Consider the following 57,671-nt stretch of genomic DNA (forward strand, 5'->3'; position numbering starts at 1 on the left):
TTTTAACTTGATGTATTAAGCTAAACTTTTCACTAATAATTTTATCTGAGCTTAAGATTAACGTGTTTCCATCATAATCTGGTATCTCTTCAAAATTATCTTTCGAAAATCTCATCATATTTATATGTGAACAATTCTTATTGGCTGCTTGATAGAGTGCTGTTAAATATTGACTTTTACCCCAATCATAATAAACATGAATGCTATTATTAATAACGCCCGATGTGTGTTTTTTTGTTATCTCTTTTTCTTGCAGATAAAGTGATTTTAAATCATTATAGAGTTCTAACCCTTCTTGCGTTAAACTCATACCAAACTTTTCCCGCTTAAACAAGCGCTTCCCTAGCACGGCTTCAAAATCTTTGATTGATTTCGCTACAGGTGGTGTCGTTCGGTTCATCACACGAGCAGCTTTACTTAAGGATCCATTTTCAACGACGGCCATAAAGGCCTCTAATTTACGAGAAAAAAACATAATCCACCATTCCTTTGCTGTGTTAAACAAAACAATTAAATTAATTTTATTAATATAAATAAAACACATATTAACTGAAAGAAATCCATGCGAAATAAATATTATTTTTAATTATCTTCACCTCCTATAAATATAATTTATAATTCAATTGATATTTTTATTCTGTCATTTTGCTTTACATATAAAAAATGATAATACTTATATTCTTCTATCAAAGAATAGTTTATGTTTCTACTTTATTTAATTAATATTTTTTGTTAGGCATAAACTTATTAATATTATTAGTTGCCATACATTTTGCTATTTGGCTACGATTTATCTATATCACGCGATTATATCTCGATGACAGGTATTAACATTGGTATGTAACCGACTTACATTTATTTCATTATCCTGTTAGTATAAGTTATCCTATTATTCAATCTATAAATGGTTATAGTCACATGAAATTTGTCTCATTCAATATTAATGGATTACGTGCTCGCCCTCATCAGCTCGAAGCCATTGTAGAAAAACACCAACCCGATGTTATTGGACTGCAAGAAACAAAAGTTCATGATGATATGTTTCCATTAGAAACTGTCAGTGCCTTGGGCTACCACGTTTTTTATCATGGACAGAAAGGCCATTATGGTGTGGCTTTGTTAACTAAGGCGAAACCTGTCGCGGTACGTAAAGGATTCCCTGGTGATGGTGAAGAAGCTCAGCGTCGTATGATCATGGCGGACATTGAAACCCCCGCTGGATTATTAACGGTAATGAATGGTTATTTTCCTCAAGGTGAAAGTCGTGATCATGAGACAAAATTCCCTGCTAAAGCAAAATTCTATGCTGATCTACAGCAGTATCTGACCACCAGCTTAACGCCTTCCTCTCCCGTACTGATTATGGGGGATTTAAATATTAGTCCAACCGATAAAGATATCGGTATCGGCGAAAATAATATGAAACGTTGGCTAAAAATGGGTAAATGTTCATTTTTACCGGAAGAGCGAGAGTGGTTAGCAACGCTTATGGGTTGGGGATTAACCGATACTTATCGCGCCCAACATCCTGAAGTCGAAAACCAATTTTCTTGGTTTGATTATCGCTCAAAAGGCTTTGATGATAACCGAGGCTTACGTATCGATTTACTGCTAGCAAGTCGTTGCTTAGCAGATAATTGTATTTCAACCGGCATTGACTACGATATTCGTGCGATGGAAAAACCTTCCGATCACGCACCTGTTTGGGCCGAGTTTAAGCTTTAATTCCCTCTCTCCCCCCTTATTGATAAACCCCACTTCAAATAGATTAAAAGTGGGGTTTATTTATATATTAGTTAGCGTCTTACACAATCAACTAAGCATCACTCTTTATATTGCGATTCGTAGATTGAGACTGCGCTGAACGACTTTTCCCTTGTGCACTTTTTTTCGTCGCACCTTTACGTTTTTTATTCTGCGCAGGCGCAGGCAGGTTTCTAAACGCTTGAATATTAGGACGACGTTTAGCTTGAGTAATTAATTCAAATAGTGTGTTACTTAATGGCATCATAAAATCTTGATACTTAAATTGCTTCTCACTAATTTGCGTTAATATTGATTCCCAATGAGCGGTCATATCGGGTAATGTCGCCATATCTGGCAAAACATGAATTAATGCTCTTCCTGCTGGTGTCGAGTTGATAGCTCGCCCTTTCTTTTGCAGAAAGCCGCGTTTAAACAGTAATTCAATAATACCAGCCCTAGTCGCTTCAGTACCTAGTCCATCCGTCGCTCTTAGGATTTTCTTTAGCTCTTTGTCTTGCACAAAACGTGCAATACCGGTCATAGCCGAAAGTAGCGTAGCATCTGTAAAAGGTCTTGGTGGTTGGGTCTGCTTGGCAACAATTTCGCCTTTTTCACAAAGTAACTCATCACCTTTAGCCACAATAGGTAAGGCGTTACCATCATTTTCCGCATCTTGCTCTTTACTACCTAATAAGGTACGCCAGCCGGCTTGTGCTAAAAATCGTGCCTTAGCAATAAACTTTCCATTCTCAATATCGAGTTCAATCACACATTTGCGGTACACCGCATCTGGCATAAATTGCATTAGATATTGTCGGGCAATCAAATAGTAAATATTCTTTTCATTTTCACTTAATGAAATATTACCTGTTTTCGCAGTAGGAATAATGGCATGGTGCGCATCTACTTTCTTGTCATCCCAGCAACGGTTCTTTTTATCAATATCTAATGTTTCTTGTGGCAAAAGACTATTATCATGCACACTAATGGCATTCATCACCGCATGACGCCCAGCAAAGTGTTCATCAGGCAGATAGCGACTATCGGAGCGTGGATAAGTAATAAGTTTATGCGTTTCATATAAGCGTTGACATGTGTCTAACACTTGTTGAGCGCTTAAACCAAAGCGTTTCGCCGCTTCAATTTGTAAAGCAGATAATGAAAAAGGCAAAGGTGCTATTTCAGACTCTTGTTTATCTTGATAATCGGTAACATTAGCAGGCTTGCCAGCTATTCTATCAACAACATGCTCTGCTAATTTGCGATGTAATAAACGCCCTTCTTCATCTTGCCAAGGCTCGCAGTGTTCACTCGGCTGCCAAATAGCGGTAAATCGCTCATCTGCAGGAGTAACGATATGCGCTTTGACTTCAAAAAAATCTTTCGGTACAAAGTTTTCAATTTCTTCATCACGGCGTACGACTAAACCCAGTACCGGGGTTTGTACTCGCCCAACAGAGAGTACGCCTTGGTAACCATTGCGCTGTCCTAATAACGTGTAAGCGCGTGTCATGTTAATGCCATATAGCCAATCCGCCCTCGCTCTTGCTAAGGCAGAAACACATAATGGAATAAATTCATGATTGTAGCGGAGCTTATCAATTGCTCGAGATACCGCGGCGGGGTTTAAATCGTTAATCAGGCAGCGACGTGCCTGTTTTCTTTGAGCATCACTAATATTAAGGTAATTAAGTACTTCATCTACTAACAGTTGCCCTTCGCGATCGGGGTCTCCTGCGTGGATCACTTCATCGGCTTGTTTTAGTAATGTGTTGATCGTATCTAGCTGTTTTTTCACATCAGCGCGCGGTTTGAGTTGCCATTTATTCGGAATAATGGGCAAATCATCTAACGACCAACGCGCATAGCGCGGATCATATGCATCCGGCTCAGCCTGCTCAAGTAAATGACCAACACACCACGTCACATACTGGTTATCACCACAAACAATAAAACCATCACCACGTTTATGCGGTTTTGGTAATACATCAGCAATAGCTCGAGCAAGGCTGGGTTTTTCTGCAATAAATAATCTCATTACGTTAGTTTGTCACTTCAATTAACGCTCTTCCTGCTTTCGGCTCTGTTAATTCACCGATCGAGGTCAAATCAATATTAAAGCGTTTAGCAACTTCTTTTACTTGCTCAACGGCTTCTGGCTGTACTGCCAGTAATAAGCCACCTGAAGTTTGTGGATCACATAATAATTTACGTTGCATTTCGCTGATATTACCAATCAAATGGCCATAACTTTCAAAATTACGTCCAGTACCGCCCGGTACACATCCTTGCTCTATATACGCTTCTACTTCAGGTAATCGTGGTACTTGTGAAAAGTGAATAGTGGCTTGTAATCCAGAGCCTTCACAAATCTCGCTAAGGTGACCTAATAGACCAAAACCTGTCACATCGGTCATTGCCGTGACCCCTTCAATATCAGAAAAATCAGTACCCGCTTTATTCATACGGCACATAATTTCAGTAGCTAGGCCCTGATGCTCAGGTTTTAATAAGCCTTTTTTCTCTGCGGTAGTTAATACCCCAATACCTAAAGGTTTAGTTAAAAAAAGTTGGCATCCTGCTTTAGCAGCACTGTTTTTCTTAATTTTACTCACCGGTACAACGCCCGTTACCGCTAAACCAAAAATAGGTTCAGGAGCATCAATCGAATGCCCACCAGCAAGGGAAATCCCCGCTTCTTGACAGGCGGCTCGCCCACCTTCGATAACTTCACGAGCAATTTCAGGCGCAAGTTTATCAATTGGCCAACCTAAAATTGCTATTGCCATAATAGGTTTACCCCCCATAGCGAAAATATCACTAATCGCATTAGTCGCCGCAATACGCCCAAAGTCATAGGGGTTATCAACAATTGGCATAAAAAAATCAGTGGTACTGATAATTCCAGTGCCATTACCTAAATCATAAACAGCGGCATCATCTTTCGTTTCATTACCAACCAATAAATGGGGATCGTGAAACTTAGCCTGTTCACTATGTAAAATCGTTTCCAAAACTTTTGGTGAAATTTTGCAGCCACATCCGGCACCATGACTGTATTGTGTTAAACGAATTGCTTCAGACATAACATGTCATCCTTTTAAAAATAAGTCACAAAATCAGTTAAATCAGCAGGAGAAACCGTTGTAGGTGCTTTCAATGCGGGAGTACCAAGATATAAGAAACCAACAATATGGTCGTGTTCACCACAACCTAATCCCGCTCTTACCACTGGATCATGAGTCCAAGAGCCTGAACGCCAAATACCACTATAACCTTGTGCCACTGCAGCCATTTGCATCGCCTGAACACAACAGCCTGCCGCAACAATTTGCTCCCATTCAGGAACTTTAGGATGCGCTTTAACTTTGGCAATCACGGTAATAATTAAAGGTGCACGAAAAGGTGCGTTTTTTGCTTTTTCTTCTACCTCAGCACCTAGTTGACTCACCACCGCCGCTTTATGTAATAATTGACTAAAACGCTCAATACCATCCTCTTTCATCACGACAAAGTGCCAAGGTTTAAGGGCGCCATGATCGGGGGCTCTCATACCTGCTTGTAAAATAGCTTCAAGCTGTTGGTTATTTGGGGCTGGAGTAGTCAGTCGAGACGCTGAACGTCGATTTAAAAGCAGTGTTAATGCATCCATTTTTGTATTCTCCTGTCAGTATTATTGTAGCAAAATCCCTTAAGAGCAGGGATAGACAGTTGTTATCAATTCGCAGTATAACAAAATGTTATATTACCACCACCGAGAAATTTAAGCGGATATTTTTAGCTAAAATAGGATTGTACTTAAGCCAATATTGAGCGTTTGTTCAAAATATGAATGTTTTAGCTTTTAGGTGTAATACACTGCCCAAGCGCAATAAAATACGTGACAGACTTTCGCTAGTCGCTATATTAGAATGGTGTTTAAATATTTGCAGTCTAAGTAGTCAATCGAGTTTTGTTATTAAAGGATCGAAGTGAGATGTAGGGAATATTAGCGTTTTTTATTCTAAAAATAGCCGTGACCTTTGCTGTCTATTGTTCACCTGCAAGGCATACTCTCATGTAAATAAGGTATGTTGTGGCTATACAGCTAATTTCTTGAGTCGCTCAATATTGAAATAAATACTTTAATAATAGAAACTTAAACCTTTACCATCAATTCTAGCATAACTGTTTAGGATTAATTTTTAGCTTTACATGATGTGGAGATAATATGAGTAAAATTATGGAGTTAATCGGCACTATTTTTCGATTTAGTTGGCAGGCGATTAACTTTATCAGGAAACTAATCTTAAACGTTATTTTCTTCTTTCTACTTTTTATGGGTGTAGGACTCTATTTCATCGTCCAAGAAACGCAAAAACCTACCGATTACCAAGGTGCATTACTGGTTGATTTAAAAGGCGTTATTGTTGACCAAACAGCTAACCAAAATCCTTTAGGGCAAATGAGCCGAGAGCTTTTGGGTGTTTCGGGTAGCCAGTTACAAGAAAATTCGTTATTCGAAGTCGTTGATACCTTACGCAAAGCAGCGACTGACCCCAAAATTAAAGGAATGGTACTAAAACTTGACGAATTTGCTGGGGCAGACCAACCTTCACTCAATTATGTTGGTAAAGCGCTGACTGAATTTAAAAAAACAGGCAAACCTATCTATGCGATTAGTGGTTATTATAGCCAACCGCAATATTACTTAGCCTCTTATGCAGATAAAATTTATTTAGCATCACAAGGTGCTGTGGGTATTTATGGTTTAGGTTTTAGTAATCTCTATTACAAATCGCTATTAGAAAAACTTAAAGTTAATACCCATATATTCCGTGTAGGAACCTATAAATCAGCTGTTGAACCGCTGATGCGCGATAATATGTCTGATGAAGCTCGAGCCGCATCGAATCGATTAGTTTCCGTACTCTGGTCTAATTATTTAACGCAAGTTGCAGAAAATCGTAGTATTACCAAGGAAGATGTTTTCCCTGGTGCAAAAGAGATGATTGTCGAGTTGCGTAAAGCCGATGGCGATAATGCTACTTATGCACTTAATCGCAAACTGGTCGATACTGTTAGCTCTTATGCCCAATTTGAAGCGGATATGAAAGAGACCTTTCAATGGGATCATGAAGCTAAGCAGTTTAATAATATCAGTATTTATGATTATGCCGATAACCTCACCGCATTCGCCCCAGAAAACGAAGACGGCAATATTGCGGTTGTGGTCGTTCAAGGCGCAATTATTGATGGTGAAAGCATTCCTGGCTCTGCAGGTGGTTCAACCATTGCTAATCAAATCCGTCAAGCGCGTTTAAATCCTAATATTAGAGCATTAGTATTACGAGTTAATAGCCCCGGTGGTAGTGTATCTGCATCTGAGCAGATCCGCAGTGAAATAGCCGCCTTTAAACAAGAGAAAAAACATGTCGTGGTTTCAATGGGCGGAATGGCTGCATCAGGGGGATATTGGATCTCTACACCTGCGAGTAAAATTATCGCTAGCCCTTCAACATTAACAGGCTCTATTGGTATATTTGGTGTCATCAATACCTTTGAAAATAGCTTAGAATCAATAGGTGTGCATAGTGATGGCGTGAGTACATCGCCTCTTGCAGGACTTTCGGTAACCAATAAATTACCAGAAGATTTTTCAGAGCTATTCCAACTTAATATTGAAAGTGGCTATAAAACATTCCTGAAATTAGTAGCTGAATCACGTAATAAAACACCGGCACAAGTTGATCGTATTGCGCAAGGTCGTGTTTGGGTTGGTGTTGATGCTAAACAAGTAGGATTAGTTGATGAATTTGGTGATTTCGATGATGCTATTAATGCAGCAGCAACCATGGCAAAAATCAAACAACCAGTCATTGATTGGATGAAACCGGAATTAAGCTTATCAGAGCAAATATTAATGAGCTTATCGGCCAATGCAAAAGCCATTATTCCTGATCCATTACAAGCCTATTTACCTGCACCGGTATTTAAAGAAGTTAAAACACAAACTGAGTTTTATCGTAATATGAACGATCCGCAAAACCGCTATGCGTATTGTTTATCTTGTGGTGATATTCAATAAATAAGTGTGCTCCCGCTCAATATGAGCGGGATTATCTTAGCCTTTGATTATTTTTTAGTTATTTTGCTAAATGGTGTAAATAATGATTTAAAACATCAATTGCTGTATTTCAATTGTGCTTTTTGTCTCCCCTTTCTTTTTTTATTCTGCAAACCCCCTATAATCAACTCTTTCTTATCGCTTAATTCATAAGAGTGTTAGGTCTGATGCAAAAAAAATCCATTTACGTTGTGTATACTGGTGGAACTATCGGTATGCAACATTCTGATCACGGCTATATACCTGTATCAGGACATTTACAACGCCAATTAGCTAAGATGCCCGAATTCCATCGTGAAGAGATGCCCAATTTCACAATCAAAGAGCACCTTCCTTTAATTGATTCATCAAATATTACCCCTGAAGATTGGCAATCTATCGCTGATGATATTAGCGAGAATTATTGCCACTATGATGGTTTTGTCATCTTGCATGGTACCGATACCATGGCATTTACCGCTTCTGCACTTTCCTTTATGTTTGAGGGGCTGGCAAAACCGGTTATCGTCACCGGCTCTCAAATTCCATTAGAAGCTTTACGCTCAGATGGACAAACTAACCTATTAAATGCTCTCTATATTGCTGCACATCATCCGATTAATGAAGTTGCACTGTTTTTCAACAATACTCTGTATCGTGGTAATCGTGCGATAAAAGCACATGCAGATGGCTTCAATGCTTTTGCTTCTCCTAATAGTGCACCTTTATTAGAAGCAGGCATTAATATTAAAACGTTTAAAATAAACCCATTACCTAAGCCAAAAGGTGAGTTTATTGCTCATCATATTACCCCTCAACCAATTGGTGTGGTAACAATATATCCGGGACTTTCTGATGAGGTGGTGAAAAATATCTTAATGCAACCCGTTAAGGCACTTATTTTGCGCTCTTATGGTGTGGGTAATGCCCCTTCTCATCCCGCCTTGTTATCAACGCTACGCGAAGCAACTGAGCGCGGTATTGTCGTGGTTAACCTAACGCAATGTATTTCTGGTCGTGTCAATATGGGGGGCTATGCAACAGGACAAGCACTCGCCGATGTTGGGGTGATCAGTGGTTATGATATGACTTTTGAAGCAGCGTTAACTAAACTCCACTATCTACTTAGTCAGCAATATAGCTATACTGAGATCTGCCGTTTAATGCAACAAAATCTCCGTGGTGAAATGACATTAAACGATGACGACTAGGTCTAATCAAAGGTAACTCCTGTGAAAAATTCAGCGTTATTATTAGTTGATCTACAAAATGATTTCTGTACCGGTGGCGCATTGGCTGTTAAGGAAAGTGATACCGTCATAGATACGGCAAATCGGCTTATTGATTATTTTCAACGCCATCAGTGTCCTATTATTGCGAGTAAAGATTGGCATCCCGCAGATCATCTCAGCTTTGCAAAAAATTCAGGTACTGTTGTTGGCGAAATTGGCCAATTAAATGGCCGCCCACAAGTTTGGTGGCCAGTGCATTGTGTACAAAATAGCCATGGCGCTGACTTTCATCCCTTATTAACAGATGATTTAATTAGTCATATTATTTATAAAGGCCAAAATCGACTTATCGATAGTTATAGTGCTTTTTTTGATAATGACCATGAATATCAAACAGGATTACATACTCTTTTACAAAGCATGCAGATCGAGCATCTCACCATTTTAGGGATAGCAACTGATTATTGCGTTAAATTTACCGTGTTAGATGCATTACAATTGGGTTATCAAGTATCAGTGGTTATGGATGGTTGTCGAGGTGTCAATATTCAACCAGATGATAGCCAACTCGCATTTAATCAAATGCAACAACATGGGGCAGTTTTAGTTGATTCAGTAACAGTGCTTAAAAGTGACAAATAATATAAACAACATGATTAGCAATTATCATTCTCTACTTGTATGAATAGTAGAACTAAAAAGTGGTGATTTATCAAAATAATAAACTAATAAATCACCACCGTTACGCTAACTTTCATTATTTAAATTTAAAAACGTCTTAATCATCATCCATTGGTGTTAATGTGGCTAAACGTTCAGCTTGAAATTGCGCTTTTAGCTCTTGTTTGCTTTTCATCGTAATTTGTCCGTTTGTGCCAACCGTCATATGTTCCGGATTATGGTTATTCTGCGCTTGCCATAAGAGAACAATTTGCATGCAATGCTCTTTTTGCTCTGCCGTGAGTGCAACGCCGTCTGGCCATTTACCTAGCTCAACTGCGGTAGAAAGACGTTGATAAATCTCAGGTGTGACCATTGAAATTAAATCATTAACTTCCATTGATTGCTCCATATATCAAATTACCACGCAAAAGCTGAATCGTTTTTTTATTTGTTAATTTATTGTTAATAGTGACTATTTAACCCTTTTGCACTTCACCTGTTTCTGTATTGCTAAATGCCAAAGAGGCAGAATTAACACAATAACGTTGTCCTGTCGGTGCTGGGCCATCATTAAATACATGCCCTAAATGAGCACCACATTGATGACAGCGGATCTCTGTTCTTTTCATATTATGCGAAAAATCATCAAGATAAAGAATTGCATCATCACTTACAGGTTGATAAAAACTTGGCCAGCCACATCCTGCATCAAATTTAGTTTCCGAATAAAACAAAGGCGCAGAACAACATAAGCAATGATAAATACCTGTTTCTCTATTATGTAATAATTTACCACTAAACGGCGGTTCAGTACCCCGCTGTTGCGTCACATAATGCTGCATTTCATTGAGGTTTGATAAATCAATGTGATTGTTATCACTTGAAATATGCACTTTTTTTTCATTATTGCTCATAAACACCTCACACTGACAAAAATGTTTTTTAAAACAACAGCAAATAATAACAAAGATTTAACAACAAATCTGGAAAATATAGTCTAAAATCAATGAGAGTAATCTTTAGTTTTTGAAATGTGATACATTTCACATAACGGAGCAAAGGTAACTTCATTTATCGGCAATGATCCCGATAATACACAGCGTAATATTTATCTAAAACGACCAATCCTTAAGCAAAAAGTGTTTTTTTAATTGATTTTTTGCAATTATTGACACGATTCCGCTTGACGACTGGCGCGGTTTTGGTAACTTTAGAAGCAACTTTTTAATTCACTAATAAAGCTGGTGGAATACATATGACTATCAAAGTAGGTATTAATGGTTTTGGTCGTATCGGCCGCATCGTTTTCCGTGCTGCACAAGAACGTTCAGATATCGAAATCGTAGGTATTAACGATCTGTTAGACGCAGAATACATGGCATACATGCTGAAATACGATTCAACTCATGGTCGTTTCAACGGTACTGTTGAAGTAAAAGATGGCCACCTCGTTGTTAATGGTAAAACCATCCGCGTAACATCAGAAAGAGATCCAGCAAACCTGAAATGGAACGAAATTGGTGTTGATGTTGTTGCTGAAGCAACTGGTCTGTTCTTAACTGACGAAACTGCACGTAAACACATCCAAGCTGGTGCGAAAAAAGTTGTTCTGACTGGTCCTTCAAAAGACAGCACACCTATGTTCGTTATGGGTGTAAACCACAAATCATATGCAGGTCAAGATATCGTTTCTAACGCATCTTGTACAACTAACTGCTTAGCGCCTTTAGCAAAAGTTATCAACGACAAATTCGGTATCGTTGAAGGTCTGATGACAACTGTTCACGCAACAACTGCAACTCAACGTACTGTTGATGGTCCTTCAATGAAAGACTGGCGTGGTGGTCGTGGTGCTTCTCAAAACATCATCCCTTCATCAACTGGTGCTGCTAAAGCAGTAGGTAAAGTTATTCCTGAACTGAACGGCAAACTGACTGGTATGTCTTTCCGTGTTCCTACTCCTAACGTTTCTGTTGTTGACTTAACTGCACGTCTGGAAAAACCAGCAACTTATGCTCAAATCTGTGAAGCAATCAAAGAAGCTGCCGAAGGCGAACTGAAAGGCGTTCTGGGTTACACTGAAGATGCAGTTGTTTCAACTGACTTCAACGGTGAAGTATTAACTTCAGTATTCGATGCTAAAGCAGGTATCGCGCTGAATGACAACTTTGTTAAATTAGTTTCTTGGTACGATAACGAAGTTGGTTATTCAAACAAAGTTCTAGATCTGATTTCTCATATCTCTAAATAATTAGAGTTTAGAAAGCCAAGATTGATTTTAGAGCCACCCTTTCGGTGGCTCTTTTATTTTTTTACTCGGCAGTTTATTGTATTCAAATAGTCCGCGACATAAGGTTATAAAATAATGAATGAGAAAATTTTTTCTTTGCCGGTTATTGAACAAATATCACCTTACTTAAGTCGACGCCAATTAGGTGAACTCCCTATTCTGGTGATCTCTCACCCCAAAGTACGTGCGGCTATTAGTCTTCAAGGTGCCCATCTTATCGCATGGCAACCCGCACAAACGCATCCCGTTTTGTGGCTCAGTGAAGATGCCTTATTTACTCCCGGTGTTGCTATTCGTGGTGGTATCCCTATTTGTTGGCCTTGGTTTGCCTCAGCGGGAACCCCAAGCCATGGATTTGCACGTATCTTACCTTGGGAATTTAGTGCTCATTCTGAACAAGAAGACGGAGTGCTTATCACCATGACACTCAAAGAAAGTGCACAAACTCAAAAGTATTGGCCTCATGAATTTACTGTTATTGCTCGATTTAAATTAGGTGATACCTGTGAAATTGAATTAGAGTCATACGGTGACTATGAAGCCACTGCGGCGCTACACTCCTATTTTAATGTCAGTGATATCGATAAAGTTTCCATTACAGGCCTTGGTGGTCACTATATTGACACAGTGGCGGATAAAGAAGTTTATACCGACGAAACAGCCCTACGCTTTAACGGCCGTACTGACAGACTTTATACTGAACCTGAAGATTTTAATCTTATTCATGATGATGGTTGGGATCGTACTATTGAGGTTCACCATTATCATCACAGTGATGTCGTTTGTTGGAATCCGGGTGCAGAACTCGCCAGTTCAATGAAAGATATGAGCTCAGGTGGTTACCGTAAAATGGCATGTGTTGAAACAGCTCGTATTCATCGTCCACTTAAACCGGATAATGTTCATCCTGGACGTTTATCTGCTGTAATACGCGTACGCAAAAATATTGCTGAAAAATAGTTTGCCACTCTACTTTGTCGAACGAAAAAAGCTTCGAACAAATTCGAAGCTTTTAGTTATCGAAAGCAACTTAACTTACCGTTTTACCGTTAGAAAGTATAAGTGACACCTGTCCATAAAATAGCCGTTACCGATTTATTTACCATCGGGCTATCTTTAACTTCGCTGGGTAAGCGATCCACTCGTCCCATCGCGAAGAAATCCCAGTTTTCAGCAAACTTATAGTTAGCTGAGATTTCAACATAAGGTCTCCAGCTATCATTTGGTCGATATTCAGCTAAACCACTACGCTGAGATTCTCCCTGACTAATCCCATATGCGTAACGATTCTGCTTTTTATTTTCCCAAACAGCACCAATTCCCGGTTGAAGTGACCAATTGCCTAGTTCAAAAGGATAAAGGTAAGCAGCATCAGCAATAATGCCATTACTTTTACCTAAAAGATCACCAGAAATAATCCCTCGTAAACTTCCCCATGACTCATGATGTTTATAGGTAAATCCACCCATGACGGTATCACGGCGACGATTAAGTTTTTTCATCTGCTCATCATCAGAGTCACTTGGTTTAAATGCTTGTGGGTAATAGTGAACATCGACAGACAGCTGATCTTTCGGTGAATTCCATAAATAATATCCTGCGGCTAATGTCGCAAAATAGAAATTTTCAGATTGATAATTAACCAAAGGTACAGGTAATAAATAGTCTTTAGATTTAGCACCCTTATAAGGTGTTACTTGTGATAATACAGAACCCCCTATTGACCATTCTCCCGCGAAGGCTGTCGGTGTACTCAATCCAGCGATTATGGCTAAAGAAATAACAATTTTCTTTTTACTCACGATGATTTTCCATATTGTCTTTGATAAAACAGTGACCAAAAAACGACTGTTGTTATGGTGCACTAAAAGTTAGCTAATAGATTACAATCATTTTATTTTTTACATAAAATGGCTGGCAATAAGTGCTTGTCCTAATGCAATTCCACCATCACCAGATGGCAATATCATAGGGGTTAATACCTTTTTATTGTTTAATTTTTGCTTAAACAGATCCTTAAGTAAGATATTATTGAATACCCCTCCTGTTAAAACAATAGTATCAATCTGATGTTCTTGCGCAGCTTGCAGAGCAATATCACCCAAACTTTCGGCTAATAAATAGTGAAATAACCAAGCCTTCTCACTGGTATTCAATGTGATGCTTTCCCATTGTGACCAGAAAATGGACAAATCAACATGCTTATCTTTTACAGGCATTAAATGTCCATATTGCTTGATGATATCAGCATACCGATCTACGTGACACTGTAACGCAGCGCTTTGTAAGTAGCATGCCGCTTCGCCTTCCCAGCTTATTTGTTTAGGTGATAATCCCAAAGAGCAAGCAACTGCGTCAAATAATCGTCCACAAGATGATGCTAGCGGTGAATTTAAACCACGAGCCACTGCCTTACTCAAAATCTGTAACTCAGTGAGCGGAATTGCTTGGGTGATAACACTACCTTGCCAATCTTTTGTAAAAGTAGCTAAATGTGCGAACCAATTTCGCCAAGGCTGTATTGAAGCTAAATTTCCTCCCGGCATAGCAACCGCAGGTAGCCCGCCAATACGTTGGGATTTTTTATAATCCACCAGCAAACACTCGCCTCCCCATAAAGAGCCATCTTGTCCATACCCTAAACCATCAAGGGCTATACCAATTACTGCGCCTTGTTGCTGTGTATGTCCATGCTCTGCTAAACAAGAGACAATATGTGCATGGTGATGGGGAACTTCTATAACAGGAATATGTTGCTGTTCAGCTAGCTGTTTACCTATTTGATGGCTGATATAATTAGGATGAGCATCAATGGCAATCGCTTTGGGCGTAAAACGATAGATCTGTTGAAACAGCGTGAGCGATTTCAGTAATTGTTGCCTCACACTTAAATCATCTAAATCACCTAAATGCGGCCCCATAATAGCTTGGTGCTTTTTTAAGAGACAAAACACATTTTTCAGATCCCCTCCTAAAGCCAAAATTGCAGGTTGTGCATCAAAAGTGGTTGGCAATGCGATAGCATCTGGTACATAACCCCGTGAACGGCGGATCATCACACACTGATCATCTTCAATACGCACTAATGAATCGTCCGCTCTTTGTATAATCTCCCTATTATGAATTAGAAATAATTCTGCAATATCACCAAGCTGATTTAACGCCTCTTCATTGGTTAATGCAGGAGTGTGTCCCGTCGCATTACCAGAGGTCATGACTAATGGAATTTGTGTTTCATGTGCGAGAAGATGTTGCAAAGGATTAGCTGGTAACATAACACCTACTTCTGTTAATCCAGGTGCAATCAGTTCACTTAATGAAATAGGGGCGATTTCTTTAGGAATAAGTACGATAGGTGCTGCGGTACTGGTTAATGTTTCTATCACTTTTGAGTAAAACTCGGCATTATCGTCCGGTTTTTGGAGCTGCTCAATCCCGGTTAACATCACCGCAAGTGGTTTGGCTGGACGATGTTTACGCGCTCTTAAACGCGCAACACTTTCACTATTGCGTGCGTCACAGACTAAATGAAAGCCACCAATGCCTTTTACAGCAACAATTTTTCCCGCTAATAACGCCTGACAAGCTTGCGTTAATGCCCGCTCTTTTATTGCAAGTTGTTGCCCTTGATGATCTGCCAACCAAATATGAGGTCCACAGACAGGACAGGCATTAGGTTGTGCATGAAAACGTCTATCTGCGGGATCTTGATATTCATGTTGGCAAATCGGACAAAATGGAAACGCAGACATAGAGGTAAAAGGCCTGTCGTAAGGCATTTTTTTTATAATAGTAAAACGGGGGCCGCAATGGGTGCAGTTTATAAAAGGATAATGATAACGACGATTTTGTGGATCAAACAACTCATCAATGCAAGCCTGACAAGTCGCTGCATCAGGTACAACTTGTGTATCCATTTCTCCACCACCACTTTTTACAATAGTAAAGTCCGTGGGGAGTTGCTCCCATTGATAAGGTGTTTGTTCAATACGTTCAATGCGTGCAAGAGGAGGACATTGAGCCGTTAATGCATTAATAAAGTGTTGATTTTTCGGTGATAACGTTAAGTGGATCAATACTCCTAAGCTATCATTACTCACCTGCCCTAATAAACCAAAATGATGTGCTAATTGCCAAACAAAGGGGCGAAAGCCAACACCTTGAACCTTTCCTTTCACACGCAATGTAATGCCGTTACTCATAGGATCACCAAATCAAAATAAGTTTAAGCTTATTCTAGTTTAGTGATTATTAACAACTTTCATTTAGATCAGAAAAAGTAGAGTTTGCTACATTTATCGTCACTTCAACCGCCACTCGCGGTGCAATAGCACACAGTAATTCATAACCAATAGTGCCACAAGCCAGTGCAACTTCATCAACCGGTAATTGATTTCCCCATAACTCAACAGGGCTTCCATGTTCAACATCCGGCAAATCGGTTACATCAATAGTAAGCATATCCATTGAAATACGCCCAACTAATTGTGTTTTATGTCCTTTAACGATAACGGGTGTACCATCTGGGGCATGCCTTGGATAACCATCAGCATAACCACAAGCGACAACAGCAATTCTCATATCACGTTGTGCGGTATATCGGCTACCATAACCAATTTGTTCACCTTTTTTTACTGACTGAATAGCTAATACTTCACTGTTAAAGGTCATCACAGGTTGCAAATCAAAATCAGCAATATCTTGCCACACCCCAGAGGGGGATACACCATATAAAATAATACCGGGACGAACCCATGAATGATGGGTTTGTGGTTCAAATAAAATAGCCGCAGAATTGGCTAAACAGCGCGGTAAATCATTTACCATTGAGCTATCAATAATCTGTTTTTGTGTCGCCATATTCAGCCCTGAATCAGCATTAGCAAAATGGGACATTTGTACAATAGAGCCAATATTAGTTATGCGTTTTGCTCTTTGTATAGCTTGCTGATAGTCTTCTGGTCGGTAACCTAACCGATTCATGCCACTATTGAGTTTCAGATAAATATTGATAGGCCGCTCTAATTGCGCTTGCTCAATGGCTTCAAATTGCCAATCAGCATGCACAACCGTCGTTAATGAATAACGCTCTAATAAATACACATCATCTGGTTTGAAAAAACCTTCAAGCAAAAGAATGGGGCCTACCCATCCTTGCTCTCTTAGCATAATTGCTTTATCTAATTCAATTAAGGCAAAACCATCGGTATGACTTAATGCAGGCCAAACACAAGAAAGACCATGTCCATAAGCATCAGCTTTAACCACTGACCACACTTTACTTCCCTGCGCTTTCGATTTGATCACCGAAAGATTATGACTCAGCGCATCTAAATTTATGCTAATTTTGGCAGGTCTGGACATCGTCTCTCCTTAATTAATAAACAGCGTCAAGTTTTTGCCCTGGACGGAGCAATTTAGTATTAAATCCATCGATATAACGGAACACGGAGAGATCATCTGCAGCAATTGCCGTTTTATTACCTGATATTAAATCAGCTAACAGTTGTCCTGAGCCACATGCCATCGTCCATCCTAATGTACCATGCCCCGTATTTAGGGATAAATTACGATATGCGGTTGGCCCAACTATCGGAGTACCATCTGGCGTCATTGGCCTTAAGCCTGTCCAGAATGTCGCTTTACTGATATCACCACCACCCTCATAGAGATCTTGAACAACCATTTTGAGCGTTTCACAACGTGATTTTAAAATATTCAAATTAAAACCTACCACTTCCGCCATACCGCCCACACGAATGCGATTATCAAAGCGAGTCACCGCAATCTTATATGTTTCATCTAAAATAGTGGATGTTGGTGCTCTGCTTGCATCAATAATAGGCATGGTTAATGAATAGCCTTTTAAAGGATAAACCGGAATTGTGATTTTGTTTTTCAAAAATTCAGTCGAGTACGATCCCATGGCGACAACATAGTGATCTGCGGTTAATAAACCATCATGGCATTGCACACCGGTGACTTTATCACCATCAAAAAGTAGGTGTTTTATTTCTTTATTAAATAAGAAAGTAACCCCGGCCTCTTCAGCCATTTTAGCCAGCTTCTTAGTAAAGATTTGGCAATCCCCCGTTTCATCATTAGGAAGACGTAATCCTCCGGTAAGTTTATGACTCACATGCTCTAAAGCGGGTTCTGCTGATTTTAGTTGCTCGGCTGTTAGCAGTTCATAAGCCACACCTTCTTGCTTTAATACAGCAATATCATTAGCGGCATTATCAAATTGTTTTTGATCACGAAATAGCTGTAACGTTCCCCCTTGGCGTCCTTCGTATTCAATACCGGTATCTTGGCGTAATTGACGGATACAATCACGACTATACTCAGCAATACGCACCATACGACTCTTATTCATCGCATAATGAGAAGCATCACAATTACGTAGCATTTGCCACATCCAGCGTAATTGGAACAGTGAGCCATCAGGTCGGATCGCTAAAGGTGCATGTTTTTGAAACATCCATTTTACTGCTTTTAATGGAATACCCGGGGCACCCCAAGGTGTTGCATAACCCGGAGATATTTGCCCTGCATTACCGGCACTCGTCTCTTCTGCCGCACTACTTTGCCTATCGACAACAATGACTTCATGCCCTTGTTGTACTAAGTACCACGCACTTGTTACACCAATAACGCCGCCACCTAAGATGATCACTTTCATGGCTAGACTCCAAATAATTTACATTGATATAACATAAGAATAATATTCCATACACAAAAAGCCAGCACAGAATAATCATCTAGCACCACAAAAAAGCAAATTTTAGAGTCAAATCACATTTAATTAGTAATAACAGTGTTAGTTTTGCAGAGCAATTATTAATTCTATTTAAAAATCAAATTGATAGAGCATTTATCGCTTTTTATAAAAATAATACATAAATATATTATTCAAATATAAATTAAATAAGCCAATAAAAACCCATCATGCGATTTTTATGAAAAACCAAAAAACTTATCATTATCAGAATATAATATTAAGATGAGATATGTTTCAAATTTTTTTTACTAAAAATAGCCAAATTAAAGTATCACCTAAAAATGGCTGGTTAAACTAGGCTTGCTGTTTTTAGCCCGCTATTCTTTCACTTCTCCAATAATAGTCATCATATTTCTATTACTACCATTTTCTGGATAATAAAAAATCAGCACTGGATCAATAAGATCCAATGCTGATGTTAAGACAGGATAAACGCGATGAATTAACGTTTTACTTCTTCTAAGTCACTAGGTAGTGGCGATTGAAGCTCATGCCAAATAATGCCACTCTCTTTTCCGTATTGGCGAACGCAATCCATAACGTGCTCAGTATCTTTTTGTTCACATAGCAACGCCAATTTTTTATAAAATGATAGCGCCAACTCTTTCGCCTGAACATTAGAGAAATAATAACGCCCTACACGGGTATATAATCCCTTAAGTCCGTTTAAGATCAATCCATAAATAGGATTACCGCTGGCAAATGCCAAACCACGGAAAATGTTATAGTCCAACTCACTAAACTCATCAGCACTATTTTCAGTCGTTAGTTGATGAGTCAGCACTTCTAGGGATTTTTCTGGATTATTTTTAAATGCCGTGCGAATAAAAATTGCTGAGATATTCGTTCTTACGGCTAATAAATTATCGATTAATTGTGGCACGCGATCATGATCAAGACGCGCGACAGTTTCAAGAATATTAAGACCTGACGTTTCCCAAAAGTTATTCACTTTGGTTGGTTTTCCATGCTGGATAGTTAACCAACCATCACGAGCTAAACGTTGTAAAACCTCTCTCAATGTCGTTCTTGTCACACCAATTAATTCGGAAAGCTCACGTTCTGCGGGCAGAATAGAACCTGGTGGAAAACGGTTGTTCCAAATACTTTCAACAATGTACTCTTCCGCAAAACCTGCGGGGCTTTGAGCCTTAATAACCATATTTTTATTTCTTCCGAAGCGTTTTTTCTGCTAATAATAGAAAAGATAATATCAGAATGCTTAATTTTGATATAGCTCAACCATCGCTAAATAGTGAATGGCATCATAAAACATGACACTGTTTTATCAATTTATTATTTACGAATACGCTTAATTTCACAGCGATTAGAGCGTATTATGACTAGATTGCGCATTTTAGGCGCCTAAAATCTCTATTCGGAGGATAAAAAACATAATGGATATGAGTATAAGACAAGCATTACTGAAAAATTTCATGGGGAACTCCCCTGATTGGTATAAGCTTGCTATTATTACTTTTTTAATCATCAACCCACTGATTTTTTTCTTTGTTGACCCTTTCATTGCTGGCTGGCTACTCGTTGTTGAGTTTATCTTCACTTTAGCCATGGCATTAAAATGTTATCCGCTACAACCAGGGGGATTACTTGCTATTGAGGCCGTCATTATTGGTATGACAACGCCGAAACAAATAGGTCATGAAATAGCCAACAACCTTGAAGTCATTTTATTACTGGTCTTTATGGTTGCGGGTATTTATTTTATGAAGCAATTACTTCTATTTGCTTTTACAAAATTACTCCTCTCTATTCGATCTAAACGCTTATTATCATTAGCATTCTGTTTTGCTAGTGCCTTTTTATCTGCTTTTTTAGACGCTTTAACCGTGATTGCCGTGGTGATCAGTGTTTCTTTAGGCTTCTATTCCATCTACCATAACTTTGCTTCTAACCAGGCTGATGCAGAGTTAAGCAATGATGGCTTTATTGATAGCACAGAGAAAAAACAGACCTTAGAACAATTTCGTGCTTTCTTACGTAGCTTAATGATGCATGCCGGTGTTGGTACAGCATTAGGTGGTGTGATGACGATGGTTGGTGAGCCACAAAACTTGATCATTGCAAAACACTTAGAATGGGATTTTGTCACCTTCTTTATCAGGATGTCACCCGTTACTATTCCCGTTTTCTTTGCTGGACTTGCAGTATGTTATTTGGTTGAGCGCTTTAAGCTGTTTGGTTATGGTGCCGAGCTACCTGAATTAGTGCGTAAAGTTCTCACTGACTACGATAAAAAGAACAGTGAAAAACGAACTCAACAAGAAAAAGCCCAGTTATTAATCCAAGCATTAATTGGTATTTGGTTAATTGTTGCACTGGCCTTACACCTTGCTGAGGTTGGTATTATTGGTCTTTCTGTTATTATCTTAGCCACCACTTTCTGTGGTATCACTGAAGAGCACGCTTTAGGTAAAGCTTTTGAAGAAGCACTGCCTTTCACCGCATTACTTACGGTATTCTTCTCCGTTGTTGCCGTGATTATTGATCAACAGCTATTTGGTCCTATTATTCAATTTGTTCTACAGGCATCAGAATCTTCACAACTGTCACTCTTTTATCTCTTTAATGGCCTACTTTCTGCCATTTCAGATAATGTATTTGTGGGTACGGTCTATATCAGTGAAGCATTAAGCGCATTGCAAGAAGGATTAATTAGCCAATCTCAATATGAACATATTGGTGTCGCAATTAATACTGGGACTAACTTACCGTCAGTGGCAACGCCAAACGGACAAGCGGCTTTCTTATTCTTATTAACTTCTGCATTATCCCCGCTGATCCGCTTATCTTATGGACGTATGGTGATGATGGCACTTCCTTATACCATCGTTATGACACTGTTAGGATTACTGGCTGTAGAATTCTGGCTCGTGCCTATGACACATTGGTTATATGAAATTGGCTTAATCGCTATTCCATAAAAAACCATCATGAAATGAGTATTTTTTAGGGCTTTTAATGTTTAAAAGCCCTATTTTTTCATAAAAACACCTATTAATGTAAATATTTGTGAAATAAGAGATTTTACCTTTTTTTTAGTCTAGTTTTTAGGCAGAATAACAACTTATTTCAATATTATCATGGACATTGTTATGTTGAGTGCTCTTCGTCACTGGTCACAAAGTCGTTTTTCATGGTTACTGCTGGCATTAACGGCAATTGGTCTTGAAGGTGCGGCATTGTATTTTCAGTACGGAATGGAATTAATGCCTTGTGTGATGTGTGTTTATCAGCGCATTGCTGTATTAGGGATCTTAGTTGCCGCATTAATTGGTTTTTCTTCGCCAAAACTGACACTAATGCGCATGGCGGGTAGTTTTTTATGGCTTTATGCCTCATACCGCGGTATTGAGCTAGCTTGGGAACATACGCAACTTATTCTTAATCCATCACCTTTTGCAACTTGTGATTTCTTTGTTACCTTGCCTTCTTGGTTTGCATTGCAAGATTGGTTCCCTGCCGTATTCCAAGCATCAGGGGATTGTTCTGTTAGCCAATGGCGGTTCTTGTCATTAGAAATGCCACAATGGATGTTAATTATCTTTTCTGCTTATTTTATTGTTGGTTTATTAGTATTAATCAGCCAAGTCACCTCTTCTTTTTCCAAAAAAGACTAACATACGCTACTGTTAGCTATAGAAAGATAGAGCGCAGATAAATTATTATCATCACAAAAATAGGCGCTTAATCAGACATTAAGCGCCTATTTTTCTAATTATCATTTATTTATGCATATCCCCAAGCGTATTAACCTGGAATACAGGCACCATCAATCAACGCTTGTTCACTACAACGTTTACCATTAGCAAATTGACAAACGGGTGTTTGACCGCCGTGTAATTCATAAGTTAACGCAGGCACTCCACCAGAAAATATACAGGTCTCTTTTGCTGGTTCCTCTAAAGGAATAGAAGGTGTGGTCGCTATCGTTTTATTGCTATTAATCACTTGAGCGGTGGTATTTTGTGCTTGTTTAGATTGACTACAACCAGTAAGCAACGCAAAGCTGGTCAACATCAACAAAAAACACGTTGCTTTCATTTTTCCTTGCATTATAAAAACACCTAAATTATCTCTGTTATCTCTGATTAGTGTGAGGTGCTATTGGAAAGTAAGTTAATCACTAAGACGCCGGCAATAATTAATGTCATACCGACGATGGCGGGTAAATCGAGTTTTTGTTGATAGACAAAAACAGCCGCAACAGAAACTAAAACAATACCTAATCCGCTCCAAATTGCATATGCAATACCCAGTGGCATAACTTTCACAACTTGAGATAGCGCCCAAAAAGAAAAACAATACCCCACCACGACGACAATAGATGGATATAATCGACTAAAGCCATCGGATGCTTTTAACACCGTTGTTGCAATAACTTCAGATATAATGGCTAATATTAGGTAAGTTAATCCATTCATTTCTTCGCCCTACTAAGATCCAAATTCAATTTTGTGAATTCTATCACAAGATATTTCTGTGATATCTATTTTAGAACAACAAAAAAGGCATCTATTCAGCGCAATAGATGCCTTAAAATGCTATTTATAGATTTTGTTTAATGGAGCCGGTTTTTTCGCGAGGTTTGCCTCCCATCGCAACACGATAACGGGTAAAAATAAAGCCACACCACGCTAGTGCAATAATACTTAAGGCTGTTCCTGCATAGCCGATATTTGGCATTCCCGCGTGCAATATTACTTGATTACCTAACAAAGCCCCTGCCCCAATACCGATATTAAAGATACCTGAGTAGATCGACATGGCGATATCTGTTGCATCAGGTGCTAAGTCAATCACTTTAACCTGCAATCCTAACGCAATACACATAAAGCCTATCCCCCAAAAGATGATTAAGGCAATAAATGTGAGTGTATGTTGGCTACTCATCATCAGCGTACTTAAGCATACGGTTAAGAGAATAAGTGCAAAGAATAAGAATGAGGTTGGCATTTTGGTACTATAGCGACTAAATAACACACTCCCCAAAATTCCTGCACCGCCAAAAATCAGTAATACAATAGTGGCAAAATTTTCATCTAATTTTGCAATATCAATAACAAAAGGCTCAATATAACTATAAGCAGTAAAATGAGCGGTCACTGCGATCACCGTTAGTAAGAAAATACCCACTAATGGTGCTCGTTTTAGCAATATTGGGACACTTTTTAACGAGCCGGAATGTTCACTAGGTAATAAAGGTAAATAGCGCATTAAAGCAAGCATGGTTATCAGCGCCAGTACACCTATACCCAAAAAGGTAGCTCGCCATCCTAACCATTGTCCAACCACCCTTCCCAGAGGTAAACCCAGCACGGTAGCTAGTGCAACACCGGTTGCTAATAAACTTAATGCTTGTGCTTTTTTACCATGGGGTGCCATTCTTATTGCTAATGAGGCAGTAATCGACCAAAAAACAGCATGAGCAAAGGCGACTCCAACCCGACCTACAATTAGCGAATTAAAATCCCATGCCACGCCAGATAAGACATGGCTTAGAATAAATACAATAAACAAAATAATCAGTAGCTTACGTCGCTCTACTTTGCTGGTCATTATCATTAATGGCAAAGACATTAGGGCAACAACCCAAGCATAAATAGTGATCATCAACCCTGTTTGAGCCGGCACCATGGCAAAACTTTCAGAAATATTACTTAACAATGCAACAGGTACAAACTCTGTCGTATTAAATACGAAAGCAGCAAATGATAGAATAATTACCCTGATCCACGCCGTCTTACGGCTTACTTCATTAATGCTATTGGGTGTGGTGATATTCATAATTGTTTAAATACTTTTCAGTGAATTTTATAAATAGATAAAAGATACTTATGTACTACTGCCAGTGAATTTCATAAAAAGAAGCGCAAATACCCATCGTTATATTTTATAACATCTAAATAGAATAGATAATAAAGCGTGTTTTATAAAGCGATAAGTAAAGATAAAAACAAACTAATGAATAGAAAAACATCTGACTAAAACGAATCAGCCTATTATGTTAGCATAGGCATAACGCTAAATTAAATCCCTACATTGGCTTCTTTTTAACGTTAACATTTTATTTGGATCGCAAAAGGGAGATCGGCAAGGAAAAATAGCGTTACTGAATCATATTTTTATTAATAAAAAATGATAACCATTTCATGCTATTATAAATAGATCTTCACGGGCTTATTGTTGCAGTTAGTCTAATAATAGAGAGTCTATATTATAAAAACAAAGAGAATAACTATACAGTAGCTTAATACTTATGGATTAATTCTGTCTATAAATTGAATAGCTTGCTCACAGGCAAAGCTTTGGGCTGGAGATGAGCTATCATTAAGGCTATTTTTAATAGCAAAAATTTGCTCAATTGATGACCGAGGAAGTAACAAACTACCTTCCGCTAGTGCTTTTTCAACACTGTCTAATTTAGACACGAGTTGATTACAACTTTCACTGTTTTCTAATGATTGATAACGTGCCATGACATCATCACGCTTACCTTTGACAAAAGAAAACATATCGTTGATTTGTGTTGAGGAGTTTTCAATAACATTACGGCTATTATTCCAAGCAGCAACGGTATCTTCTTTAAATACAGAAACAACTAAGATTGCAACAAAAATAGCAATCATAATAGTCAATGATATAATTCCTCCTGCAATAATAATTATTTGTTTCATGAAAGCCCCCACATCACTAATCATCTTTGTATCTGTATATAATTAAAGCCATTCATATTCAATATTGATTACAATTCTTTTTATTTTTTACATTTTATTACGCAGACAGGTAGCCCTATTGGCATAAGAAATAATTTATTGTTATAATTTAAATATTGTTAAGTTATTATACTTAAATTCTGATTTTAATTATTATTTGGATATGCGTTAAAAATAAGATTTATCGCAAGTATATCTGGTTTTCATTATAGCCATTATAACGATTATTTATTCAAGCATATTGATAATACTTTATAAGATAAAACGTCATTAAAAGTAAAGTATTCTAAACTTTTAGTTGTAACCTTGACCTTCCCCTAAGGGGGATCTTTAGAATAAAGATAATTCATACAATATAAAGGGAACAATGATGAAAAAAGTTTTACCTATCGCCATCGTTTTAATGGGTTCACTCTCTTTTGGTGCAATAGCCAATAATTCACATATGAATATGAATATGGGTACTAATGTGGCACAGAGTAACTCTCCTATGAACCAAGAGCTCATGGATTCAATGAATAAAATGCATGAAAATATGGCAAAAGGAATGAATAGTGCTAATGCAGATGTTGCATTTGCGCAGGGAATGATTGCTCACCATTTGGGAGCAATTGATATGGCAAAAATCGAGCTAAAGTATGGTACTGATCCTGAAATGCGCAAATTAGCACAAGCTATTATTGATGCACAAGGCCCTGAAATTGAACAAATGCAAAAATGGTTAGAAAAAAATAATACCAATATGCAAAATAACTAATATTTGAAACGCAGACGTTCTATTAAGGAAAGTCTGCGTTTTCTTACATTACCATGTCATTGACCTGTAACTATTAGCGAAATAACGGCATTATATCTTCTCTATTTAACGTTATTGCACTATTAAACATCAGTATACCTAAAAATATAAACAATATTCCTGCTAATAGACGTAGTAACTCCGCCATATACCTAAAAGATAAATTAGTATTTTTTACCGAAAACCGATAAGCAACATTTCGCATATAATAAACTGTTAATGCAATTGCAGTAATGGTTAAAGCCGTTCCTATTGCCATTGCAATGACAGCTGCTATTCCCCAAAGATAGATATTTAATGCATATGAAAATAACAATACTAACAATGCGCCAGAGCAAGGACGGCTACCAATAGCGAATAGTACCAACAATTGTGCCGACCAATTCCCTTGTAATTCATTGGAAGTCACCACATGTTTATGACCACAACATGATGTTTGTGAGATGGTTTGATTGCTTTTATGTTTATAGAGATATCTAGATCGCTTGATGATAGGTGTTGCCTGTTTAATATAAAAAGCACGCTTTTTATAGTCTGACAATAAACGACGAATAGACTGGATAAAAATAATAATGCCAGATAATGAAATTAATAAATAGCTACTATTTTCAATGTAATGACTCGCTATTTTTAAATGAGAGCTTGATAGGTTTAATATTATTAATATAACAGTGATGATAACTATGGCAACTGTACCTTGTAGCAATGAAGCAAGGACACTTAACCACGCACTTTGTTTTAATTTAGTCGGGTGAGTAGCAATATAAGTACTAATAATGACTTTTCCATGCCCAGGGCCAACAGCATGCAGTAACCCATACAAAAAACTAACACCTATTAATATAAAGCCTACTTGCCAATTATTTTCGCTAATATCTTGCATTAATTCTGCAAGATAGCTATTGATAACTTTTTGCCATTGAACATTAAAATAAGTTAGTTCAGACCAATAATAAGCAATCAATAACAAACAACTGGCTATCACTGTGAGTAAGCTAATTAGTAATCCCCTTTCCTTCGTTATATTTATTGGCATAATACTTGTACTCGTTGTGTAAAAGAGAGCCCTAAATTTAAATCACTATCAGTAGAGCCATTGATATCTAATGATTGTGCATATTCTTTTAAACTTTCATCAGCAAAAGGTTCAATCAGTTTGTGTTTACAATCAGCGATCATTTCTAAAGGCAATATGATCTGTGTATTGTCACGATAGGTCATGCTGACATAAAAAGTGGGATCATAAGTTAAAAGTTCAAAATGATGTTTAGCGAATGGCAATGGGGTGATAAATAGCACATCAAAGCTAAACTTCACCTGTAACTTCTCTTTTATAAGAGTGTAATGGCTTGGTATACGACGAAACTTTTGTTTTTTCCCATCCATATAAAACTCGGAAAAATAGTTCTGAGATAATATATTGCTCATTAATCTCGCCGCCTGTTTTTTCCAAATATCACTTTCTGGTTGCGCATTATATATATCGTACAGAATATCCATTGAGGTTATCGGATCCATAACCCAAGAAAAAGTTAATCCAATTAACTTATCATCTTGTGTATTAAAAGTTGTTTGCATATCAATAAAGCTATGAGGATGTGCTAAAACTTTTGGTGTAGTCATCAATAAAAAGAAAGACATCAATATCGGAACTGCTCGCCAAGAGAAATTTTTAAAATTAGCTATCCACATAAACAAAACCACCCATGATATTTTGTTATAATATAACATCACGGATTTGTAAAATGATAGTCATTTTATGAAATTATTCTAGGTGTGTTATAACTTGGTTTAGTGAAAGCGAGGTGTTTAGAAAGCAAAAAGCCACCCTATTGGGTGGCTTAGTATTTTTAACTTACTAAAGTAGTAGTAAAGTTTTATATGGTGCCCAGGGCGGGACTTGAACCCGCACAGCCTAGAGGCCGAGGGATTTTAAATCCCTTGTGTCTACCGATTTCACCACCTGGGCTAAATTGTATTTATTTATTTTTGGTACTTATTTATTAGTTAAGTACATAATAAATAAACTTAAATCATTTTTTGTTTTAACTTTATGTAGCTAATAACAATATTTATTACGCTAAAACTACTTTTCCTATACCAACCACCAGCGTTGTGGTTAGAAGAAAAAACGGACCTAAATTAAGGTCCGTATTTTATATGGTGCCCAGGGCGGGACTTGAACCCGCACAGCCTAAAGGCCGAGGGATTTTAAATCCCTTGTGTCTACCGATTTCACCACCTGGGCTAAATTCTGTGGTGCGCCCGTAAAATTATAACTAATTTTTACTGGTAAGGACGACTAACTACTTCCCAATGCCATTATTTATGGTCTTTTTACACCACTCTCTCAATTAGGAGTGGTGCCCAGGGCGGGACTTGAACCCGCACAGCCTAAAGGCCGAGGGATTTTAAATCCCTTGTGTCTACCGATTTCACCACCTGGGCATTTATGGAGGCGCGTCCCGGAATCGAACCGAGGTACACGGATTTGCAATCCGCTGCATGACCACTCTGCCAACGCGCCTCAACTGCTCAATCTCTTAAGAGATTGGAGCGGGAAACGAGACTCGAACTCGCGACCCCAACCTTGGCAAGGTTGTGCTCTACCAACTGAGCTATTCCCGCTTTACCGAACTTGCTGATTTACTTATTTATTTCTGTAAACCGTTGTGCCTTTCGATGCGTTGCATTCTACTGATTTCCTGAATCTAGTCAACACTATATTTGCATCTTTTTGACTGTTCGGTGAATTTTCAGTCATTTCGATCAAGCTTCACGCAAATCTGACCATGCAGCACTCAAATATTGGAACATAGACCAGAATGTTAATACCGTCGCAATGTATAACAATACAAATCCGAACCACTCAGCTTCAATAGTCGGACGCCATAATAGCACAACAAGTGCACCCATTTGTGCGGTAGTCTTCACTTTTCCAATCCAAGAAACTGCCACACTATTACGTTTACCTAATTCAGCCATCCACTCTCTTAGTGATGAGATGATAATTTCACGTGCGATCATGGTCGCTGCCGGTAAAGTGATCCACCATACATGATAGTGTTCAGTAATTAATACTAATGCTGTAGCAACCATTACCTTATCCGCAACAGGATCAAGGAAAGCCCCAAAGCGAGTGGTTTGCTTCCAACGGCGGGCTAAAAAACCGTCAAACCAGTCAGTGGCGGCAGCTACCATAAAAATAATGGCACAAATAAGGGGAGCATCTTTAAATGGTAAATAAAACACCAAAACAAAGAATGGAATTAAAGCGACACGAAATAAAGTTAGCCAAGTTGGAATATTTAGTTGCATAGCGTTCTACACGACCTAGAAAAGTGAGAGTTATTAATATGGTGCATCAATACACTTAGTGTTTCAACGCATTAAAAATTTTTTCTGCTAACGCGGTCGAAATTGTGGGAACTTTCGCAATTTCTTCAACGCTTGCATCACGTAAAGCTTGTAAACCACCCATATACTTCAATAGCATTTGACGTCGTTTTGGTCCCACCCCCTCAATCGATTCTAGAGAGCTGGTGTTTTTAACCTTAGCACGACGCTGACGATGCCCCGTTATTGCGTGACGATGCGACTCATCACGAATATGTTGGATCAAATGTAACGCGGGTGAATCAGAAGGAAGTGCCACACCTTCGCCTTCTGGTTTAAAAAATAGTGTCTCTAACCCCGCTTTACGATCACTCCCCTTCGCGACACCAATTAATTTAGGGTGTGATTTATCCCAATCGACATCAAGTGATTGAAATACGTCAATGGCTTGTGCTAATTGCCCTTTACCACCATCGATAAAAATAATATCAGGTATTTTACTCTCTTCTAATGACTTGCCATAACGACGAGTCAAAACTTGATTCATCGCGGCATAATCATCCCCCGGAGTGATCCCACTAATATTATAGCGCCTGTATTCCGATTTTAATGGGCCATTCATGTCAAATACGACACATGAAGCCACAGTTTGCTCTCCCATAGTGTGACTAATATCAAAACATTCCATTCGTTTTATCTCTTTCATCTCTAAAAGTGACATTAACGAGTTATAACGTTGAGAAATGGTTGATTGTTCAACTTGCTTAGTGGCTAATGCCGTAGCTGCATTAGTTCGTGCTAGTTTTAAATAGCGTGCTCTATCACCACGGGGTTTAGTTTGGATATGGATCTTACGTCCTGCTATCGAAGAAATTGACTCCGCTAAAATCGTTTTATCTTCAAGATTAAAATCGAGCAAAATTTCTGTGGGTAAAGTGCGGATCGCACTGCCTTGTAAATAAAATTGTCCAATAAAGGTTTGTACCACTTCGTCTAATGATGTATTTGCCGGTACTTTAGGAAAATAACTACGACTACCAAGCACTTTACCTTGACGGAAAAAGAGCACATACACACAAGCAATAGCACCATTAAATGCCACGCTAATCACATCGAGATCATCGCCAATATTAGCCACAAACTGTTTTTCAGTAACTTGTCTTACCGCGTGAATTTGGTCACGAATACGCGCAGCCTCTTCAAAGCGTAACGCTTGGCTTGCCTCTTCCATTCGTTTAATTAAGCCTTCAATCACTTGGCTGTCATCGCCGGATAAAAAAAGACGCACATAATTGACTTGCTGTGCATACTCTTCATCAGAGACATAACCTTTTACACAAGGGGCGAGACAACGGCCTATTTGATATTGCAAACAAGGGCGTGAGCGATTGCGGTAAACACTATCTTCACATTGACGAATAGGAAATAATTTTTGCATCAAAGCTAATGTTTCTCTCACCGCCAAAGAGTTAGGGAAAGGGCCAAAGTATTCCCCTTTAGCATGTTTAGCACCACGATAACTCGCCAATCTTGGGTGTTTGTCTGCACTTAAATAAATATACGGATAGGACTTATCATCTCGTAGTAACACATTATAGCGAGGCTGATAACGCTGAATATAGCTATGCTCTAAAAGTAGCGCTTCTGTCTCCGTATGTGTCACGGTAACATCAATATTGGCAATACATTTTACTAATGCTTCTGTTTTACGACTATTCACCTGAGCACGAAAGTAGCTTGATAATCGTTTTTTCAGATCTTTTGCTTTTCCAACATAAATAACGGTGCCTGAGGCGTCATACATTCGATACACACCCGGTTGACTCGTTACTCGACTTAGAAATGCTTTAGCATCAAATATGTTTTCCACTTTGTAAGTAACTCTCTATCTCGATTAACCCATAACGAACTGCTATATGAGTTAATTCTACATCACCTGAGATTTTAAGTTTACTAAACATTCGATAACGATAGCTATTTACTGTTTTAGTGCTGATATTCAGCTCTTGTGCAATTTGTGCTATTTTTTTCCCTCTTATAATCATCGACATTATCTGTAACTCTCTTTCAGAAAGATGATGTAGCGGATTTAAGTCTGCTTGTACTTTAGTTAGTGCAATATCCATAGCAATTTCTGGACTAATATAACGTTGACCAATACAGACTTGTCGAATGGCCTGAAGCACATTCGCAGCAGAGGAATCTATAACGATAAACCCTTCAATACCTAACTGTAGCAATGTGACGGAAAGTATTGAGTCTATTTTAGGCGAAATAACCACTATTTTTATAATGGGAGAAAAACGTTTAATTCTTTTTATTACATCTATTAAAGAGACAGTAGGTAAAGAATAAAAAATAATAAGATTGACAGAATATTGTCTGCAATAACGAAAAGCTTCACTTTCATCATTCATAATCTTACGAATGTTAATTTTTTTAATCTGGCAAAGTAATTTTTCTATACCTAAACTAAATATTTCAACTTGACTGATTACTAGAGTATTTATCAACGATATCAATCCTTAAAAATATTTAATAAAATTAAAAATAAATCAAGGCAATAAAATTTATAATGACAAATGCTATTATAATATCGTTAGAATTTCCATATTTTTATTTTTTATTCACGCAACAATGATATTATAAATAAATTATTATTCTTACCGCATTAATTAATAATGTATTAAAATCATACACACATTTATAAAGAATATAAAATAAAGCTAATAACATATAATAATAATTAATTATAGGAATAAAGTACTTCCTATATAAAATATAAGAAGCACTTTAGTACTTTAAAAATGATCAAATGTCACCGCTTTATCAAAAGATAATTTACCTAATCGTGGAAAAGGTTTTCCTTTACCTTTACCAATGGCAATCATTAAACAGATAGCATAGTGATCAGGCAAGTTAATTGTTTTTGCTACCTCGGCAAAATCAAACCCATCCATAGGACAAGAATCAAAACCGCGCTCTTGTGCTAATAACATCAGTGTTTGAGCAAACAAACCCGCACTACGCATAATCTCATCCCGTTGTACTTGTGGTTTATTACGATAATAACTATCAACAGCACTGCACATAATATCTCTGACTTCAGGGTTAGCATCTTGCCAAATTGTTTTAACTTCACTCTCCCAAACATTGAGATCTGCACATAAAACAATCAGCATAGCAGAGTCTGTTATTTGAGGCTGATCCCAACCCACTTTTCTTAATGCTTGACGTTGCTTAACATCATCAACAACCAAAAGACGCCAATGCTGCAGATTAAATGCACTTGGCGTATATTGTAACGCATCTTCAAGTAAGGCTTTTTTCTCTTCTTGTGGTATTTTGAAATCAGCATCAAACTGTTTTGTTGCACGACGGTTTTTTACTGCATCAATTACATTCATTATTTTCCATCCATTTGCTAATCATTGACATTTATTTATCTATTATAGAAGAAATGCGTTCAGTATGCAGACTGTGCTATTATTTCTAATTATCTTTGTTAATTAATCAGTTATAACGAAAAAACTACTTATTAATAACAAAATATCGTTATAATAGTATTATCAAATATACGATAAACCTTTATTTTTCCTATTTGTTTTTAAGCGTAAAAGAAGGCGAAAACAATTGATTTAAGCCTAACACTTAAATTTGAAAAAAGGGTATCATCAAAGGCTACTATTCAATATAACAGACCTTGCAAAGTATATTAACCCTATGAAATTAAATGATGAATTAACTAATTCTATCGCATCAGTCACAGAAGCTGCTGCTATTGCGGCTATGCCATGGGTAGGTAAACAAGATAAAAATGCGGCAGATGCTGCCGCAGTTGCCGCCATGCGAGAGCGCCTTAATAGCCTTAATATCAATGGCCAAATTGTTATTGGTGAAGGTGAAATTGATGAAGCACCTATGCTCTATATTGGCGAACCAGTAGGCAACGGCCAAGGTGAAAAAATAGAAATCGCCGTTGATCCTATCGATGGTACTCGCATGGTCGCTACCGGTGAAAATAATTCTTTGGCTATTTTAGCTGCAGGTTTTGAAGGTAGTTTTTTACAAGCACCCGATATGTACATGGAAAAACTGGTTGTCGGTAAAAAAGCAGCAGGTGTGATCGACCTTAACCATTGCCTTGAATATAACCTTGATGCTATTGCACAAACATTAAATAAATCATTAAGCCAGTTAACACTAGCTATTTTAGATAAACCGCGCCATCACGATATTATCATTGATTTGCGTAATAGAGGTATTAATGTCATCACTTTGCCGGATGGCGATGTGCTTGCTTCTTTATATGCCACAATGCCTAATAATCCTATTGATGTTATGTACGGCATTGGTGGCGCGCCAGAAGGTGTAATTAGTGCCGCTATTGCTAAAGCTTTAGGTGGTGATATGCAAGCGCGCCTTATTACCCGCGATATTGCTAAAGGTAATAATGCAACAAATAGAGAAATTGCAGCACAAGAAATCTCTCGATGCCATAATATGGGAACTGATGTTAATATTACATTGCCACTTGAAATATTGGTGCGCCATCAGGATGTTATGTTTGCAGCAACCGCAATTACTGCCGGTGACCTATTATCCGGTGTCACTGAACAAAGCGATTATTTGCGTACACACTCGTTAGTGATTAATGGCTCCACACACTCATTACGTTATATCGAAAACTATCATTTACGCTAACACGAGAATAACAACTAAAAAAGCGACACGGGCTTACGTGTCGCAAAATGTATTTAAGGGGTATTTATAGTTATAATTAATTCATGCTAATAAATTAGCTGGATTATCAATACACAGCTTATCTATTATCGTCTTATCAATGCCACGCTGTGCTAATAATGAAAGAAAAACGTTAGGCACAAAACCCCAACCATTTCCGCCATTTTTTGCCCACATCTGTTTTAAAAACACATCATGACTTAATACAATTTGGTTACCATAACCTCTTTCTATTAAGGTTGCGACAGCTTCAACCGTATCCATCACACTGGGTGCCGCGCCTTCTTTAGGGAAAGAAATATCAAGACCTATCATGTCAAATTCAAGCCAAACACCTCGATCAAGCATTTTGCATTGATAATCGATATCTTTACCAGAAGGATCTGAATGGGCTAACGATATTTTGGCTGGATCACACCCCATTTCTGTTAAAAGAATATCTAATACTTCATCACCACGGCGTTGCCAACCTGGCATATGAATATTCATTGAGGCATAAGGGTTATTATTTTGAGCCAGTGCAGCGGCACGTAAACTATTTTTTTCACCATCTGTAAAGAAAGGAGATACACCAATTTCGCCAATCATACCAGCACGAATATCTGTACCGTCAATGCCGATATTTAATTCATCATCGATCATTTTTGCCATCGCATCAATATCATCAGCTAGGCGTTTTCCTTCAAATTTCTCAATATAAAGGCCGGAAGAAGCAACGACATTAATCCCCGTTAATTCTGCAACTTGTTTTAATTTTCTAATATCACGACCAATTGACGATGAACCTGTAGCATCAACAATCGTTTTGCCCCCAAGCTCTTTAAAATTATTTAATTCAAAAATAACGTCTTCAATGGGTTTTTTATCCATATTATCGCAACAACAATATGGATCGTATTTTAGTCCCCACTGAATATCTGCACTGACTTTTTTATCTACTAAAACGTGTGAGAATTCATAAAAAGGTTCATCAACAACGCCAGATAAATCATTAAATAAATGTTCGTGAGGTAGTGTCAGCCCCATATCCGCTTTTTTAACCGGACCCGTTACCGTTTGAATATAACCTTTCATGATTATGCCCCTGCTCTTTTTACTGATTTAGTCGCTTTAAACTCAGGAATGGTAGTAACAATGGCGCCGACTAAGGCAAATAACGTACCGATGATTGTGACTAAATAAACAGTATTTCCCAACGAAGGTAATAATAGGTCAATTAATACTGAACCCAGTAATTGGCCCGCAGTTGATGCAACACCTAACATTAGTAACCCTAAGCCTCGTACTAAAATAGCCATTAATGCAATAGACATTAACCCTAAAGGCCCACCTAAATACATCCACCATGTAGCAGGAAGCTCCAGTGTTATATGCCCTAACGCCATACGTACTACTAACGCAATCGTTAAAACAGTAAATCCAACAATAAAGTTCCAAGTAATAGAAACCATCATCGAACCTGTTGCTTCAGCCACTTTTGAATTACCTGCTGGTTGCCATCCCGCTAATAAACCCGCTAAAAAAGGTAGAATAGCTAAGTAAATAAAAGAGGTTGAATGCCACTGCGGAGAAACGACAAAAAGAGTAGCAACAACAGCTAATACGGCACCTAATACACGATATGGGGTGAAGTATTTCTTCTCATCCACACCTATACCAAAGCGGTCACATAATAAACCTGATAATAACAGTGCTGAAATTAATGCTGTTTGGAATGTAGCTATTCCTAATGCACTGGCTGATGCTCCTTCAGAAAAAACCACCATTGCGCCACAGAGGCCAGCAAACCAGTTCCATAATGGAATTTTACGTGTTTTAATTAATGTCGGAATAGAAGCAAATTGCTGACGATATTGTTTTTTGGACATAATGATAAAAAACATGACCACTAAACCACTGGCAAAAGAGATAACTGCACTAGCATTACCGTCTTTTAATACATGTCCCAGTTGCCCATTCACCGCAGACTGCATTGGTGATAGCATCCCTGCTAACACAGTTGCTACCATCAGCAAGGGTGTTGATAAATTTTTTGTACTCATAAGATGTTCCTTTTGGATTATTGACTATGAGTGATTTCTTTTTTATTTTTCAAGTAATCGGTTATTTTGTTATTAGCGCAGAGTGTATCTCCGCGCTTTTTTACTTTTCTTACTGCTATTGTTATTAAGAACTAACGTGCGATTTGCTTTAGAATATTGACCCACATATCAGCATAATGTGGCCATGCTAAAAACTCTTTGCTCCCCCAATGCGGTGAACAGTCACTCATAAAACAAGCTGTTTTTCCTTTTTCAAATTGACCAAACACCAGTAGTGGATCTTCGCCAATATTCAAAACCGTTTCAGTGTTATGTTTAGCGAACACTTTGTTATAACCAAGGAACATCGGCCATTCACTAAAACCTTTTATCGTGGCATGCTCTGCATTAACTGGAGTTGCGAATACTCCTTCTGGGGCTTCCACACGATCATCACCCTCTAACATTTCAACAGGTAACACTTGTGCCAATAAGGTATTTTTATAGTTTGCTTTCGCTTCAATACCCATAAATGATAGATAGCCGCCAATCATTAATAAGCCACCACCATTAGCAACAAACTGTTTAATTAGCCCTAATGCATTTGGAAGTACTTTCATGTTGTAGAAAGTATCGTTTTGCAAGAGGAAAGTATTAGCACCAATATCACTGATCACGATGACATCATATTTTGCTAATTCTTCATCAGTCTGAGGAAATGCGACCTGAACGGTATGTGCAGGCATATAATCAACTGCTACCCCTTTTTCCCTTAAACAATTTAATAAAAAAGTGGCACCTTCCTCATATTTACTAGAAGTGAAACTGTCGTAGCCTTTTGAGTGGATCATATGAATGTGCCATGACTCACCAATAAATAAGATTTTCATTTTTTTTCCTCTTTCAAAAAGATTATTTATTCAGGGGATTGAGTGACAATCTGTGAATATGTTGTTTGATTGATGCGATGCATGACATTAATATCTTCAGGCATTTCTGAAGCATTACTCGTCTCAACAGCTAGTGATGCAAAAGCTGATGCATAGCGTAACGCGTAAGAAAACTGCTTTCCTTTTGCTAATGAGGCTGCTAGTGCACCATTAAAAGCATCACCAGCGCCCGCTGTATTTTTTACCACCGCAGGATAAGCTGGTGAGTAAATATATTTATAACCGTCATAAGCTAATGAACCTTTACTACCTAAAGTAATGACAACTTTATTAACACCTTTTTGATAAATAGCATTGGCTGCATTTTTAGCAGATACTAAATCAACAACTTCAATACCTGATAATAAGCTGGCTTCTGTTTCATTAGGTGTTAATATATCTAACATTGGCAATAGCTTATCAATAACTTTATTGTAAGGTGCAGGATTTAAAATAATGGGAATATTATTTTCATTCCCGATTGAAATAATTTCCTTTAATGCTTCAATATTAGTTTCTAATTGCAATAAAATTATATCGGCATCTATAATTTTATCTTTTTGTATTTTTACCTCATCAGAAGAAATATCCATATTAGCCCCTGAATAAATAGAAATAATATTTTCACCACTCTCTTCTGACACAAAGATTGATGCTGTTCCAGTTTGATGATTTTCAGTTTGATATATCGTTGATGTTTTTATTCTTGATGACGATATAAAATTTACTGCATAATCACTAAACTGATCAGTACCGATTTTGGTGATAAAATGCACCTGTGCATCAGCATAACTTGCCGCTAATGCTTGATTACATCCTTTACCTCCTGGTGAGAAGATAAATTTATTCGCCAATAAAGATTCCCCGGTTTCTGGCAGTCTGGGCAAATAACTAATCATATCAACATTAAATGAACCTAATACACATACTTTATTTACTGCCGGCTGCCCCGCTAAATTAATTTTATCAATTTGATCATTACATTCTAAAAATTGTATGATTTCTTTTTTGGCAACTTTGTCTAATGTTTCAAATTCAATAAAGGCCCCACCATGGCATCTTTTAATTATTCCTTTCTCAGCCAATGTATTTAAATCTGATCGTATCGTTTCTTTGGTAACACTAAGCTCTTTTGCTAAAACAGAAACTTTTACTGCACCATGACCTTTGATCAGATTAACAATTTTTTTATGACGCTCTGCTTTCATTTAATGTTACCTCTATGGCAACAACTTTAATTTATTAGTTGTTATGGGATTGTGATTACAATCATATGTTATTTATTAAAAGCAAAAAAAAGCAGAAACACAAAAATAAAAAACAAAAAAAAGCAGAAATAAATAATGATAGTAATAAGATTACTTAATATATAGAAGCCATCTCCCCTCTCATAAAAACACAAATAAAATCAAATAATAAAATAACAAACACTATATTGATTATAAAACAATCTAATATTAATTATTTGTTTTTTAAAACTTAAATAATTAACTTAAAAAACAATAAAAAATAAAAACCTTATTTTATAATAATTTAGAGTTATTAGAATAATCAAAAATAAAAATAATCATCACTATGTTTAAATAACCAACTATTTTAGTGAATCGAACAAAGCTTAAAATAAATTAATCATCCATTTTTATAGTTCATAAATTAGTACAATTCTTCTTACCATTCAAATGTATAGCCAATGATAATGTAAATTAATCATGTCAACTTATAATTAGAAATACAGACACAATGATTAAAATAGAAGCAGTTTTTATTGTCTCATTTTGTGAGGTAGATAACATTAATAACAACAGTCATTGAACAAACTAAGTATAAATAACCTATTTTAAGTAGGCAAAGTAAGTAAAAATCTTGCTTTATTTATTGATTTATTTTTTTACTCGTCAATCTTTGGCTTATTTTGTAAATAGCTGAGAATACTAAAGCACTAACAGCAACTCACTGATACAAAATATAACTCCAACAAAAAACAAAAACTTAGATATAAAAACTAAAAATCACAAAATTCAAGAAGATAAAATCAGCAATAATGTGTTCTAAAATATCTAATACCTAAATAGATTGTAAAACAACCTATTTATCAGACATATTCCGACACATTTATTTTCTAGCGATGTTTAAACTTAGTGTCTAAGATTATAAATATAAATTGAGCACCAATAATCTGATAAATACACAACGTAAAGACATAAGGATATACCTATGAAAATAAAATCACTTATTGCTATTTCATTATTAAGTGTTAGTGCTTCTCTTTTTGCCGCTGAAAGCACCAGCACAACACAACAAGTTCAGGGCGTAACTCAAGCACAAAAAGATCTCAATGATTATGAAAAAGTCATGGTAGAAAAAGTTTGGGTTACCACACAAGCCATTGACGAGAAAGGCAATAAAGTTGACGCTAATAATCCACAAGTCAGTAATTATTTTGGCCTAGCAGAATATTATCCTAATGGCACTTTTATTATGTTTACCCCTGAAGGTAAACAAAAAATGCAAGGGGATTGGTCAATGTCTAATGATGGAAAAACGCGTACATTAGTTGCCAAAGATGCACAAGGAAAAACACTATTTACTCGTGATGTAGAAAATATCACCATCAATAATGATGAGTATACCTATCGTATTTACCCAACTGAAGGGGATAATACTGTTTATTTTGATATTATTCATCACGTTAAGAAATAATCATAATACGTTGTTTCACCTGTTATAAATAATTAAGGGCTATTTTATGGTAAGTAAAATAGCCCTTTTTTTAGTTGTATGACCTTAATATAACTAGCCTTAAATCAAATTTTGAGCTTCCCCATCAACCCAATAAATCACGTTAAGCGCTTCTTCTGGTGTTGGGACTTCCAGTTTGCTCAACATTCTTTCCATCACTTTATCGGGAACCGCTTCCTTTCTTGCGCTGTTTTGTTTTTTCCATTGCAAATAAGGTACTTCAATATATACCAATGTCACTTTAGCTTGATAACGATAAAACAGAGCAATAAGTTGATTACGCATTTGTTTAGTAATATTTGTTGCATTCCAAACAAAAGACTTATGCTCTCTTAAATATATTCTCGCTTGCTCTTTGGCAAGTTGTGCAATCCATCCATTCGCATCACGATCATCTGGTTTTATATTATGCTGCTGACGTAATGCATCTAAACTTACTACAGGCATATCTGCACAATATTGGCGAATATAACTATCTTTGCCCATTCCCGGTAGCCCACAAAGCACAATAACTTCACTTCCTTGCTCAGGATAAGGTTCATAGTGAGGATCGACACTATTTTCACTATGAAAATAGTGAAATCGAGCGCCATCAGAAATAAATCGTGCGGGTGTTCTCCAACAATTTAATTCTTCACAGTAAAGTGTAAATAACGCTATTTTATCCAATAAAGAGGGCTTATCTTCACAGCTTCGTCCCAGAACATCCGCCTTAGCCAGCAATGCCAATAAATAACAATCTACCCTTAACGAAGCCGCTAATAAGGCTTTTTTAGGATCGGGTTTATCCATTAACCATAAAGGTAATCCGTGATAGCGTACTAATGCCGCAATCTGTTCTCTATCAATAAAGCTAACCGGCACTTTTTCATATAAAAAACGTCTTGTCGTTAATTCTCCTTTACGAGCATGGCCTGGCGAAATAATTCGCCCATTCTCTTCACGGGTAGTTGAACGTTTTTCTACATCATGTAAAAGTGCTGCAATCCATAGAATTTGTTGCTCTCTTTCTGACAGCTCTTGGTATTCAGGGAGTGATTTTATAGCGTGGATCACCTGCTGTGTATGAATAGCTACATCACCTTCAGCATGGTGGATCGGATCTTGTCTAACACCGGACATATCACTAATTTCATCATAGTACTCACCAAGTTGTTCCCATGACATTTCGCTATGTAATTTTTTATGAAGCATCATGAGACTCCTGTGTTTTTTCCCAAATCAGTGGCGCTCTTTTCCAATTACGTTTCCAATGCACATCTGTTTTAACATGATCTTTTCTCACATATTTAAACACCCGATGTGAAAATTCATCTAATGAAAATGCTTGAGCATCTCGTGTGACAATGCCTTCCATCGCACTTGGTTTCTTGGTTAACACATCTCGTGATTGAAAAGAGCTATGCTTTTGTGCGTGTAAAATAATATTCTTTTCAAACTCTATTTTATTTTCCGATTTTGGTAGCGAGATTTCCGGTACGGTGGGTAAATCAAATAAAGTGGCATAAAATTGCACTTCTTCCCAACTTAGCCATTTATCCTGACAACGTATGGCAAAAACATAGAAATACTCTTCCAAATGTTGGTATTCAATAGAATGAATGGCATAAAGATTTTCACCAAAAATATCTAAATTACCTAAATCATTTCTGATGGATTGCCAACGCTGGCGTAGTTGTACTGTCCATGCAGATTGTGTCGGAGTCGCATGAGAGCGAGCAAAAACCCCCATTCGATTTAAGCAATTATTTTCACCATCTAATTTTTCAGTATGAATAAGATGCTTTATTTTACAGATATCTTGCCACCAATTGGCATTAATACGATCATCGCTTGTTGTGCCTGGTGAAAAAGGATAGTGATATGTTCTGTCATATTTTTTTGATTGATTATTCATTGTGTTATACTCATTAAGTAACAGGAACCCTACTAAATTTATATTAAAATTCAGTGAGTATATTTATCTGTATTTGCACTATTTATCTTCAGTGCCTTAATGCGTATTACATAACCACAACCTAATAACTCAAAAATAACAAAAGAAATAATTTTTAACATACTACCTGTATTATCAAGATAGCACTAGAAAAAAATGTTTATATTTATTATTCATTTTCTCTCAATTTTTTTCGTTATTTAACACTCCATGATGATTGTTCATCTATCCTTAATAGGGTGACAACGCTAATAATGTCACTCCATGGGTATTTATACTTAAATAATGATAAATATCTTAATCCTCAGTCGCTGTTTACATAACGATATTGCACATGGGAGGTAGTATGTATCATGATCTTCAAGGAAAAGTTGCTGTAGTAACAGGTTCGTCACGAGGAATTGGTGCAGCAGTAGTGACGAGATTAGCTCAAGAAGGAATGAACGTTGTTATCAACTATCACTCTGATGAAAATGAAGCTCAAGCATTAGCCGATAGCTTAAATAAACATGGTAAAGGTAAAGCGATTATTTTTGGCGGTGACATTAGTGATGAAAAAATTGCTCATAACTTTATTTATAAAGCGATTGACCACTTTGGTCAGCTCGATCTTCTGATCAATAATGCGGGAATTGAGACACAAACCCCTTCCCATGCAGTGAATTTAGAAGATTGGCGTAAAATTATTGATATAAATTTAACCAGTTATTTTCTAACGGCTCGCTCCGCATTGAAATATTTCGTTGAGAATAAGATCAAAGGCAATATTATTAATATGTCTTCTGTTCATGAAGTGATCCCATGGCCGACTTTTGCTAGTTACGCTGCCAGTAAAGGTGGCGTGAGAATGTTAACGCAATCACTGGCTCTTGAATATGCACACTATGGTATTCGTATTAACGCCATTGGCCCAGGTGCTATTAATACCCCAATAAATAAAGAAAAAATGCAAGATGATGCGTTACGCAAAGAATTAGAAGAGATGATCCCAATGAAATATGCCGCAGAGCCTGAAGCAGTGGCTAATGTTGCTGCTTGGTTAGCATCGGAGCAATCTACTTATATTACTGGACAAACTATTTTCATTGATGGCGGTATGACACTTTATCCTTCATTTCAAGGTGGAAAAGGTTAAAGCCGTTCACTGTCGTCCATACCGTTAAGATAACCTTCTTTCCAAATTTTGCGGTTTATTTATACTTATTCTTTGGGAAGAAGGCTTTTATCCTTATTTTATTCAATCAAAATAACATTTTCGGAATGGATAATATTATCAGGAAAAATAAGTGCTCTTTCAGAAATAAACGGCATATGTAATGTACGTGTGCCCGTTGAAATAGAAACCCCTGCTTTTAACCATGCATCAGCCACCAGCTCTGTACAATAAACACCTTTATCTTGCTGAATACTGAAGTTTTCCCCTACTCGATTTAAAACAGCTTCTAACGCTTGTTGTCGAGCTTGTTCACTTCCACGCACTTGGTAAAAGCGTACAGAATTAGGCTTAGCACGACTGATAAAGAAATCCAAACTATCAATAGTAACACCATCTTTACTATCAGCATGCTCACTGGGTGTTGAGTGAACAACCTGTATACCTTGCTCAGTTATCCACAACATTCCTACGTGGCTGAAACCGCTGTTATCAACTTGCTTTATTATGTCGCTAATAACTTCATCACCATCGCGAAAAACCAGATCACCACTTTTTAACTGATAAGGCAAAGCGAGCACAGTCAATGTGCTCGCTAAGTATAAAGTTAATGCAAGAGTAAAGCGTATTATCACTTAACTTCAACTTTCCATTTGCCATCAACTTTGATCATATTTTGATTTTCTGTTTTTTCTTCACCATTTTTCAACACTGTTTTGAGTGTGACAACGGCTTTATTTTTATCTTCGCTGTATTCAACTTTTGCTACTTCAACCTTACCCAAGCCACCTTGCTCTTTAATTTTTTTGCCCGCTTCGGCAACGATCATTTTAAATTTGCCGGTAATTTGCTCTGCCATTGGATCTTTTTCTAAATCACCAAAATACATTAATGACACAGCCTTATCACCATCACCGGAAGCGACAGCTTCAATAAATTCAACCGCGGCTTTTCCTGCTTCGTCTTGTTTATCACCACATGCAGATAATGTCATCATTGCCACCGCAAGAAACATAAATCCCATCATTTTCTTTAACATAAATTCACCATCACCATAAATATTTAATTTAATACAATAAGCATCTTATATAAAAAGGAAAACCATCTCATACAACACACTAATTTATTTATAAACTATGTTTGTACAATAGAAAAATAACTTTTCTATCGCGGAATTATACGTGACATTAATAGGTTTCGTCATGAATTTTTTTTAATATAGAATAATCCTAGTAAAAAATATTTGAAAAAACCCTCCCAACAATCGAGTAAAATATTTCTATCTATATTTATAAAAAAATATTGAATATATAATGAATCTAAAAGTGAGCAGAAACATTATTGCCATATAAAACTTTTTTATGTTCTATTTTTGTATTTTAATCTCGAAAAAAGAGGATCGGCAACGCATCACGCTGTCGCCATTAACACATTCAATAAAAATAGTTATCTGTTAGCGAAATAGGTAAAATGCCATATCATTGACAAAGCTTATTTTAAAACACACAAATACAGTATGTTGCAAAATCAGTTACGATAGTGATACAAAATTACAATAATGTTTATCTCAATAAAACAAATCTATTTGTTTTTTAATATTTAATCATGATATGACAACACGATTTTCTAAGTAGACCTATAACATTTCGGTGTAAAATACAAATAAAGACTAGAAATTTTGTGACACAATACGCCTTTTTACACCATTAAGTCAATTTAAGATAAATAGAAACTGCATTTTGGATCATGAATAGGTAATCTAGCCATCTGATTTCAATGACCAAACATGAATAGTTAAAAGGGTATGCTATGTTTACTTCACAGCTCATGCTGGTCGGTTATGTTTTATTAGTCAGTCCATGCGGGCATGATTCTTGTGATGCGGTTCCAGTAACAGAAACCATTTATACCAAAGATGAATGTACTATTCGCTTAAACTATCTCAAAAAGAAAAGACCCGATCTCTATATTTTTTGTGGTGAAGTATTACGTGATCCCGAAGTGACCGATGAAAATCCATACCTAACACCGCCAAATAGCGCCGATGATGTCTTTCAATTAAAATAATCACCCTTTTTCGTTGAACACCCCACAAAATACAATTTAATTTGTTTTCTAGTTACGGTATACTCTTTATACTTAAAATATGTAAGGACACGTATTAGGAGTCACTCATGTCTATTGCAAAACGCACCAAAGACAAACGTATTGCGTTAGGTTTAACACAGTCTGAGCTTGCTACCTTGGCGGGTACAACGCAACAATCAATTGAACAGCTTGAGAGTGGAAAAACCAAACGCCCTCGTTTTTTACCTGAATTAGCAAAAGCGTTAAATTGTGAATTATCGTGGTTGCTCGAAGGGGATAATAAACAAACACACGCGTCTGAAATTCCTCCCCAAGATGAATGGCATTCAGTCAGTGAATGGGATAACGATACCCCTCTCAATGCTGATGAAGTCGAGATCCGTTATTTTAAAAGTATTGAACTTGCCGCTGGTGATGGCTGCTGTACTAACGAAGATCATAATGGTTATAAATTGAGATTCTCCAAAAGCACACTACGCCGCTATGGCGCTTCACCACAAAATGTGATCTGTTTTTCCGTCTATGGTGATAGTATGTCTCCGGTTATTCCAAATGGTTCAACAGTGACCGTTGATACAGGTAATACGCGGATTGTGGATGGCGGTATTTATGCTATCGAACAAGATTCATTATTTAGAATAAAATTACTCTACCGTCAGCCAGGCGGAAAATTAATTATCCGTAGCTACAATAAAGATGAATTTCCTGATGAATTTGCAGAAATTGACTCCGTTAAAATTATGGGACGCGTTATTCACTGGTCTGTGATGGCTTGGTGATCATCTGCATATTTTTATTTTAGTTTTTACTTTCTTGCACAATTTTCCCATTAGATAATAACAGCGTTTTATCTGCTAATGCTTGCAATTCACGAGGCTCATGAGTGACTATTATCATCGTTATCTGCTGTTTTTTTAATGAGATAATAAGCTCCCACAGCTGATAACGTGTTTCCCAATCCAAACTTGAAAAGGGTTCATCCATTAATAACAGTTTGGGTTGGCTAATGAGTGCTCTTGCTAATGCAACTCGTTGCTGCTCTCCCCCTGATATTTGAGATGGATAACGTGTTGCTAAATGAGCAATTCCCATCTGTTCAAGTAACGCTATCTCTTTTTCTTTACTGCGCTTTTGCTTAGCCGCATATTGTGCCAGCCATAAATTTTGCTTTACAGTGAGAAAAGGGAATAAATAAAGATGCTGATTTAAATAACGACAGGGGCGCTGCCAAACAGGTAATTTATTCATATTTTGGTTAGCTAAAACAATATCCCCTGTATAGCCGGTATAACCCGCAATAGCATTGAGTAACGTTGTTTTGCCGCTACCTGATGAGCCACTGATCCCTAAACAACCCCCTTGCTCTAGGTGTAATGAAACCTCGGTTAAAATACCGGTAGTCAACGAGTGAATGGTTAACATGCTAATTTCCTATCACGCTGTAAACGGTGTAAAGCAAACAATAGAGTAATTGCAATTGCTATCAGTACTAAAGCGCAACCTATCGCAAGCGAGAAATCACCACTCGCTATATTTAAATAGATTGCCATTGGTAAGGTTTCTGTTTTTAATCGTGTGGCCCCTGCCAACATTAATGTTGCCCCAAACTCCCCTAATGCTCGAGAAAAAGCCACAATACAACCACTGATTAATACAGACCAACAAAGTGGGATCTCAACCAAAATAAGCGTTTTTGTTGGTGTTAATCCTAAATTCTGTGCGGTTTGAATATAAGCAGGATCAATAGCTTTAAACGCCGCAAGGCTATTACGCATAATGATTGCACTTGCAACATATGTTTGAGCAATAATAATCCCTAAGGGAGAAAAAAGGGCACGAGATAATTGAGGAAAAACCCCTGTTAAAGGTCCTTGATGACCTAACAATAATAATAATCCAATACCTATTACCAAAGGAGGCGTGACTAAGGGTAAATCGAGTAACGCATCAATAAAACGCTGTCCTTTAAATGACGATCTTGCCATCACCCAAGCTGCAGGTACAGCTAAGAGCACGGCTAAACACAATGATGTTAACGCGGTGCTCAGTGACATCAATACGGCAAAATGAAATTCAGCATCAGTAATAACCATGGTGAGTTCGTGATAAGAGAGTTGGCAAATTAATGCAATAAGTGATCCCAATATCAAAAATAATAATAATAAAAGTGGTATTAGTGCCCAACGATACACAGTGAAGCCTTCTCTTAATCTACTAATGACATTTATTGTAAAAATGAAAAAAGCCACCTGTGAGCCGGTGGCAAAAATACAAATAATGTGAGAAAAATCTATGGTTTTGAAATAACAGGTAGAAAACCATAATCAGTAAAAGCCTTTATTCCTTCGGGACGAGAAAAATAATCAGCCAATTGTTGTGCTTGTGTGGGATTTGTTGAAGTTTTTAATACCGCTAATGTCGCAATTTCTTCGGGGCTTCCTTCAGGTATGGGTAATAAAACTAATTTATCTTGGTTTTTCATTGCATCAGCGTAACCAATAATGGCAGCATCAACCTCACCATTTAATAAATACATAAGTAACTGTTTAATGGTTGCTGTACGAACAACCACTTTATTTCGTAACTGCTCACCTTGGCCTGACGCTTCGATTAATTGTTCACCGCTTTTACCTAATGCAATTGCTTTTGCATCTCCCATACCTAATTTCAATGAACTATTTGCAAGATCTGTGATAGTTTTGATCTCACCGATTTTATCTTTTCTGACAGCAATAACAGGAATATGACGCACAATAGGATATTGGCTAACCACCTGATTTTGTTTCGCTAACTTCTCTACATACTCTTGAGAGCCGGGAAAAAACAGATCACCTTGTTGAGTGAGATTAAAGCGTGTAAGAATTTGGCCTGAACCGCCATATTCGATAGTCACTGTATTGCCGGTTTCTTTTTCAAATAGACCAACAACTTGCTCTACAGGCTGTTTTAATCCTGCGCCAGCATAAAGATGAAGCTCTACAGCAAAGCTATTATGGCAAAATAATCCTAGTGCAAAACCTAAACCTACCAAAACTTGGCGTTTCATAACATCCTCAAACACAATATCGTTATATAATTTTTTATATAATGATAGATATGAGAAATTAAGGCAAGATCTTAGTAAGAAAAAAACAGCAAAGTGCTAGCAAGCTATCATTTTACTTTTCATCTCTAATTTATTTATTAAGATATTTTTATCACTCTGTACCTAGAATAAAAATACATAATCACTCATATTTTGATAAGCGATCTAGATGAAAAATAACAGCGATATTAATAACAAATCCTCGTTTAAACGAGGATCTCACTATTAAATACTCAATTCCAATAATGCTAATGCCGTCACTTCATCGATGACAATATCTGTAGCATATCCCCCTTTTATTGCGCCTATGGTTGCAGCAACATTTTCAACGCCTCCAGCAATAAAAATACGCTGTGGGATCTGTCTTAACTGTGCAAGACTAATTCCCATAATTCTAAGGTCGATATCAGAAAGCAGAGGATTACCTTGTGCATCATAGAATCGACCACAAATGACACCAACAGCACCTAAATCGCGATATTGTGCCATCTCATTTGTGGTGAGTACGCCTGTTGTAATCAAAGGATTGTCATCTTGAGTATTACCCACTACAAACAAAGCTTTATTACATTGATTTAAAGCAGAGAAATTACGCCGTATTATGGGTTCTGCTTGTAGCTCCATTGCCAAACGTGCATTTGACACTACAGCCGGTACATGCAAATTAATACTGCAACCTGAAAACTTATTGGCGATCAAAGCGGCAGATTCCGCAGTAGTAAAATCAGGTTGTGGAGCTACAGCCCCAATCATTTGTAACACAGTGACATTTTCTAGTGTTTTAGTGGGGAGATAGTGCCCTAGTTTATGGATTGTTCTTCCCCAAGCTACGCCTAAAATATCATCATTGCTGATTATCTGAGAAAGATACATAGCCCCTGCTTTAGCTAATCTTTCTCGATTCATATTTGATGTTTGTTGCGATTTATTCTTTTCTTCATCAGGTAAAATAAGCACATTATTAAGATTAAATTTTGCTTTTATTCTGATTGAATAATCAATCGTAGAAAATACTGATGAATCCAAGCTTATATTAACGAAACCTTTTTCTCTCGCGAGATGTAAATACTTCACAACAGTCACTCGAGAAACGCTCATAATATTTGCAACTTCACTTTGACTGAGTCCGTCCTGATAGTAAAGCCATGCAGCATAAAGAACGGGATCATTATCAAATAAACTCGCATTTTTTAGCGAATTATTATCCATTTTAAACCCCACTATTTTTTTATAAATCTTATTAATAATTAATTTATTTTATATTTACGATATTGCAGAAGGTAATAACAATTTTTGTTGAATATGTTCTTATAACACAATTAGATACATTTCATTTAACAACTACTAATATCGGCAAATGGGTGTTTTTCTTTACAAAAAGAAACTCAAAATATGTAAAATCCACTTAATAATGCCGTAATTATCTCATATCGAGAAAGTTTTTTTTGAAAATATGTTTTTATTCGGTTAAAAAGAGAAATCTTAGCGTTAAGTTTTAAAAAGTTTTATTTTGATGATATTAAAGTTAATTACCCTATAACAAATTAACCATAGACTCATTAATACAGAGGAAAAATATGATTATCGCTTATTCAACAGCCCCTAATGAAACTGTCGCCCATGAAATAGCTCACCATCTTATACAGGCGAAGCTTGCAGCTTGTATTAACGTCCTTCCTAATATCAAATCTATCTATCATTGGAATAATGAAATTGTTGAAGATAATGAGGTACTTATGATGATCAAAAGCGAGAGTTCAAAACAACAGATTTTGATTGATACACTAGTAAAAATGCACCCTTACGATACACCAGAAGTCATTATTGTCCCTATAGAAAATGGGTTTCATGGTTATCTAGAATGGATACATCAAAGCCTAAATTAATGATTATTTCATTGCATTATCATGCTATTTCATCTTATTTGTGATAAAAATGATAGAATATTGTAAATAAAACAACACTTATAATCTCAATAATGAGACAAATAAACAAAGTAAAATATTAAGATTAATTACTATTTAACTGCTAAATCATTTTTAAAAACTTTTCTTTTTGAGATCATCTTTATATTCACAGAAAAAATATAAACAATAAATTATTATTAAATTTTTATAAGTCAAGGAAATGAACAATAATACGCTAATGAGCAAAGGAAAAAATAAAAAAACAACAAACTGGTTTTTATAGGTTATTATCCTAAAGAATAAATTTAACCGATATCTTACCCTAGTTATTTTCTGTTATAATTAACAAGCTTTCTCTATATTACATGTAAAAAAGGAGTGAGTTGTGAAAACAAACAGAGTCGCAAGACGTATTTTAGGTTTACCTTATAATTTAAGTCGGTCTAAAAAGAAAGTGCGTTTTTCCATTATTACGCCTACAGAAAGTGATAATCTTCCCGCAGAGTTAAAAAATGCAACTCGGATCTGTTTAAAACAAGATTTCAGAAAAAATGCGCAAAATAAGCGTATTTATATGAAATTAACCGATGCTTATCCAGATTATCTTCTAGTAAGTTAATTACTTATGCCTAATGTTAGATTATAAATAACTTTTATTTTATTATTTATAACTAATAGTTTATCCCTTACAACCTTGTAAGGGATAATAGTATTCTATTATTGATATAATTCTTTACGAATATTCACTAATACTTGCTTAATTAATTGAGGATTGATTTTTTCTGGTAATTGACTTTGTTGAAAAGCTTGCTCAATTTTTTCTATTAATATTTTGCTTCGCTCAAATAGTGTTTCATAACTTAAAGCACCAGATTTAATTTCTAACAACTCATCCCTGTTATCACACCAAACTTTGACTTTTTTTTCAGTAGCAATTCCTAATGCAATATAAAGCAACCTAAAAGTGTGCATCATATTTTTACTATCGTAACTTCGTCCATGTTCAATATTTTGCTGATAGCGGGCTTCATTACGCTCCTCAACCCATTGCCAATAAGCATGATACTGCTTGCAATAGGTACTGTAGCCGTCTTTATTAAAACTAAGATAGGCTTGTAATATGGCTGTTTCAGAGACACTGCTTAGTAAAACATCGGTGGCATTATCTTTTTTTATTACGCCTTGATAATCACTATTTGGATCATAAAAAACTGCATAAAGATTTTGTGCATGATTGATTTTAACCAACCCAATATTTTGCTGCTCCCAACAACGTTTTTTAAGCCAATTATTCAGTAATAGGCTTTTTCCATCTTCAATGATATAACAGAAATCAAGGATTGTTTTTAACTCTTTATCTATAGGATCCATGATCTTCTTATTTAACCCTTGCGCTTTTTTTATTTGCCCTTGAGCATAATGCACAAAAGTCTGTACGCATTCCTTTGATAAAAACCATTCTGGGTTAAATTGCATAAATAATGGATGACGATAAATAACAACATGCTCTGGTGCATTTAATAATTCTAAAATATTAGGATTAGACGCACACAGTAATTCAACAAATCGCCCTAATTCATAATAAACGATATCATTAGTTTTATTACTTACTTGTGGCACATAATCAGAGCAATAAAACATCTCTTTAGGTAGATAAAAAACACCTTTAATATCAGTATCTGAACTATCTGTTGCCAAATTTTGTGAACGACTACCTGAAATTGTTTCAAATAAAAGGTAAGGCTTTATATTGTCAATGGTCAGTTTCATCAAGTATTTTCCTAAACCAATTATTTAATATTTCACTATCTGGTACGGTGCGTTTCGCTAATTGAGTTGCTGTTTCTTGCCATAAAAAAGTGATCAGTTTTTGCATATTATCGGTTGGTAGCCAAGTAAAGTGTTCATCTTTATCTGCTTTAAAGCTCACTAACTCTCGAATAATTATTTGCTCATCTGTGGTTAATATATTTATTAGCTGATTAAGTTCCATCGGTGGGATATTCCCCGTTTTTACTGTCCAATAAGCAGCTAAAAGTGAACGTAAGAGATAGAAATATTTTTTTAATTTTATGGGCTCATCTATCGCTTTACTTGCATGACTCTCTTCAAAATGATGTCTACTAACGGCTTTTGCGATCCCTCTATAATGATGAACAATGATTTGGGGTTGATAATATAATTGTGCCAACTCAAATAATTCTTTTTGGATACCAGCATATTGTTGATAAACAATAGGTGATTGTAACCACTCAAATAAGATAGCATTTGACTTACGTAATAGATGCAATGCTTTCGTAATATCCCAAGCTCCTACATCAAACCAATTATTTTCTATCCACTCAAATGTTTCTTTAGGTTTATCAATTGAAAGATATGCATTGCGAGGCCGTATAAAAATACCTCGTACATCATAGTCACTATTCGTTGATGCGAAGCCCCAAGCACGGCTTCCACTTTCAGCAACATAAAGTAGTTTTATTTGATGCATTTGCTCTATTTGTGGCAGTTTTTTTAATATCTGATTATGCATGATGATGTTACTCGGTATTTCCTTACAACTCTTAAATTTAATAATGTTGCCAATTATGATGATGACTAGAGCTAACAATAGCAACATAACTACTTTAGTGTCTTATTTTATAATTTATTTTTTGATACCATCTCCTATACCGTCATTTTTTTCGGTTCTTGTCAACCATTACTAACCATAGAAAACAAAAAAGCCACCAGTAACTTACTGATGGCTCTTGGTTTTTTAACCTTTATCAACTATTGCTGATAAACGGTATTTTATTCCCACTCAATTATATTCTAGTAATTTAACTAACTGATAAATATAAATTATATTAAAATCAGATATCACTGACACCGTCACTGATACCGTCATTATGAAATCTGTCTATTTTTTCATCGGTAAGAATTGAGGAGTTTTTCCTTTGCTTCCAGCTCTGAAATACAAAGGTTAAGTGTTCTGGTGTTTTCATCTGCACGCTGAGCTTCACGCCCATATCGTTCAAGTGTTTCTCGTAGTTGTCGAGAAAGTTCACTGGCTTTGGCTTTCTCAATTCGGCAGGTATTGGTGTTATCGGTACTTGTAACTTCTGTTTTCGTGGTACCGGTTGAGAGCTGCACCCTGTCAAAGTGATTAAGAACACGATCAAGCAAAGCATCTGTACGTATCGTATCATGCTGTTGTGCGTCATGATATATCTCCAACCTATTCTGCTGTTCATTGTCTGCTTGTTTACGCAGAACAATATTTGTGGCCACATCCTTTTCATCTAATTGATTACCTGCAATCTGTTTATTCATTGCTTGGTTATCAAAATAAATACCGCCAGCAACAAAGCCAGCGGTAAAGGAAACAGCCAAAGCAATTAACGCTATGACGGTTTTATTCATTAATCATCACCATTATTAAATTAATGAAAAGGCTCTATCGAAAACATCATCAACATAAGGCTGTTGAGCATTTTCAACAGAAATGATTGCTTTTGCCATTTTGATTGATGTTGATTTATTAAATAGGTTTAAGCATTCGTGACGTTGAAAGCCCGTATCCTTGCAAACTCGTTTAATATAATTTTCAGTATGGTTGTTATCAGATGATGGCGCCCATCGTTCTATGATTTCTTCAACAGTATCTATTTTGTCACAACCAACATTAGGCTTACCTTTTTGCTTACTATAAGTTTGAAGCAATTTCATTAATGCCCGAACACCATAATAAACATTGATAAAAGTACAAAATTTATCATCATTTTGTACTGTTGCTAGACCTTGCCATTTAGAAGAACCATGTCGAATGTTGCCCGGATTATTATTTCTGATACCTCTAACGCCAGTGTTAACGTAATTGCTTTTAAAAACTGACATATTCACCCCTTTATAAACTTGATGACATTGCCTTTACTGACCAGCAACGTTGTGCAGATCAGGATATTGGCAAAGATGTTGTAGATATCAGCGTGATAATTAGGATCGAAGTAAGCGCGAATAGGTACGCTTGAAGAATAAGCAAGAATGAGGAAAGCTAACCATCCACCTTTTTTACAGTGTTGTCTGCCGTCACGTTTAAAATAGAACACACGTAAAAATATGACTGTACAGATGATGGCGTTAACAATAGTGAGCAATGTTTCGCATTTCATTGTTGCCCTCCTTGTTTCGGTATATCAACCCTTCCATATGCTTTTACGCTTAACTTAACCACAAGCAAAGCGGAAACAAAAGCACCTACGGCATCGATATGTTCGATTTCGTATTGCTCCGGTTTCACACCGAAAAGGCCTGTAACAGAAATAAAGATAGTTGCTGCGGGGCTAAAGAATATAAGACCACAAACGAAGCTTAGAAAAGCTAATAACGATCTACGTTTAAAGCTATATTCAGTAGCAGCAGTAGTAAAGAAGATGGCTCCCAACAGTGAACCCATAACAACTTCTGCTGGAAGCCCTGCGAAGTAACCAAGAAAAGCAGTAGTGCCGATCCCAGCTTTTGTGTAGACATCTTCTTGCATGAGTGTAGTACCAGTGATTAATGAATAGTCATGATACTACACAACAAGAAAGATAACCAAAAATGCAAAAAAGATTAAACAAACATTATTATATAATTTGTAATAAAAACCATTTAATAAAACAAACATATAGAATGCTGACCTAAATTTACATTAGTGATAAACTCTCACATCAATTTTTATTATAGATAATTTAATTATGCTCCAGCTATTTGCGCGATACTTCTCTGTTGGTGTTATTAACACTCTTTTACATTGGGTGGTGTTCGGTATTTTGGTTTACTTAGTTACCACAACACAGGCTACTGCGAACCTGATCGCATTCATCATTGCTGTTACCTTCTCATTCTTTGCTAACGCTAAGTTTACATTTAAGAAGAAAGCAACTGGTAGGAGATACATAGCATTCACAGTATTCATGGGTGTGTTAAGTTATCTGACTGGATTTATAGCCGATAAACTCAATGCAATGCCAATAATTACCTTAGTTGCATTCTCAGCAATTAGCCTTGTTCTTGGCTTTTTCTACTCAAAATTATTTGTCTTTAAAGGAATAGAGTAATGAAGATTTCTTTAGTTGTTCCAGTTTTCAATGAAGAAGAAGCAATACCTATTTTTTATAAAACGGTTCGTGAAAATGAAGAACTAAAAAAATATGACGTTGAAATTATTTTTATTAATGATGGCAGTAAAGATTCAACTGAAAATATCATCAATGCGTTGTCGTTAGCTGATGAGCAAGTAGTAGCATTAAGTTTTACTAGAAACTTTGGTAAAGAACCTGCACTTTTTGCAGGATTAGATCATGCCACTGGTGAAGCAATAATCCCTATTGATGTTGACCTTCAAGACCCAATAGAAGTTATCCCCCAATTAATAGAAAAGTGGAAACAAGGTGCTGATGTTGTTTTAGCAAAAAGAACTGACCGATCTACTGATGGTTGGTTGAAACGCAAAACAGCAGAATGGTTTTATAAACTGCATAATAAAATCAGCACACCAAAGATTGAAGAAAACGTGGGTGATTTCCGTTTAATGTCTCGTGAAACAGTTGAGAATATTAAATTGCTTCCTGAACGCAACTTATTTATGAAAGGTGTTCTATCTTGGGTGGGAGGGAAAGTAGATATCGTCGAATATTCTCGTGCTGAACGTTCCGCTGGTGAATCCAAGTTTAATGGCTGGAAACTTTGGAACCTTGCATTAGAAGGGATCACCAGTTTTTCAACCTTTCCACTCCGTATGTGGACTTATATTGGTTTATTTGTTGGCGCCATTTCATTTGTTTATGGTGGCTGGATGATTATAGATAAGCTGATTTGGGGAAACCCTGTGCCGGGATACCCGTCTCTTCTGGTTTCTATTTTATTTCTTGGTGGTATTCAGCTTATTGGTATTGGTGTTCTTGGTGAATATATCGGGAGGATATATGTTGAAAGCAAGAAAAGACCTAAATACTTGTTAAAGGACAATAAAAAATGATAAGTAAAAATAAAAACATTTTTTTTATGTTTATAATGGCATCATTAATTTTTTATTTCCCCATCATAAATAATGGTATTTATTATAGAGATGATTTACATAGAAACTTGACAGGTTATTACGGATGGGATGTGTTAGGGCGACCACTAGCTAATTATTTTTCAAGAATAATTACATCCAGTGGAGATTTTTTAATTGATATATTTCCGTTAAATATAATTTACTCATGTGTTTTTTTATCAATATCATGTCTTTTAATAAAAACAAATATACTAGATAAATATGAAATAAAAAACTCATCAATAATATCTTTGATATTTATATTAAATCCATTCTTCATTCAAAATATGATGTATAGATTTGATTCTATACAAATGTCATTTGCAATATTGTTATCCATTTGTTCATATACATACAAAAATAAAAACTTACCCTTATATGTTTTATTTTCAATAATATTTGGCGTGTTGTCTCTTTCTCTTTACCAACCTTGCTATAATATATTTTTAGCTATGATGTCCATTGATATCCTATGCATGGCTTTATCAAAAAAAAGCACCAAAGAAACATTTATAAATATTTACAAAAAATCTTTAATATTCATTGTATCCTACCTTTTATACTTAATAATAATTAAGTATATATTCTTAATATCAAACAGTAGAGGTGATTTAATAGAATTCGATCTGGATTCAATAATTATATTAAGTAAAACTTTTAATGATGTTCTAGATTTAATTTTCTTAATTTTTATTGATGATGGAAGTAAAATATTTTTTATTATATTATTCTCTTTATCTTTTATTTGTTATTCTTTTATTTTATATAAATATAAAAATCGCATTGGTTTATTATTTCTAATATTTATCTCTATAGTAATATTTTTTATTTCGTTACTTGGGCCTGCTATTTTATTGAAAAACCCTCCAATAATGGCAAGGACTATTGTTACATTTCCCGTGCTTTTAATGTTGATATCAATACCTATATTATCAACAAATAATCTTAAATACTCTATTTTCATTATTATTATTCCACTATTATCAATGAGTTACTACATATCTAATGCAGTGTCATCTCAAAGAGATTATGAATCTTCATTCTTTGATATGATCAACTATGATATTTTGAATAAAATTGGAAGTGACTATGATAAAGTGATAATAACAGGAAAACCTAGCTACAGCAGAGCGACATCATTGATTATAAATAATCATAAAATTGTGGATATGTTTGTCACACCTGCATTTGGTTTTCAAGCATCATTTATGCTTACTCAAAAAGGTGTTATGCGAGTTGAGCCAGCATATGGTAAGGATAAAATATATAATGAATTTATTAACAAAATTAAAAATGATGGCGTAAAACCAATATCATGCAACAATGAATACTCTATATACTAT

The 57,671-nt window shown here is 36.5% G+C and carries 58 protein-coding genes and 5 tRNA genes (2 of these 63 running past the window's edge); 19 read left to right on the forward strand and 44 right to left on the reverse strand.

Going from position 1 to position 57,671, the window contains the following annotated elements; translation table 11 throughout:
- A protein-coding gene (locus HMPREF0693_RS02590; protein WP_036932149.1) for a helix-turn-helix domain-containing protein crosses the window boundary here: on the reverse strand, nt 1-475 show its 5' portion. The gene continues 389 nt to the left of window position 1, outside the view; 475 of the gene's 864 nt are visible here — the first part of the coding sequence; the start codon lies at nt 473-475; its stop codon lies beyond the left edge, outside the window.
- Between the two features lie 443 nt (nt 476-918).
- Between HMPREF0693_RS02590 and xthA the strand changes: the two genes are divergently transcribed.
- Nucleotides 919-1,725: an exodeoxyribonuclease III gene (xthA, locus tag HMPREF0693_RS02595; RefSeq protein WP_004243256.1), complete on the forward strand. Its 807-nt coding sequence runs from the start codon at nt 919-921 to the stop codon at nt 1,723-1,725.
- 91 nt (nt 1,726-1,816) lie between these two features.
- Here the strand turns inward: xthA and HMPREF0693_RS02600 are convergent, their stop codons facing one another.
- Genes HMPREF0693_RS02600 through HMPREF0693_RS02610 form a run of 3 tightly spaced genes read right to left on the reverse strand, consistent with a single transcriptional unit; the run spans nt 1,817 to nt 5,398 of the window.
- Complete coding sequence (locus HMPREF0693_RS02600) at nt 1,817-3,784, reverse strand: DNA topoisomerase III (protein WP_004243257.1); 1,968 nt, start codon at nt 3,782-3,784, stop codon at nt 1,817-1,819.
- Between the two features lie 4 nt (nt 3,785-3,788).
- Nucleotides 3,789-4,832: a selenide, water dikinase SelD gene (gene selD, locus HMPREF0693_RS02605; RefSeq protein ID WP_004243259.1), complete on the reverse strand. Its 1,044-nt coding sequence runs from the start codon at nt 4,830-4,832 to the stop codon at nt 3,789-3,791.
- Between the two features lie 14 nt (nt 4,833-4,846).
- The gene (locus tag HMPREF0693_RS02610) at nt 4,847-5,398 is read right to left on the reverse strand and encodes an NAD(P)H nitroreductase (protein WP_004243260.1); all 552 of its coding nucleotides are present in this window, start codon (nt 5,396-5,398) and stop codon (nt 4,847-4,849) included.
- A 558-nt stretch (nt 5,399-5,956) separates the two neighbouring features.
- On the opposite strand from HMPREF0693_RS02610, the gene sppA reads away from it, so the two are divergent.
- The 3 genes from sppA to pncA all read left to right on the forward strand — a co-directional run bounded on the left by sppA (nt 5,957) and on the right by pncA (nt 9,705).
- Nucleotides 5,957-7,813 carry a signal peptide peptidase SppA gene (gene sppA / locus HMPREF0693_RS02615; RefSeq protein WP_004243261.1) on the forward strand — a complete coding sequence of 619 codons (1,857 nt, stop codon included), beginning with the start codon at nt 5,957-5,959 and terminating at the stop codon, nt 7,811-7,813.
- A gap of 206 nt (nt 7,814-8,019) precedes the next feature.
- Complete coding sequence (gene ansA / locus HMPREF0693_RS02620; RefSeq protein ID WP_004243262.1) at nt 8,020-9,042, forward strand: asparaginase; 1,023 nt, start codon at nt 8,020-8,022, stop codon at nt 9,040-9,042.
- Nucleotides 9,043-9,063: 21 nt separating this feature from the next.
- Entirely contained in the window at nt 9,064-9,705 is a 642-nt protein-coding gene (pncA, locus tag HMPREF0693_RS02625) for a bifunctional nicotinamidase/pyrazinamidase (RefSeq protein ID WP_004243264.1), read from the forward strand.
- A 136-nt stretch (nt 9,706-9,841) separates the two neighbouring features.
- Here pncA and HMPREF0693_RS02630 read toward each other — a convergent pair whose 3' ends face one another.
- Together HMPREF0693_RS02630 and msrB are read right to left on the reverse strand one after the other, a co-directional pair.
- The gene (locus tag HMPREF0693_RS02630; protein WP_004248238.1) at nt 9,842-10,123 is read right to left on the reverse strand and encodes a YeaC family protein; all 282 of its coding nucleotides are present in this window, start codon (nt 10,121-10,123) and stop codon (nt 9,842-9,844) included.
- Nucleotides 10,124-10,202: 79 nt separating this feature from the next.
- On the reverse strand, nt 10,203-10,640 hold the full coding sequence (gene msrB, locus HMPREF0693_RS02635) for a peptide-methionine (R)-S-oxide reductase MsrB (RefSeq protein ID WP_004243267.1): 438 nt from the start codon (nt 10,638-10,640) through the stop codon (nt 10,203-10,205).
- 341 nt (nt 10,641-10,981) lie between these two features.
- On the opposite strand from msrB, the gene gapA reads away from it, so the two are divergent.
- On the forward strand, nt 10,982-11,977 hold the full coding sequence (gene gapA, locus HMPREF0693_RS02640; protein WP_004243268.1) for a glyceraldehyde-3-phosphate dehydrogenase: 996 nt from the start codon (nt 10,982-10,984) through the stop codon (nt 11,975-11,977).
- 114 nt (nt 11,978-12,091) lie between these two features.
- On the forward strand, nt 12,092-12,976 hold the full coding sequence (locus tag HMPREF0693_RS02645) for a D-hexose-6-phosphate mutarotase (RefSeq protein ID WP_004243269.1): 885 nt from the start codon (nt 12,092-12,094) through the stop codon (nt 12,974-12,976).
- 89 nt (nt 12,977-13,065) lie between these two features.
- Here the strand turns inward: HMPREF0693_RS02645 and HMPREF0693_RS02650 are convergent, their stop codons facing one another.
- From HMPREF0693_RS02650 to fadR, 5 genes are all read right to left on the reverse strand, one after another.
- Nucleotides 13,066-13,818, reverse strand: coding sequence for a MipA/OmpV family protein (locus tag HMPREF0693_RS02650; protein WP_004243270.1), 753 nt, complete (start codon nt 13,816-13,818; stop codon nt 13,066-13,068).
- A 99-nt stretch (nt 13,819-13,917) separates the two neighbouring features.
- Entirely contained in the window at nt 13,918-16,218 is a 2,301-nt protein-coding gene (gene hypF / locus HMPREF0693_RS02655) for a carbamoyltransferase HypF (RefSeq protein ID WP_004243271.1), read from the reverse strand.
- Between the two features lie 49 nt (nt 16,219-16,267).
- Entirely contained in the window at nt 16,268-17,380 is a 1,113-nt protein-coding gene (alr, locus tag HMPREF0693_RS02660; protein WP_004243272.1) for an alanine racemase, read from the reverse strand.
- A 13-nt stretch (nt 17,381-17,393) separates the two neighbouring features.
- Nucleotides 17,394-18,698 (reverse strand): D-amino acid dehydrogenase, encoded by a 1,305-nt coding sequence (locus HMPREF0693_RS02665; RefSeq protein ID WP_004243273.1) that lies wholly within the window; start codon nt 18,696-18,698, stop codon nt 17,394-17,396.
- A 541-nt stretch (nt 18,699-19,239) separates the two neighbouring features.
- Nucleotides 19,240-19,959: a fatty acid metabolism transcriptional regulator FadR gene (fadR, locus tag HMPREF0693_RS02670; RefSeq protein ID WP_004243274.1), complete on the reverse strand. Its 720-nt coding sequence runs from the start codon at nt 19,957-19,959 to the stop codon at nt 19,240-19,242.
- A 235-nt stretch (nt 19,960-20,194) separates the two neighbouring features.
- On the opposite strand from fadR, the gene nhaB reads away from it, so the two are divergent.
- Complete coding sequence (gene nhaB / locus HMPREF0693_RS02675) at nt 20,195-21,739, forward strand: sodium/proton antiporter NhaB (RefSeq protein WP_004243275.1); 1,545 nt, start codon at nt 20,195-20,197, stop codon at nt 21,737-21,739.
- A 171-nt stretch (nt 21,740-21,910) separates the two neighbouring features.
- The gene (gene dsbB / locus HMPREF0693_RS02680) at nt 21,911-22,435 is read left to right on the forward strand and encodes a disulfide bond formation protein DsbB (protein WP_004248244.1); all 525 of its coding nucleotides are present in this window, start codon (nt 21,911-21,913) and stop codon (nt 22,433-22,435) included.
- A 130-nt stretch (nt 22,436-22,565) separates the two neighbouring features.
- On the opposite strand, the gene HMPREF0693_RS02685 is transcribed toward dsbB, so the two are convergent.
- The 4 genes from HMPREF0693_RS02685 to HMPREF0693_RS02700 all read right to left on the reverse strand — a co-directional run bounded on the left by HMPREF0693_RS02685 (nt 22,566) and on the right by HMPREF0693_RS02700 (nt 25,492).
- A complete protein-coding gene (locus tag HMPREF0693_RS02685) occupies nt 22,566-22,871 on the reverse strand; it encodes a putative hemolysin (RefSeq protein ID WP_004243277.1) in 306 nt (101 codons plus the stop codon).
- A gap of 35 nt (nt 22,872-22,906) precedes the next feature.
- A complete protein-coding gene (locus tag HMPREF0693_RS02690) occupies nt 22,907-23,239 on the reverse strand; it encodes an SMR family transporter (protein ID WP_004243278.1) in 333 nt (110 codons plus the stop codon).
- Nucleotides 23,240-23,363: 124 nt separating this feature from the next.
- Nucleotides 23,364-24,602 carry a sugar transporter gene (locus HMPREF0693_RS02695; protein ID WP_004243279.1) on the reverse strand — a complete coding sequence of 413 codons (1,239 nt, stop codon included), beginning with the start codon at nt 24,600-24,602 and terminating at the stop codon, nt 23,364-23,366.
- A 470-nt stretch (nt 24,603-25,072) separates the two neighbouring features.
- Nucleotides 25,073-25,492, reverse strand: coding sequence for a hypothetical protein (locus HMPREF0693_RS02700; RefSeq protein WP_135050041.1), 420 nt, complete (start codon nt 25,490-25,492; stop codon nt 25,073-25,075).
- A 406-nt stretch (nt 25,493-25,898) separates the two neighbouring features.
- On the opposite strand from HMPREF0693_RS02700, the gene copM reads away from it, so the two are divergent.
- Nucleotides 25,899-26,288 (forward strand): CopM family metallochaperone, encoded by a 390-nt coding sequence (copM, locus tag HMPREF0693_RS02705; RefSeq protein ID WP_004243281.1) that lies wholly within the window; start codon nt 25,899-25,901, stop codon nt 26,286-26,288.
- Between the two features lie 73 nt (nt 26,289-26,361).
- On the opposite strand, the gene HMPREF0693_RS02710 is transcribed toward copM, so the two are convergent.
- The 11 genes from HMPREF0693_RS02710 to HMPREF0693_RS02760 form a co-directional block, all read right to left on the reverse strand.
- Nucleotides 26,362-27,363 (reverse strand): nickel/cobalt transporter, encoded by a 1,002-nt coding sequence (locus HMPREF0693_RS02710; protein ID WP_004243282.1) that lies wholly within the window; start codon nt 27,361-27,363, stop codon nt 26,362-26,364.
- Nucleotides 27,354-28,019, reverse strand: coding sequence for a DUF1007 family protein (locus HMPREF0693_RS02715; protein WP_012368020.1), 666 nt, complete (start codon nt 28,017-28,019; stop codon nt 27,354-27,356). Before HMPREF0693_RS02715 ends, HMPREF0693_RS02710 begins: the two co-directional genes overlap by 10 nt.
- A 190-nt stretch (nt 28,020-28,209) precedes the next feature.
- Nucleotides 28,210-28,296: transfer RNA gene (locus HMPREF0693_RS02720), tRNA-Leu, on the reverse strand.
- Between the two features lie 192 nt (nt 28,297-28,488).
- Nucleotides 28,489-28,575, reverse strand: a tRNA-Leu gene (locus HMPREF0693_RS02725).
- Nucleotides 28,576-28,688: 113 nt separating this feature from the next.
- Nucleotides 28,689-28,775: transfer RNA gene (locus HMPREF0693_RS02730), tRNA-Leu, on the reverse strand.
- Nucleotides 28,776-28,780: 5 nt separating this feature from the next.
- Nucleotides 28,781-28,854: transfer RNA gene (locus HMPREF0693_RS02735), tRNA-Cys, on the reverse strand.
- Between the two features lie 25 nt (nt 28,855-28,879).
- Nucleotides 28,880-28,955 (reverse strand) — tRNA-Gly (locus tag HMPREF0693_RS02740).
- Nucleotides 28,956-29,096: 141 nt separating this feature from the next.
- Nucleotides 29,097-29,645, reverse strand: a complete 549-nt coding sequence (pgsA, locus tag HMPREF0693_RS02745; protein WP_004243285.1) for a CDP-diacylglycerol--glycerol-3-phosphate 3-phosphatidyltransferase — start codon at nt 29,643-29,645, stop codon at nt 29,097-29,099.
- A gap of 55 nt (nt 29,646-29,700) precedes the next feature.
- Nucleotides 29,701-31,533 (reverse strand): excinuclease ABC subunit UvrC, encoded by a 1,833-nt coding sequence (uvrC, locus tag HMPREF0693_RS02750; protein ID WP_004243286.1) that lies wholly within the window; start codon nt 31,531-31,533, stop codon nt 29,701-29,703.
- Complete coding sequence (locus HMPREF0693_RS02755) at nt 31,517-32,080, reverse strand: LuxR C-terminal-related transcriptional regulator (RefSeq protein WP_109024023.1); 564 nt, start codon at nt 32,078-32,080, stop codon at nt 31,517-31,519. Before HMPREF0693_RS02755 ends, uvrC begins: the two co-directional genes overlap by 17 nt.
- A 384-nt stretch (nt 32,081-32,464) precedes the next feature.
- The gene (locus HMPREF0693_RS02760; RefSeq protein ID WP_004243288.1) at nt 32,465-33,070 is read right to left on the reverse strand and encodes a nitroreductase family protein; all 606 of its coding nucleotides are present in this window, start codon (nt 33,068-33,070) and stop codon (nt 32,465-32,467) included.
- 316 nt (nt 33,071-33,386) lie between these two features.
- Between HMPREF0693_RS02760 and glpX the strand changes: the two genes are divergently transcribed.
- Nucleotides 33,387-34,367, forward strand: a complete 981-nt coding sequence (gene glpX, locus HMPREF0693_RS02765; RefSeq protein ID WP_004248255.1) for a class II fructose-bisphosphatase — start codon at nt 33,387-33,389, stop codon at nt 34,365-34,367.
- An 81-nt stretch (nt 34,368-34,448) separates the two neighbouring features.
- Here glpX and HMPREF0693_RS02770 read toward each other — a convergent pair whose 3' ends face one another.
- The 4 genes from HMPREF0693_RS02770 to HMPREF0693_RS02785 all read right to left on the reverse strand — a co-directional run bounded on the left by HMPREF0693_RS02770 (nt 34,449) and on the right by HMPREF0693_RS02785 (nt 38,564).
- Nucleotides 34,449-35,480, reverse strand: coding sequence for a methylphosphonate esterase (locus HMPREF0693_RS02770; RefSeq protein ID WP_004243291.1), 1,032 nt, complete (start codon nt 35,478-35,480; stop codon nt 34,449-34,451).
- A gap of 2 nt (nt 35,481-35,482) precedes the next feature.
- The gene (locus HMPREF0693_RS02775; protein WP_004243293.1) at nt 35,483-36,448 is read right to left on the reverse strand and encodes a DMT family transporter; all 966 of its coding nucleotides are present in this window, start codon (nt 36,446-36,448) and stop codon (nt 35,483-35,485) included.
- 131 nt (nt 36,449-36,579) lie between these two features.
- The gene (locus tag HMPREF0693_RS02780; RefSeq protein ID WP_004243294.1) at nt 36,580-37,317 is read right to left on the reverse strand and encodes a glutamine amidotransferase; all 738 of its coding nucleotides are present in this window, start codon (nt 37,315-37,317) and stop codon (nt 36,580-36,582) included.
- Nucleotides 37,318-37,343: 26 nt separating this feature from the next.
- The gene (locus HMPREF0693_RS02785) at nt 37,344-38,564 is read right to left on the reverse strand and encodes a PfkB family carbohydrate kinase (RefSeq protein WP_004243297.1); all 1,221 of its coding nucleotides are present in this window, start codon (nt 38,562-38,564) and stop codon (nt 37,344-37,346) included.
- Nucleotides 38,565-39,570: 1,006 nt separating this feature from the next.
- On the opposite strand from HMPREF0693_RS02785, the gene HMPREF0693_RS02790 reads away from it, so the two are divergent.
- A complete protein-coding gene (locus HMPREF0693_RS02790) occupies nt 39,571-40,056 on the forward strand; it encodes a DUF4822 domain-containing protein (protein WP_004243298.1) in 486 nt (161 codons plus the stop codon).
- A gap of 99 nt (nt 40,057-40,155) precedes the next feature.
- Here the strand turns inward: HMPREF0693_RS02790 and HMPREF0693_RS02795 are convergent, their stop codons facing one another.
- Together HMPREF0693_RS02795 and HMPREF0693_RS02800 are read right to left on the reverse strand one after the other, a co-directional pair.
- Nucleotides 40,156-41,292, reverse strand: coding sequence for an AAA family ATPase (locus tag HMPREF0693_RS02795; RefSeq protein WP_004243299.1), 1,137 nt, complete (start codon nt 41,290-41,292; stop codon nt 40,156-40,158).
- Nucleotides 41,279-41,992, reverse strand: a complete 714-nt coding sequence (locus HMPREF0693_RS02800) for an RNA ligase family protein (RefSeq protein ID WP_004243300.1) — start codon at nt 41,990-41,992, stop codon at nt 41,279-41,281. The genes HMPREF0693_RS02795 and HMPREF0693_RS02800 overlap by 14 nt, the downstream gene beginning before the upstream one ends.
- 385 nt (nt 41,993-42,377) lie before the next feature.
- Between HMPREF0693_RS02800 and HMPREF0693_RS02805 the strand changes: the two genes are divergently transcribed.
- A complete protein-coding gene (locus HMPREF0693_RS02805; RefSeq protein ID WP_004248258.1) occupies nt 42,378-43,166 on the forward strand; it encodes a glucose 1-dehydrogenase in 789 nt (262 codons plus the stop codon).
- Between the two features lie 98 nt (nt 43,167-43,264).
- On the opposite strand, the gene HMPREF0693_RS02810 is transcribed toward HMPREF0693_RS02805, so the two are convergent.
- On the reverse strand, nt 43,265-43,819 hold the full coding sequence (locus tag HMPREF0693_RS02810) for a YiiX/YebB-like N1pC/P60 family cysteine hydrolase (protein WP_004243303.1): 555 nt from the start codon (nt 43,817-43,819) through the stop codon (nt 43,265-43,267).
- The gene (locus tag HMPREF0693_RS02815) at nt 43,816-44,223 is read right to left on the reverse strand and encodes a DUF4878 domain-containing protein (RefSeq protein ID WP_004243305.1); all 408 of its coding nucleotides are present in this window, start codon (nt 44,221-44,223) and stop codon (nt 43,816-43,818) included. Before HMPREF0693_RS02815 ends, HMPREF0693_RS02810 begins: the two co-directional genes overlap by 4 nt.
- 770 nt (nt 44,224-44,993) lie before the next feature.
- On the opposite strand from HMPREF0693_RS02815, the gene HMPREF0693_RS02820 reads away from it, so the two are divergent.
- Both HMPREF0693_RS02820 and HMPREF0693_RS02825 read left to right on the forward strand, forming a co-directional pair.
- Nucleotides 44,994-45,251, forward strand: coding sequence for a hypothetical protein (locus HMPREF0693_RS02820; RefSeq protein WP_004243308.1), 258 nt, complete (start codon nt 44,994-44,996; stop codon nt 45,249-45,251).
- Between the two features lie 107 nt (nt 45,252-45,358).
- Entirely contained in the window at nt 45,359-46,051 is a 693-nt protein-coding gene (locus tag HMPREF0693_RS02825) for an XRE family transcriptional regulator (protein WP_004243309.1), read from the forward strand.
- 19 nt (nt 46,052-46,070) lie between these two features.
- Here the strand turns inward: HMPREF0693_RS02825 and HMPREF0693_RS02830 are convergent, their stop codons facing one another.
- From HMPREF0693_RS02830 to HMPREF0693_RS02845, 4 genes are all read right to left on the reverse strand, one after another.
- The gene (locus HMPREF0693_RS02830; protein WP_004243310.1) at nt 46,071-46,694 is read right to left on the reverse strand and encodes an ABC transporter ATP-binding protein; all 624 of its coding nucleotides are present in this window, start codon (nt 46,692-46,694) and stop codon (nt 46,071-46,073) included.
- Complete coding sequence (locus HMPREF0693_RS02835; protein ID WP_004243311.1) at nt 46,688-47,464, reverse strand: ABC transporter permease; 777 nt, start codon at nt 47,462-47,464, stop codon at nt 46,688-46,690. The genes HMPREF0693_RS02830 and HMPREF0693_RS02835 overlap by 7 nt, the downstream gene beginning before the upstream one ends.
- Nucleotides 47,465-47,562: 98 nt before the next feature.
- The gene (gene modA, locus HMPREF0693_RS02840) at nt 47,563-48,318 is read right to left on the reverse strand and encodes a molybdate ABC transporter substrate-binding protein (protein WP_004250908.1); all 756 of its coding nucleotides are present in this window, start codon (nt 48,316-48,318) and stop codon (nt 47,563-47,565) included.
- A 264-nt stretch (nt 48,319-48,582) separates the two neighbouring features.
- Nucleotides 48,583-49,566 carry a sugar-binding transcriptional regulator gene (locus tag HMPREF0693_RS02845; RefSeq protein ID WP_004243314.1) on the reverse strand — a complete coding sequence of 328 codons (984 nt, stop codon included), beginning with the start codon at nt 49,564-49,566 and terminating at the stop codon, nt 48,583-48,585.
- A 368-nt stretch (nt 49,567-49,934) separates the two neighbouring features.
- Here HMPREF0693_RS02845 and cutA point away from each other — a divergent pair, with 368 nt between their 5' ends.
- Nucleotides 49,935-50,243, forward strand: a complete 309-nt coding sequence (cutA, locus tag HMPREF0693_RS02850; RefSeq protein ID WP_004243315.1) for a divalent-cation tolerance protein CutA — start codon at nt 49,935-49,937, stop codon at nt 50,241-50,243.
- Between the two features lie 406 nt (nt 50,244-50,649).
- The gene (gene sra, locus HMPREF0693_RS02855; RefSeq protein WP_004243316.1) at nt 50,650-50,883 is read left to right on the forward strand and encodes a stationary-phase-induced ribosome-associated protein; all 234 of its coding nucleotides are present in this window, start codon (nt 50,650-50,652) and stop codon (nt 50,881-50,883) included.
- 98 nt (nt 50,884-50,981) lie between these two features.
- Here sra and HMPREF0693_RS02860 read toward each other — a convergent pair whose 3' ends face one another.
- The 6 genes from HMPREF0693_RS02860 to HMPREF0693_RS02885 form a co-directional block, all read right to left on the reverse strand.
- A complete protein-coding gene (locus tag HMPREF0693_RS02860) occupies nt 50,982-52,034 on the reverse strand; it encodes a DNA polymerase beta superfamily protein (protein ID WP_004243319.1) in 1,053 nt (350 codons plus the stop codon).
- The gene (locus HMPREF0693_RS02865; protein WP_036905599.1) at nt 52,018-52,797 is read right to left on the reverse strand and encodes a nucleotidyltransferase domain-containing protein; all 780 of its coding nucleotides are present in this window, start codon (nt 52,795-52,797) and stop codon (nt 52,018-52,020) included. The genes HMPREF0693_RS02860 and HMPREF0693_RS02865 overlap by 17 nt, the downstream gene beginning before the upstream one ends.
- Nucleotides 52,798-53,174: 377 nt before the next feature.
- Entirely contained in the window at nt 53,175-53,669 is a 495-nt protein-coding gene (locus tag HMPREF0693_RS02870; protein ID WP_004243321.1) for a hypothetical protein, read from the reverse strand.
- 15 nt (nt 53,670-53,684) lie between these two features.
- A complete protein-coding gene (locus HMPREF0693_RS02875; RefSeq protein WP_004243323.1) occupies nt 53,685-54,143 on the reverse strand; it encodes a structural protein in 459 nt (152 codons plus the stop codon).
- A 2-nt stretch (nt 54,144-54,145) separates the two neighbouring features.
- Nucleotides 54,146-54,418, reverse strand: a complete 273-nt coding sequence (locus HMPREF0693_RS02880) for a phage holin family protein (protein WP_004243326.1) — start codon at nt 54,416-54,418, stop codon at nt 54,146-54,148.
- Entirely contained in the window at nt 54,415-54,786 is a 372-nt protein-coding gene (locus HMPREF0693_RS02885) for a putative holin (RefSeq protein ID WP_004243327.1), read from the reverse strand. Before HMPREF0693_RS02885 ends, HMPREF0693_RS02880 begins: the two co-directional genes overlap by 4 nt.
- A 199-nt stretch (nt 54,787-54,985) precedes the next feature.
- On the opposite strand from HMPREF0693_RS02885, the gene HMPREF0693_RS02890 reads away from it, so the two are divergent.
- The 3 genes in view from HMPREF0693_RS02890 to HMPREF0693_RS02900 are tightly spaced (each overlapping or abutting the next) and all read left to right on the forward strand, a layout consistent with a single transcriptional unit that may run on beyond the window.
- On the forward strand, nt 54,986-55,348 hold the full coding sequence (locus HMPREF0693_RS02890) for a GtrA family protein (protein WP_004243328.1): 363 nt from the start codon (nt 54,986-54,988) through the stop codon (nt 55,346-55,348).
- Nucleotides 55,348-56,268, forward strand: coding sequence for a glycosyltransferase family 2 protein (locus tag HMPREF0693_RS02895; RefSeq protein ID WP_004243329.1), 921 nt, complete (start codon nt 55,348-55,350; stop codon nt 56,266-56,268). Before HMPREF0693_RS02890 ends, HMPREF0693_RS02895 begins: the two co-directional genes overlap by 1 nt.
- Nucleotides 56,265-57,671, forward strand: partial view of a glucosyltransferase domain-containing protein gene (locus HMPREF0693_RS02900; RefSeq protein ID WP_004243330.1) — the 5' portion only. It continues 39 nt past the right edge of the window; 1,407 of the gene's 1,446 nt are visible here — the first part of the coding sequence; it begins with the start codon at nt 56,265-56,267; its stop codon lies beyond the right edge, outside the window. Before HMPREF0693_RS02895 ends, HMPREF0693_RS02900 begins: the two co-directional genes overlap by 4 nt.

This window comes from Proteus mirabilis ATCC 29906 (assembly GCF_000160755.1).
Taxonomy (GTDB): domain Bacteria; phylum Pseudomonadota; class Gammaproteobacteria; order Enterobacterales; family Enterobacteriaceae; genus Proteus; species Proteus mirabilis.

What these genes read in the sequence shown, in the direction of transcription:
- xthA (WP_004243256.1), top strand. Translation starts at nt 919, where the DNA reads ATGAAATTTGTCTCATTCAATATTAATGGATTACGTGCTCGCCCTCAT.
- HMPREF0693_RS02600 (WP_004243257.1), bottom strand. Translation starts at nt 3,784, where the DNA reads ATGAGATTATTTATTGCAGAAAAACCCAGCCTTGCTCGAGCTATTGCT.
- selD (WP_004243259.1), bottom strand. Translation starts at nt 4,832, where the DNA reads ATGTCTGAAGCAATTCGTTTAACACAATACAGTCATGGTGCCGGATGT.
- HMPREF0693_RS02610 (WP_004243260.1), bottom strand. Translation starts at nt 5,398, where the DNA reads ATGGATGCATTAACACTGCTTTTAAATCGACGTTCAGCGTCTCGACTG.
- sppA (WP_004243261.1), top strand. Translation starts at nt 5,957, where the DNA reads ATGAGTAAAATTATGGAGTTAATCGGCACTATTTTTCGATTTAGTTGG.
- ansA (WP_004243262.1), top strand. Translation starts at nt 8,020, where the DNA reads ATGCAAAAAAAATCCATTTACGTTGTGTATACTGGTGGAACTATCGGT.
- HMPREF0693_RS02630 (WP_004248238.1), bottom strand. Translation starts at nt 10,123, where the DNA reads ATGGAAGTTAATGATTTAATTTCAATGGTCACACCTGAGATTTATCAA.
- msrB (WP_004243267.1), bottom strand. Translation starts at nt 10,640, where the DNA reads ATGAGCAATAATGAAAAAAAAGTGCATATTTCAAGTGATAACAATCAC.
- gapA (WP_004243268.1), top strand. Translation starts at nt 10,982, where the DNA reads ATGACTATCAAAGTAGGTATTAATGGTTTTGGTCGTATCGGCCGCATC.
- HMPREF0693_RS02645 (WP_004243269.1), top strand. Translation starts at nt 12,092, where the DNA reads ATGAATGAGAAAATTTTTTCTTTGCCGGTTATTGAACAAATATCACCT.
- hypF (WP_004243271.1), bottom strand. Translation starts at nt 16,218, where the DNA reads ATGAGTAACGGCATTACATTGCGTGTGAAAGGAAAGGTTCAAGGTGTT.
- alr (WP_004243272.1), bottom strand. Translation starts at nt 17,380, where the DNA reads ATGTCCAGACCTGCCAAAATTAGCATAAATTTAGATGCGCTGAGTCAT.
- HMPREF0693_RS02665 (WP_004243273.1), bottom strand. Translation starts at nt 18,698, where the DNA reads ATGAAAGTGATCATCTTAGGTGGCGGCGTTATTGGTGTAACAAGTGCG.
- fadR (WP_004243274.1), bottom strand. Translation starts at nt 19,959, where the DNA reads ATGGTTATTAAGGCTCAAAGCCCCGCAGGTTTTGCGGAAGAGTACATT.
- nhaB (WP_004243275.1), top strand. Translation starts at nt 20,195, where the DNA reads ATGGATATGAGTATAAGACAAGCATTACTGAAAAATTTCATGGGGAAC.
- dsbB (WP_004248244.1), top strand. Translation starts at nt 21,911, where the DNA reads ATGTTGAGTGCTCTTCGTCACTGGTCACAAAGTCGTTTTTCATGGTTA.
- HMPREF0693_RS02685 (WP_004243277.1), bottom strand. Translation starts at nt 22,871, where the DNA reads ATGCAAGGAAAAATGAAAGCAACGTGTTTTTTGTTGATGTTGACCAGC.
- HMPREF0693_RS02690 (WP_004243278.1), bottom strand. Translation starts at nt 23,239, where the DNA reads ATGAATGGATTAACTTACCTAATATTAGCCATTATATCTGAAGTTATT.
- HMPREF0693_RS02695 (WP_004243279.1), bottom strand. Translation starts at nt 24,602, where the DNA reads ATGAATATCACCACACCCAATAGCATTAATGAAGTAAGCCGTAAGACG.
- HMPREF0693_RS02700 (WP_135050041.1), bottom strand. Translation starts at nt 25,492, where the DNA reads ATGAAACAAATAATTATTATTGCAGGAGGAATTATATCATTGACTATT.
- copM (WP_004243281.1), top strand. Translation starts at nt 25,899, where the DNA reads ATGATGAAAAAAGTTTTACCTATCGCCATCGTTTTAATGGGTTCACTC.
- HMPREF0693_RS02710 (WP_004243282.1), bottom strand. Translation starts at nt 27,363, where the DNA reads ATGCCAATAAATATAACGAAGGAAAGGGGATTACTAATTAGCTTACTC.
- HMPREF0693_RS02715 (WP_012368020.1), bottom strand. Translation starts at nt 28,019, where the DNA reads ATGTGGATAGCTAATTTTAAAAATTTCTCTTGGCGAGCAGTTCCGATA.
- pgsA (WP_004243285.1), bottom strand. Translation starts at nt 29,645, where the DNA reads ATGCAACTAAATATTCCAACTTGGCTAACTTTATTTCGTGTCGCTTTA.
- HMPREF0693_RS02755 (WP_109024023.1), bottom strand. Translation starts at nt 32,080, where the DNA reads ATGAATGATGAAAGTGAAGCTTTTCGTTATTGCAGACAATATTCTGTC.
- HMPREF0693_RS02760 (WP_004243288.1), bottom strand. Translation starts at nt 33,070, where the DNA reads ATGAATGTAATTGATGCAGTAAAAAACCGTCGTGCAACAAAACAGTTT.
- glpX (WP_004248255.1), top strand. Translation starts at nt 33,387, where the DNA reads ATGAAATTAAATGATGAATTAACTAATTCTATCGCATCAGTCACAGAA.
- HMPREF0693_RS02770 (WP_004243291.1), bottom strand. Translation starts at nt 35,480, where the DNA reads ATGAAAGGTTATATTCAAACGGTAACGGGTCCGGTTAAAAAAGCGGAT.
- HMPREF0693_RS02775 (WP_004243293.1), bottom strand. Translation starts at nt 36,448, where the DNA reads ATGAGTACAAAAAATTTATCAACACCCTTGCTGATGGTAGCAACTGTG.
- HMPREF0693_RS02780 (WP_004243294.1), bottom strand. Translation starts at nt 37,317, where the DNA reads ATGAAAATCTTATTTATTGGTGAGTCATGGCACATTCATATGATCCAC.
- HMPREF0693_RS02785 (WP_004243297.1), bottom strand. Translation starts at nt 38,564, where the DNA reads ATGAAAGCAGAGCGTCATAAAAAAATTGTTAATCTGATCAAAGGTCAT.
- HMPREF0693_RS02790 (WP_004243298.1), top strand. Translation starts at nt 39,571, where the DNA reads ATGAAAATAAAATCACTTATTGCTATTTCATTATTAAGTGTTAGTGCT.
- HMPREF0693_RS02795 (WP_004243299.1), bottom strand. Translation starts at nt 41,292, where the DNA reads ATGATGCTTCATAAAAAATTACATAGCGAAATGTCATGGGAACAACTT.
- HMPREF0693_RS02800 (WP_004243300.1), bottom strand. Translation starts at nt 41,992, where the DNA reads ATGAATAATCAATCAAAAAAATATGACAGAACATATCACTATCCTTTT.
- HMPREF0693_RS02805 (WP_004248258.1), top strand. Translation starts at nt 42,378, where the DNA reads ATGTATCATGATCTTCAAGGAAAAGTTGCTGTAGTAACAGGTTCGTCA.
- HMPREF0693_RS02815 (WP_004243305.1), bottom strand. Translation starts at nt 44,223, where the DNA reads ATGTTAAAGAAAATGATGGGATTTATGTTTCTTGCGGTGGCAATGATG.
- HMPREF0693_RS02820 (WP_004243308.1), top strand. Translation starts at nt 44,994, where the DNA reads ATGTTTACTTCACAGCTCATGCTGGTCGGTTATGTTTTATTAGTCAGT.
- HMPREF0693_RS02825 (WP_004243309.1), top strand. Translation starts at nt 45,359, where the DNA reads ATGTCTATTGCAAAACGCACCAAAGACAAACGTATTGCGTTAGGTTTA.
- HMPREF0693_RS02830 (WP_004243310.1), bottom strand. Translation starts at nt 46,694, where the DNA reads ATGTTAACCATTCACTCGTTGACTACCGGTATTTTAACCGAGGTTTCA.
- modA (WP_004250908.1), bottom strand. Translation starts at nt 48,318, where the DNA reads ATGAAACGCCAAGTTTTGGTAGGTTTAGGTTTTGCACTAGGATTATTT.
- HMPREF0693_RS02845 (WP_004243314.1), bottom strand. Translation starts at nt 49,566, where the DNA reads ATGGATAATAATTCGCTAAAAAATGCGAGTTTATTTGATAATGATCCC.
- cutA (WP_004243315.1), top strand. Translation starts at nt 49,935, where the DNA reads ATGATTATCGCTTATTCAACAGCCCCTAATGAAACTGTCGCCCATGAA.
- HMPREF0693_RS02860 (WP_004243319.1), bottom strand. Translation starts at nt 52,034, where the DNA reads ATGAAACTGACCATTGACAATATAAAGCCTTACCTTTTATTTGAAACA.
- HMPREF0693_RS02865 (WP_036905599.1), bottom strand. Translation starts at nt 52,797, where the DNA reads ATGCATAATCAGATATTAAAAAAACTGCCACAAATAGAGCAAATGCAT.
- HMPREF0693_RS02870 (WP_004243321.1), bottom strand. Translation starts at nt 53,669, where the DNA reads ATGAATAAAACCGTCATAGCGTTAATTGCTTTGGCTGTTTCCTTTACC.
- HMPREF0693_RS02875 (WP_004243323.1), bottom strand. Translation starts at nt 54,143, where the DNA reads ATGTCAGTTTTTAAAAGCAATTACGTTAACACTGGCGTTAGAGGTATC.
- HMPREF0693_RS02880 (WP_004243326.1), bottom strand. Translation starts at nt 54,418, where the DNA reads ATGAAATGCGAAACATTGCTCACTATTGTTAACGCCATCATCTGTACA.
- HMPREF0693_RS02885 (WP_004243327.1), bottom strand. Translation starts at nt 54,786, where the DNA reads ATGCAAGAAGATGTCTACACAAAAGCTGGGATCGGCACTACTGCTTTT.
- HMPREF0693_RS02890 (WP_004243328.1), top strand. Translation starts at nt 54,986, where the DNA reads ATGCTCCAGCTATTTGCGCGATACTTCTCTGTTGGTGTTATTAACACT.
- HMPREF0693_RS02895 (WP_004243329.1), top strand. Translation starts at nt 55,348, where the DNA reads ATGAAGATTTCTTTAGTTGTTCCAGTTTTCAATGAAGAAGAAGCAATA.